The following is a 57,193-nucleotide window of genomic DNA, read 5'->3' as shown; positions in this document are numbered from 1 at the left end:
GCGCGCACCGACATCCGGGCTGTCGAGGGGATGGATGCCGCGACCCGGCGCGCGAAGGCCCTCGTCGACGCGGGGGCCGATGCCATCTTCCCCGAGGCGATGCGGACGCTCGAGGAGTTCGCCGCGATCCGCGCCGCCGTGGACGTGCCGATCCTCGCCAACATGACCGAGTTCGGCAAGTCCGACCTCTTCTCGGTGGACCAGCTTCGCGACGTCGGCGTCAACATTGTGATCTGGCCGGTGTCGCTCCTGCGCATCGCGATGGGTGCGGCATCCCGTGCACTCGATACGCTCGTCGAAGACGGACACCTCACCGCGAAGCTGGGTGAGATGCAGCACCGGGGCGACCTCTACGACCTCATCGACTACGAGCAGTACAACCACTTCGACCAGGACGTCTTCAACTTCCAGATCGAGCGCTGATCATGTCCCGAACTCCGCGTTGCATGTCCCGATTTCGGTCACTCCCGCACCCGCGGAACGACCGATTTCGGGACATACCGCACTCCGAAGGAGAGCAGTCATCATGACCGAACCCGACATCAAGAAGGGGCTCGCCGGAGTCGTCGTCGACTACACGGCGGTCTCGAAGGTCAACCCCGACACGAACTCGCTGCTGTACCGCGGGTATCCGGTGCAGGAGCTCGCGGCGACGCAGTCGTTCGAGGCCGTCGCCTACCTGCTGTGGCACGGCGACCTGCCGACCGAGGTGCAGCTGGCACAGCTGCGCGCCACCGAGCGGGCCTACCGTCACCTCCCGGCTGATGTGCGTGCCGCGATCGACCTCGTGCCGATCGACGCGCACCCGATGGACGAGGTGCGCACGGCCGTGAGCCTCATCGGCGCCCGCGACCTCGCGGGCACCGGCTCGGTGCTCGAGGTGAGCGGCAGCGCGGAGGAGAACCTGGCGCGCAGCGTCCGCCTGTTCGCCGTGCTCCCCGCGATCGTCGCGTACGGGCAGCGCCGCCGGCGCGGCCAGCAGCCGCTCGCGCCGCGCGACGACCTCGACTACGCCGCCAACTTCCTGTGGATGACGTTCGGCGAGGAGGCCGACGACGTCGTCGTCGACGCGTTCAACCGCTCGATGGTCCTGTACGCCGAGCACTCCTTCAACGCCTCGACGTTCACCGGCCGCGTGATCGCCTCGACGCTGAGCGACCTCTACTCCGCGGTGGTGGGCGCGATCGGCGCGCTCAAGGGACCGCTGCACGGCGGCGCCAACGAGGCCGTGCTCCACATCTTCGACGAGATCGGCACCGCCAAGAACGTCGGGCCGTGGCTCGATGAGGCGCTCGCCGAGAAGCGCAAGATCATGGGCTTCGGCCACCGCGTCTACAAGCGCGGCGACTCGCGCGTGCCGACGATGAAGGCGGCACTCGACACCCTGGTCGAGCACTACGACCGGCCGGATGTCGCGGCGCTCTACGACACCCTCGAGTCGGAGTTCGTCTCGCGCAAGGGCATCTACCCGAATCTCGACTACCCGTCCGGACCGGCGTACAGCCTCATGGGCTTCGACACGCTGACGTTCACGCCGCTGTTCGTGGCGGCGCGCGTCACCGGCTGGACCGCGCACATCATGGAGCAGCTCGCCTCCAACGCGCTCATCCGCCCGCTGTCGGCGTACAACGGCCCCGACGAGCGCCACATCGACGGCTACGTTCCGGATGCCGCGACTCTCGCCGCCGCCGAGCGCGACGAGGAATCTGAGGGCTGACCCGGTGACCCTGTGGCACGGTGCGGATGCCGTCGACCTCGGCGCGATGGCCGCGGGAACGCTCATCGAGAACCTCGGCATCGAGATCGTCGAGATCCGCGACGACGCCCTCGTGGGACGGATGCCGGTGGACCACCGCACGGTGCAGCCCGCGGGTGTGCTTCACGGCGGCGCCTCCGTCGCGCTCGCCGAGACCCTGGCGTCGTGGGCGGGCTACCTCGCCGTGGATCGCGAGCGGTTCCACGTCGTCGGGCAGGAGATCAACGCGAACCACATCCGCCCGATCTCGTCGGGATGGGTGACGGCGACCGTGACGCCGGTGAACATCGGCCGGCGCGTGCACGTGTGGGAGATCCGCATCGTCGACGCCGCCGGCAAGCTCGTGTGCATCTCGCGCTGCACCCTCGCCGTCATCGAGCAGCGCAGCACCTACGCGACGCCGGATACCCGCGGCTGATGACGGATGCCGCGGGCCGCGCTGATCGCCACCCGCAACCCGCGGCTGATCACGGATGCCGCGGCCCGCGGCACCTGGCACAGATTTAGGCTCTTGAGCAGGAGGTCGCCATGCCACAGGCCGTCATCGTAGACGTCGTCCGCACTCCGTCCGGGCGCGGCAAGCCGGGCGGCGCGCTGAGCGCGGTGCACCCGGTCGACCTCGTCGCCGGAATGCTCACCGCGCTGCTCGACCGCAGCGGCCTGGAGTCGCGGCAGATCGACGACGTGCTGATGGGCTGCGTCAGTCAGATCGGCGACCAGTCCCTCAACGTCGCTCGGCAGGCCGTGCTCGCCGCCGGCTTCGACGAGACCGTGCCGGCCGCGACGATCGACCGTCAGTGCGGTTCGAGCCAGCAGGCCGCCCACTTCGCGGCGCAGGGCGTGATCGCCGGCGCGTACGACATCGTGATCGCGGCCGGCGTCGAATCGATGAGCCGGGTGCCGCTCGGCTCGTCGGCGCACGGTGGCACCGTGTCGGATGGGGTCGCCCGACGCTACCCCGATGGCCTCGTCAACCAGGGCGTGTCGGCGGAGCTCATCGCGCAGCGATGGGGCTTCAGCCGCGAGGAGCTCGACGCGTTCTCGGCCGAGTCGCATCGGCGAGCGGCGGATGCCTGGACTCGCGGCGCCTTCGACTCGCAGGTGCTTCCGGTGCTCGCCGGCGCCGCCGACGCGGTCGCGTTCGACGAGACCGTCCGGGCCGGAACAACGGTGGAGTCGCTGTCCGGCCTGAAGCCCGCCTTCCGCACCGACGCGCTCGCCGCGCGGTTCCCCGACCTCGACTGGCGCATCACGGCGGGCAATTCGTCGCCGCTCACGGATGCGGCATCCGCTGTCCTCATCATGAGCGAAGAGAAGGCGGCCGAGCTGGGGCTGACGCCCCGGGCGCGCTTCCACTCGTTCGCCGTGGTCGGCGATGACCCGATGATGATGCTGACCGGGCCGATCCCGGCGACGAAGCGCATCCTCGAGCGCAGCGGCCTCGGTCTCGACGACCTCGACGCGTACGAGGTGAACGAGGCGTTCGCCTCGGTGCCGCTGGCGTGGCAGCGCGAGCTCGGCGCCGACCCGGCGAAGCTGAACGGCTGGGGCGGCGCGATCGCGCTCGGGCACGCCGTCGGCGCGTCGGGCACGCGTCTGCTCGGCACGCTCGTGGCCCAGCTCGAGGCGAGCGGCGGGCGCTACGGCCTGCAGGCGATGTGCGAGGGCGGCGGCATGGCCAACGCGACCATCATCGAGCGCCTGTAGCGGCACGGCTTCCGATGCACCGGGTGCAAGCGGTTGCGAGAACCGCCACCCGACGGACGCCTCGGCCCGCGGCATCCGCTGCATGAAAGCGTTCTCATGATGTAAGCGCTTGCAGTTCGCGTGAGTCCGCTGCTAGTGTCGGCCGCACATTGCGCCATCCAGGCACGTCGCCGTGCCGCCTCATCCAGGAGCTCCTGTGTCGAAGTCGACCTCAGCCCGTGCCCGCATCCTCGCCGCAGCCCTCACCGCAGCAGCGCTCATCGTGACCGGGGGAGCGGTCGCGATCGCCCCTGCTGCCGCCGCCGAGCGCACCTTCGCGCTGGCCGGCAGCCTGCAGTCGGAGCTGGGCTGCCCCGACGACTGGCAGCCCGCCTGCGCGGCGACCGAACTCGCACCGACCGAAACGGCGAACGTCTACGCCACCGAGTTCGAGGTGCCCGCCGGGTCGTACGAGTACAAGGTCGCCGTGAACGACGCGTGGGACGAGTCGTACGGGCTGAACGGCGGCGGCGACAACATCCCGCTGACCGTCGCCGGTCCCGCGACGCTGCGCTTCGTGTTCGACGACACCACCCACCGCGTCGGTGTCGAGGTGAAGAGCCTGCGCGCGGGGTACACCGCCGACGACGACGCCCTCGTCGCCGCTCCGGTGCGACAGCCCGGCAGCCAGGAGCAGTTCTACTTCGTCATGACCGACCGCTTCGCCGACGGCGACGCGTCGAACAACGAGGGCGGGCTCACGGGCGACCGACTGGCGACGGGGTACGACCCGACCGACAAGGGGTTCTACACGGGCGGTGACATCGCGGGCCTCCGCCAGAAGCTCGACTACATCGACGGCCTGGGCACGACGGCGATCTGGCTGACCCCGAGCTTCAAGAACAAGCCCGTGCAGGGCGAGGGCGTGAACGCGAGCGCCGGCTACCACGGGTACTGGATCACCGACTTCACGCAGATCGACCCGCACCTCGGCACGAACGCCGAGCTTCAGGCGCTCATCGAAGAGGCGCATGCGAAGGGCATCAAGGTCTACTTCGACATCATCACGAACCACACGGCCGACGTGATCGACTACGCCGAGGGCCAGTACTCCTACATCGACAAGGCGACGAGCCCGTACACGGATGCCGCCGGCACGGCGTTCGACCCCGCCACCCACGCCGGCACCGGCTCGTTCCCGACCCTCGACCCGGCGACCTCGTTCCCGTACACGCCGAAGTTCGCCCCGGGCGACGAGGACGCGAAGACCCCGGCCTGGCTGAACGACCCCACGCTGTACCACAACCGCGGCAACTCGACCTGGACGGGCGAGTCCGTCACGTACGGCGACTTCGACGGTCTCGACGACCTCATGACGGAGCATCCGACGGTCGTGAACGGGTTCGTCGACGTGTATCAGGACTGGATCGACCTCGGCATCGACGGCTTCCGCATCGACACCGCCAAGCACGTGAACTTCGAGTTCTGGGAGCAGTGGACCACCGAGGTGCTCGACTACGCCCGCGAGGAGAAGGGCAAGACCGACTTCTTCATGTTCGGCGAGGTGTACGACGCCGATCCGGTCAAGCTCTCGCCGTACGTCCGCGACACCGACATGTCGAGCGTGCTCGACTTCACCTTCCAGTCGTCGGCCGTCAGCTTCGCGTCGGGCAACAGCGCGAAGGGACTGCAGAGCCTTTACGCCGGCGACGACTGGTACACGACGCCCGACTCGTCGGCGACGGCCCTGCCGACGTTCCTCGGCAACCACGACATGGGCCGTGTCGGCTACATGCTGCAGTCGACGCCGAACGCCTTCGAGCGCGACCTGCTCGCGCACGACCTGATGTTCCTCGGCCGCGGCCAGCCCGTCGTCTACTACGGCGACGAGCAGGGCTTCGCGGGCACCGGCGGCGACAAGGACGCCCGCCAGACGATGTTCGCGACGCAGGTCGCCGCATACCAGAACCAGAACCTCGTCACAGGTGCCACCGCTGGCTCCGTCGACCGCTACGACGCCTCGGCGCCGATCTACGAGCGGGTCGCCGACCTCGCCGCGCTGCGCGAAGCGCACCCGGCGCTCGTCACCGGTGCCCAGATCGAGCGCTACGCCGACAGCGGCGCCGGCGTCTACGCCTTCTCGCGGGTGGACCGCGAGGAGAAGGTGGAGTACCTGGTCGCCCTCAACAACACCGCCTCCGACAAGACGGTGAACCTGACGACGCTCACCGACGGCGCGTCGTTCGCGCCGGTGTACGGCACGACGAACGGGATCTCGACGGATGCCGCGGCAGCGGCATCCGTCACCGTCCCGGCTCTGTCGGCCGTCGTCTACCGCGCCGACCGGCCGGTGACCGCTCCCGAGGCGCCGCTCGCCGTCACGGTGTCGGTGCCCGGCGCGGGCGCCGCCGTGACCGGCTCGGCGCCGGTCTCGGCCGACGTCGACGACTCGACCTGGACCGAGACGAGCTTCGCGTGGCGTGTCGTCGGCTCGGACGAATGGCACAAGCTGGGCACGGCGGAGGACACCGATCCCCGCGTGTTCCACACGGTGGGCGATCTCGCCGACGGCACGCTCGTGGAGTACCGCGCCGTGACGACGGATGCCGCCGGAGCGCACGCCGCCGCGTCGACCTACGCCTCGGTCGGCAACGCCGTGACGCTGGACGTGCCGGAGGAGCCGGAGTCGCCGATCTCGATGGTGACGGTGCCCGGCAGCCTCAACTCCGAGATGGGCTGCGCGGGCGACTGGGCTCCGGGCTGCGAGGCCGCGAAGCTCACGCTGCGCGCCGACGGCATCTGGGCCGGCACCTTCGACCTGGAGCCGGGCGACTACGAGTACAAGGCTGCGATCGACGGCTCGTGGACGATCAACTACGGCGCGAACGGCGTGCCCGGCGGATCGAACATCGCCATCACGCACGGGGGCGGCCCGATCTCGTTCTACTTCGACCCGCGGACGAACATCGTGCAGTCGACGGCCGAAGGCCCCATCGTGACCGTCCCGGGCTCGCATCAGAGCGAGAGCGGCTGCGCGGGCGACTGGGCACCGGACTGCCTCGCGAGCCTCATGGCCGACGGCGACAAGGACGGCGTCTACGAGCTGACCCTCGACCTGCCCGCCGGTGCGTACGAGGGCAAGGTGGCGCACGGCATGAGCTGGAGCGAGAACTACGGCGTCGGCGGTGCTCCGGGGGGCTCGAACTACTCGTTCACCGCCGAGGACGGCGTGCCGGTGCTGTTCCGCTACACCCTCGCCACCCACGTGCTGCAGATCGGCGACGGTCTTCCGGGCGTCGGTGAAGAGCGCGCGCACTGGATCGACGAAGAGACGCTCGCGTGGCCGGCCGACCTGGGCGCCGCCCCGGCCGAGGCGTCGTGGCAGCTGCACGCGTCGGCAGCGGCATCCCTCGTTCTCGAAGGCGGCGAGGTCACCGGTGGCGACGCGATCGACCTCACCCGCGTCGACGGTGACCTCACCGAGGCGCAGCAGGAGCGGTTCCCTGCCCTCGCGAGCTACGTCGCACTGCGCGTGACGGACGGAACGGATGCCGCGGCCCTGCTGCGCGGCCAGCTCCTGGTGTCTCAGCGTGATGCCGACGGCACCGTGCGGGCCTTCACCGGCGTGCAGATCCCGGGCGTGCTGGACGACCTCTACGCGGATGCCGTCGCCGACGCCGACCTCGGCGTCACGTTCACGAAGGACAAGCCGACGTTCCGCCTGTGGGCGCCGACCGCCCAGAGCGCGACGCTGCTCACCTGGGACGCTTCGACGGGCTCGGGGACCGGGAGCGGAGAACCCGTGCGTCACGAGGCGACGTGGGACGCGGCAGCCGGGATCTGGACCGTCAAGGGCGGGAAGGCCCTGAGGGGCGATGAGTACCTCTGGGAGGTCGTCGTCTACGCGCCCACCACGGGAGCGATCGAGACGAACCAGGTCACCGACCCGTACTCGGTGGCGCTGACGACCAACTCCGAGCGCTCGGTCGCGATCGATCTGGACGACAAGGACTGGCGCCCGAAGGGATGGGAGAAGACGAAGGCTCCCGTCATCGACCGCCCGGTCGACCGTGCGATCTACGAGCTGCACGTGCGCGATTTCTCGATCTCCGACGAGTCGGTTCCCGAGGGCGAACGCGGCACGTATCGGGCGTTCACTCGTGAGAGCGCCGGCACGGCGCAGCTGCGACAGCTCGCGGACGCGGGCATCAACACGGTGCACCTGCTGCCGACGTTCGACATCGCGACGATCCAGGAGGACCGTACCCAGCAGGCGGTGCCCGGCTGCGACCTGGCTTCGATGCCGGCCGACAGCACCGAGCAGCAGGCGTGCATCGAGCCGATCGTCGACGCCGATGGATTCAACTGGGGCTACGACCCGTACCACTTCTCGGTTCCCGAGGGCTCCTATGCGGTCGACCCGGAGGGTGGCGCGCGCGTCGCGGAGTTCCGCTCGATGGTCGGTGCGCTGCACGGCATGGGCTTGCAGGTCGTGCTCGACGAGGTGTTCAACCACACGTCGGCGTCGGGACAGGCCGACACCTCGGTGCTCGACCAGGTCGTGCCCGGCTACTACCAGCGTCTGAACGTCGCCGGCGGCGTCGAGACGTCGACCTGCTGCCAGAACGTGGCGACCGAGCACGAGGTGGCCCAGAAGCTCATGGTCGACTCCGTCGTGCTGTGGGCCCGCGAGTACAAGGTCGACGGCTTCCGCTTCGACCTCATGGGCCACCACTCGAAGGCGAACATGCTCGCGATCCGCGATGCCCTCGACGAGCTCACGCTCAAGAAGGACGGCGTCGACGGGAAGGCGATCTACCTCTACGGCGAGGGCTGGAACTTCGGCGAGGTCGCGAACAACGCCCTCTTCGAGCAGGCCACGCAGGGGCAGCTCGGCGGCACCGGCATCGGCACGTTCACCGACCGCCTCCGCGACGCGGTGCACGGCGGCAGCCCGGTCGACGCCGGCTCGAAGTTCTACCAGGGCTTCGGAACCGGTCTCGCGACCGACCCCAACGGCAGCGACCAGTCGGCGCCCGGTGATCCGTTCGCCGATCTCGCCCACAAGACCGACCTCGTCAAGCTGGGGCTCGCGGGCAACCTGCGCGACTTCTCGTTCACGTCGTCGGACGGCACGCTCAAGGCGGGCGACGAGCTGGACTACAACGGCTCGCCCGCCGGCTACGCGGACCAGCCCGACGAGGTCATCACGTACGTCGACGCGCACGACAACGAGACGCTGTACGACCTGGGCGTCCTCAAGCTGCCGGCCGATACGCCGATGGCCGACCGCGTGCGCATGAACACGCTGTCGCTGGCGACGACGACCTACGCTCAGACCCCGTCGTTCTGGCACGCCGGCACCGAGCTGCTGCGCTCCAAGTCGCTCGATCGCAACAGCTACAACTCGGGCGACTGGTTCAACCGCATCGACTGGACCGGACAGGAGTCGACCTTCGGCTCCGGCCTGCCGCGCGAGGCCGACAACGGCGACCATTGGGAGGACCTCCGGCCGCTGCTCGCCGACCCCGCGAACAAGCCGGGTGCGTCCGACATCGCCACGGCCGAGGCATCCGCTCTCGATCTGCTGCGCGTGCGCGACGAGGTGCGCCTGCTGCGTCTCGGGTCCGCCGAGCTCATCGGGCAGAAGGTCTCGTTCCCGAACAGCGGAACGGATGCCGCCCCCGGCGTCATCGTGATGCTCATCGACGACCTGGTCGGCGAGGACGTCGACCCGAAGCTGAAGGGCGCACTCGTGGTGTTCAACGCCGGCCCCGAGGCGACGACGCAGACGGTGGAAGCGCTCGAGGGGCGGAAGTTCTCGCTGGCGCCCGCGCTCGCGGACGGCTCCGACCCGGTCGTCAAGACCACGACCTGGGATGCCGCCAGCGGCACGATCACGGTGCCGGCGCGCACCGCCGTGGTGCTGGTCGAGACCCAGCGCCGCTGACCGTCCGGTGCCCGCCCGCCCAGAGGCGGGCGGGCACCGGGCCAGTTGGTTACGGAAGGGGGAGTTCGTACACCTCGTCGTAATCGCGGTAGGTGATCGTGACCGTGATGGGACGGTCGGTCAGCTCGTCGGGAAGCGCGAAGACGTGAGTGGTGGGCGACATGTCGGCCGTGCAGATGTCGTTGGGCGACGGGCCGAACTCGATGTGCACCGCGCCGGCGTCAGCCACCTCCGGCTCGGACGGGACCGGCGGGCAGCTGCCGCTGCCCATGGTGATGACCGCGAACTCGTCGTCGTCGATCCAGCCGGCGGCCGGCTGGCCGGTGAGGGGATCGGGGACGGGGCCGTTCCAGCTGTCGGGGATCCCCTGGACGGTGCTGGCGGCCCCGGATCCGTCGCCGGCGCATCCCGTGACCGCGAACAGGGCGAGTGCCAGTGACGCGATGAGCCCGGCGGTCGCCGGGGAGCGGCGCGGCGTCACAGGCTCAATCGGACGAGAAGCAGGTCAGCGGCGCGCGACATCACACCGAGTTCGTAGGGGACGACGACCAGGGAGATCACGGCGAAGATCGCGATCGTCGAGACGGTCGCGCGGCGGATGATGCGGTCGACCAGCAGCCCCAGGACCGCGGCGATGGCGAGCGTCGCCCCCGCTACGCTCGCGAAGGCCATGCGCACGTACGACTCGTCATCGGGCGTCGACCAGCTGGTGGTGAGCAGGCCGAGCATCACCGGCACGACGACGAGAGCGGCGACCAGCAGGATGGGGGCCGAGAAGCCTCGCAGGCTCGTGCCGGGCCGGGGCTTCGTCGCGACGTCCGTCATGGCGCGAGCCTAGCGTCAGAGCGAGCTTCCGACGCGGACGAGATTGCCGCTCCGATCGACGACGGCGAACTCGCGCATGCCGTACTCCGTGCTCACCGGCGCGTCGATGCGGCTGCCCGTGGCCGGGTCGGGCTCGACCGCATCCTGCCACTCCTCGAACAGCCGCTGCGCGTCATCCACGTAGAGATAGCACATCGACGACGTGCGGAGTGGATCGACGGACGGATCCTCGCTGAAATGCAGCTCGGCGGTACCACGGCCGATGATGAGGTACTGCCACTCTTCGGGAGGCGCTCCGCGGTTCTCGAACCCCAGCCTCTCGAAGAAGGCGAGCGTCTCACGCAGGTCGCGGCTGAGGAGGATCGGGACGGCGCGGTCATTCACAGGCGCAGGCTAGCGCGGCGCGGCCCCTTCCCGGCAGTGCCGAGAATGCGCGTGGTCAGAGCGCGTGGTCAGAGGGCGTCGAGGACGGCGGGGCCGAACACGGCGACGGCTGCGACGGCGACGCCGGCCGCCGCGACGGCGGCGATCGCGATGACGAGGATGTTGCCGCCGATCGTGAGCAGCAGCGCCACCGCAGGGGACAACTCGCGGTGCCGGGCGACGGGGATGGACGTGGTGCTGGCCATGCTTCGACGCTACGGAGGCGCCGGCCGGGGCGCGTCCCTCGCGAGTCGCATCCTGGTCCGCCGCGAGGATGATGCTCGTGCCGCGATCGCCCGCACTCCGCTGGAAAAAGATTCTCAGGAGAACTGTCGACATCGTCCGACCCCGTGCGACGACCCGAGTGAGGCTGGCGCCCGCCCGCCCGCAACGGAAGGATCAACGCATGAAGTACATGATGTTCGTCGTCACCTCGCTCGAGCCCGACGCCGAATCCGACGAGTCCGACGTCGACCTCTGGGTCGATCCCCTCGACGCCAGCGGCAAGCGCGTCATCGGCGAGGTGCTGGCCCCGCAGACGGAGTCCACCGTCGTGAAGGTGCGCGGGGGCAAGGTGCTGACGGCGCGCGGGCCGTATGTCGAGACCGCCGAGGTCATCTGCGGCTTCGACATCCTCGAGGTCGACAGCCTCGACGAGGCGATCGAGATCGCGTCGCGGCATCCGATGGCCCGCAACGGCCAGCTCGAGCTGCGCCCCTTCATGGTGTGGCCCGACACAGCGCCAGACGACGTTGTCGGGTCGTCGGCCCAAGACTCCCGAGCGCACGCGGACGCCTGAGCCGCGGCATCCGGAATCGCGAAAGGGTACATCTCCGCGCGTCGATCGCGCGGAAAATGTACCCTTTCGCGATTCCTTGAGGGCCCTAGCAGATAGTTGGAAGTCCATGTAAAATCGCGGACGTGCCACCGTCGGCACGATCGCGTTGATCAGGATGCCCCACGAGGGCGTGCTGCATCTCTGAAGGAGCAACGGTGTCCACCATCACCCCCACCTCGAGCCTCACGACTGAGGAGCGCGACGCGATCCTCGACGCCGTCCGCGATTTCGCGCAGAACGAGCTCGCGCCGCACGCCCTGGAGTGGGACGCGAAGTCCTTCTTCCCCCGCGACACGCTGCGCAGCGCCGGGGAGCTCGGGCTCGGCGGCATCTACGCCCGGGAGGACCTCGGCGGATCCGGCCTGTCCCGCTCGGACGCCGCCGCCATCTTCGAGGAGCTGGCGCAGGGCGACACCGCGATCGCCGCCTACATCTCCATCCACAACATGGTCGTGTGGATGATCGACACGTACGGCAGCGACGCGCAGCGCACGGAATGGCTGCCGCTCCTCACCTCGATGTCGGGCTTCGGCAGCTACTGCCTCACCGAGCCGGGTGCCGGATCGGATGCCGCGGCCATCGTCACCAGCGCGATCCGGGTCCCTGGCGAGAACGGTGGCGACGAGTATGTGCTCACCGGCGTCAAGCAGTTCATCTCGGGTGCGGGCGAGGCATCCGTCTACATCGTCATGGCGCGTACCGGCGAACCCGGGGCTCGTGGCATCACGGCGTTCCTCGTTCCCGCCGACGCCCCCGGGCTCTCGTTCGGCGCCATCGAGCACAAGATGGGCTGGAACGCGCAGCCGACCCGTCAGGTGATCCTCGACGAGGTGCGCGTGCCGGCGGCGAACATCCTCGGCGGCGAGGGCCAGGGGTTCAAGATCGCGATGTCGGCCCTCGACGGCGGGCGCATCAACATCGCCGCCTGCTCGCTCGGCGGCGCGCAGTGGGCTCTCGATCGCGCCGTGCGCTACGTGCACGAGCGCTTCACGTTCGGCGAGCCGCTCGCCGAGAAGCAGGCCGTCGTGTTCACCCTCGCCGACATGGCCACCGAGCTGCAAGCCGCGCGTGCACTGGTGCGGGGCGCCGCCGCGGCGCTCGACGCGAAGGCGCCCGACGCATCGCAGCAGAGCGCGATGGCCAAGCGGTTCGCCACCGACGCCGGCTTCACCGTCGCCAACCAGGCGCTGCAGCTGCACGGCGGCTACGGCTACCTTCACGACTACGGCATCGAGAAGGTCGTGCGGGATCTGCGTGTGCACCAGATCCTGGAGGGGACCAACGAGATCATGCGCATGATCATCGGACGACAGCTGCTCGCGCACTGACGATCGTCGATCGTTCCAGAACACCGACGAGGAGATCCGAAATGAAGACCGCATTCCTGGGGCTCGGCCACATGGGCCTGCCGATGGCGAAGAATCTGGCGGCAGCCGGTCACGAGGTGACGGGTTTCGACGTCATACCCGCCGCCGTCGAGACCGCACGGGCGGCGGGACTCGCCGTCGCGGAATCGGGAACGGATGCCGCCACCGGCGCGGACGTCGTCATCACGATGTTCCAGACCGGTGCTCAGGTGCTCGACGCCTACCGCGGCGAGGGCGGCGCCGCGGGGCTGCTCGGGGTCGCGGCATCCGGAGCTCTGTTCATCGACTGCTCGACGATCGCCGTCGACGAGGCCCGTGCCGCGCACGCGCTCGCCGAGGCGGCCGGGCACCGGTCGCTCGACGCCCCGGTGTCGGGGGGAGTGGTCGGCGCCGAGAACGCCACCCTCGCGTTCATGGTCGGCGGGTCCGACGAGGACTTCGAGGCCGCGCGCCCGCTGCTCGAGGCGATGGGCCGCCGCGTCGTGCACTGCGGCGGAGCGGGGCTGGGGCAGGCCGCGAAGGTCTGCAACAACATGATCCTCGCCGTGTCGCAGATCGCGGTCGCCGAGGCGTTCGTGCTGGGGGAGCGTCTCGGCCTCTCGCACCAGGCGCTGTTCGACGTGGCGTCGAACGCGTCGGGCCAGTGCTGGGCGCTCACCACGAACTGTCCGGTGCCGGGGCCGGTGCCCACCAGCCCCGCGAACCGCGACTATCAGCCCGGCTTCGCCGGCGCCCTCATGAACAAGGACCTCGGCCTCGCCGAGCACGCGATCTCGGCGACCGGCGTCGACGCGCGCATGGGCATGCTCGCCCGAGCGATCTACCAGGACTTCGCCGCCGGCGAGGGTGTGTCGCAGGACTTCTCGGGCATCATCAACACGATCCGCGCCGAATCCGCCTGACCCTGGGTGCCCCGACGCCCTCCGGTCCACCGAATTCCCCCTCCTCGCGCTCGCGTGTCCCGATTTCTTGCGTTTGAGCGGCGTCTTGTAGGCGAATCTGGGACATGATGACCGGGAATCGGGACATGCAATCGAGAATCGGGGACGCGCGTCCCCATGACCCGGAATGGAGCCCCATGGCCGAACACGAGACGACTCCGCCGATGACCGAATACGAGACGATCGCGTATGAAACGATCCTCGTCGAGACGCGCGGGCGGGTCGGCTGGATCACGCTCAACCGGCCGGAGGCGCTCAACGCGCTGAACACGCAGGTGTGCCGGGATGTCGTGGCGGCGGCATCCGTCTTCGATGCTGACGAGCAGATCGGTGCAATCGTCGTCACCGGCTCGGAGCGCGCGTTCGCCGCAGGCGCCGACATCAAAGAGATGGAGTCGAAGTCGGGGCTCGACATGCTGATGGGCGACCACTTCGGCGGCTGGGCGCAGTTCGCCGCCGTGCGCACGCCCGTCATCGCCGCCGTCTCGGGCTATGCGCTCGGCGGCGGATGCGAGCTCGCGATGATGTGCGACATCATCCTCGCGGCTGACACGGCGAAGTTCGGGCAGCCCGAGATCAACCTCGGCGTCATCCCCGGCATGGGCGGCTCGCAACGGCTCGTCCGTGCGGTCGGCCCCTATAAGGCCGCCGAGCTGATCCTGACCGGACGGATGATGGATGCCGCCGAAGCCGAGCGCTCCGGACTCGTCTCGCGCGTCGTGCCCGCCGCCGATCTGCTCGCCGAGGCGCAGACGACCGCCGAGACCATCGCGTCGAAGAGCCTGCCGTCGCTGTACGCGGCCAAGGCCGTGCTCGATGCCGCGCTGGAGACGTCGCTCGCCGAGGGTCTCCGTCTCGAGCGCCATGTGTTCGCGAGCCTCTTCGACACCGCCGACCAGAAGGAGGGCATGGCCGCCTTCCGCGAGAAGCGCGCTCCCGGCTTTACCGGCCGCTGACGCGTTTCGTCTGTTCCCCGGTCGTTGAGCGAGCGAGGAGCGCGGTCGTTGAGCGAGCTTGCGAGACGAGACGCAGAGCGAACGCTCGCACCCGGCGTATCCGTTCGGTTCGGGGCGTTTCGTCTCGGTCGCTGGCGCTCCCTCGCTCAACGACCGGAACTCTGCTCGCGGTCGTTGAGCGAGCTTGCGAGACGAAACGCAGAGACGAAACGCCTGCACCTGGCGTATCCGTTCGGTTCGGGGCGTGTCGTCTCGCTTCGCTCGCTCAACGACCGAGAGGTCAGAGGGGGTCGGGCTGGGGCTTCGGCTCGGTGAAGTCGCCGGCGTCCTTGCGGAACCGCGCGATGATCCGCACGAGCTCGGTCGTGTCGGCGTCGGTGAGCCCGGGGTCTTCGAACACCTCGGCGTTGAGGGCGGCGGTCGCGCGCTCCACCAGCTCGCGGCCTGCGTCCGTGAGCACGAGCATCGCGGCGCGCCCGTCGCCCGGGTGCGGCTCCCGCGAGACGAGACCGTCGCGTGCCAGGCGGTCGACGGTGTTGGTCACGCTGGTCGGGTGCACCTGCAGGCGGGCGATGGCGCTGGCCATCGGCATCCGTCCCTCGCGTGTGAAGCCGAGCAGGCGCAGCAGCTCGTACCGGGCGAACGAGAGTCCGAAGGGCCGCAGCGCCGTGTCGATGCGCGCGAGCAGGAGCTGCTGCGCCCGGATGATCGACGTCACGGCGGTCATGCCGGCCGCGGCGGGTTCCCAGCCATGGGCGATCCACTGGCGCTTGGCTTCGGCGATCGGGTCGACCGGAAGACGTTTGGGTGCTGCCATGACGACCTCCTCCTTTCACCGTACCGGTACGCGGTGCACGAGTCGGATGTGGGTGCCGCGAACGGGCGTTTATGTATACACACAGCGGGTCAGCGGTCGGTCTTGTCGGTGCATTCCATGCGATTGGGTACATTGCGCGGCGCGCCCTAGACTCGTGCGCAGCGTGAGGAGATCGTCATGAAGATCGTCGTCCTGGTCAAGGAAGTCCCGGATACCTACGGGGATCGCAAGCTGTCGCTGGAGACCGGCCTGGCCGACCGCGGGGCGAGCGAGACGGTGCTCGATGAGATCGGTGAGCGTGCGCTCGAGGTCGCCTTGTCATATGCCGACAAGACGCCCGGCACCGAGGTCGTGGTGCTCTCGATGACTCCGGAGTCCGCGTCGGCGACGGTGCGCAAGGGGCTCGCGATGGGTGCCGCATCGGCCGTGCAGGTCGTCGACGATGCCCTTCTCGGCGCCGACCTGGGGCTGACCGCCGAGGTGCTCGCCACAGCGCTGCGGCGGACCGGCTTCGACCTGGTGATCGCCGGCAACCAGTCCACCGACGGCACGGGCGGGGTCCTCCCCGCGATGGTCGCCGAGATCCTCGATGTGCCGAGCGCGACCTACCTGAGCACCGTCGAGATCGGCGACGACGCCGTCTCGGGCACACGCGCGTCGGACGGCGCGACGCTGCAGGTGACGGCGCCGCTTCCTGCGGTGATCTCGATCACCGAGGCGCTGCCCGATGCCCGCTTCCCGAACTTCAAAGGCATCATGGCGGCGAAGAAGAAGCCGTTCGAGACGCTGTCGCTCGCCGAGCTCGAGATCGACCCGCACGACCCGACGGCGTCACGGTCGATCGTGATCGCGCTCAGCGAGAAGCCGCCGCGCGAGGCCGGCGTGAAGATCGTCGACGAGGGCGACGCGGGTCAGAAGCTCGCGGACTTCCTCATCCAGAACCGGCTTGCGTGAGGGTGCGTGCGTGATGACGTTTGCAGATGACTCGATCCTGGTGTTCCTCGACACGACGCCCTCGGGCGGGCTCGCCAAGTCGGCCGCCGAGCTGCTCGGCGCGGCCGCCTCGGTCGGCACGCCGGTCGCGGTGATCGTCGGCGACGCCGCGTTGGCGACGGATGCCGCAGCCCTCGGCGCCGCGTCGGTGCTGGTAGCCGCTCCCGGCGACGGGCTCGGCGCCGCCGCCGTCGACGCGCTCACCTCGGCTGCCGACGAGGTGCGGCCCGACGCCATCCTGGTCTCGCACTCGGTGGAAGGCCGTGAGGTCGCGGGCCGGTACGCCGCGCGCACCCGGTCCGGGCTCGCGGTGGATGCCGTCGGCGTCTCGCGCGACCCTGAAGGCGTCATCGCGCACCACTCCGTCTACGGCGGCGCGTACAACGTCGACGCGGCCGTCACCTGGGGTGCGCCGGTCATCACGATCCGTCAGGGATCGGTGGATGCCCGCGCCGACGCCGTCGCCGGTGTCGAGGCCGAGCCGCTCGAGGTGCGCCCCTCGGGACGCCGTGCCGCGACGGTGACGTCGGTCGACGAGACCGTGGTGTCGTCGACGCGCCCGGAGCTGCGCGGTGCGTCGAAGGTCGTGTCGGGTGGCCGCGGGCTCGGATCCGGTGAGAAGTTCGCGCTCGTGGAGCAGCTCGCCGACGTGCTCGGCGCCGCGATCGGCGCCTCGCGTGCCGCGGTCGACGCCGGCTACGTGCCCTACTCGTACCAGGTCGGGCAGACCGGGGTGTCGGTGGCGCCGCAGCTGTACGTCGCGCTGGGAATTTCGGGCGCGATCCAGCACAAGGCCGGCATGCAGACCGCGAAGACGATCGTCGCGATCAACAAGGACGCGGATGCCCCGATCTTCGAGATCGCCGACTTCGGCGTCGTCGGCGATCTGTTCACCGTGGTGCCGCAGCTGATCGCCGCGCTCGAGGCGAAGAAGGCGTAACCCGGGATGGCGACGTTCGGTTCCACGGTGCGGCGCGGCCTGCCGCGCGTGTCCGGCGGCGAGCCCTGGCCGCCCGCCGGCGCCGCACCGGTGCCGGACGGCAACGGGCACCGTTCGCCGGCGACGATTCCCGTCGCTGAGCCTGTCGAAGCGCCCGCGGTCGCCGAGTCCGTCGCCGCCGCGACCGCGGCCCCGGTTGCCACCGCAGCCCCGGTCGCTGAGCGAGCGAGCGACGAGCGAGACGAAGCGCAGCCCGCCGCAGTCGAGGCTGTCGACGCGCCGCCTGCTGTCGCAGCCGCGGGGGCCCGCCGCATCCGTCGTGGTCTGCCGCGCGTGCCCGGCGGCGAGCCGTGGCCGCCGGCCGGAACCGTCGTTCCGGCGGCAGCCGTGGCCGGCGCTGCGGCCCTGTCCCAGACGCCGTCCCCGCAGGAATCGTCGCCCGCCCGCGCGGAGGTCGAGACCGCCGCGCCCGCCGCGACCACCGCGGCTGCGTCCGGCTCCGTCGCCCCCGTCGCCCCCGCTGCAGCCGCGGCCGCAGCTGGCACCGCCGGCGCCAAGGCGCTCCGCCGAGGCCTGCCGCGCGCGCCGGGCGGTGAGCCCTGGCCGCCCGCCGGCTTCGCTCCCGCCCCGGCAGCGCCGGTGTCGGAACCGGCGGCATCGCCGGCAGCCGCGCTGGCGACGGATGCCACACCCTCGCCGGCTGCGCCCACCACGGTCGCCGCAGAGGTCGTTCCCACCGAGCCCCAGGCGCCGGCCGCTTCCGGCACGGTGACGGGGGTGCCGCTGTCGCAGCCGCTGCCGTTCCCGCGCACCGTGTGGGCGGGCGCGGCCGCACGCACCCGCCGCGAGCCGGCGTCCGAGCCGCAGCGGATCGGACCCTTCACGCGCGGCCAGTGGACGGGCGCCGTGATCGTCGGTGGCGCGGGCCTCCTCTACGCCGCCGCGATGGCGGTGTTCGCGGTGCGCTGGCTGCTCAGCACGCAGTGGGGTGCCGACTTCCTCGCGACGTACCCGGGGGAGTACCACCTGCCCGAAAGGGCCCCGGTCGGATTCCCGGCATGGCTCGGGTGGCAGCATTTCTTCAACGTCTTCCTGATGGTGCTCATCATCCGGTCGGGTCTGCGCGTGCGCACCGAGAAGCGGCCGACCGCGTTCTGGTCGCCGCGGAACAACAACCGGCGCAAGATCAGCCTGAACCTGTGGTTCCACCAGTCGCTCGACATCCTGTGGCTGGTCAACGGCGTGGTGTTCGTGGTGCTGCTGGTCGTGACCGGGCAGTGGATGCGAATCGTGCCGACGTCGTGGGAGGTGTTCCCGAACGCCGCCTCGGCGGGCCTGCAGTACGTGTCGCTCGACTGGCCCACCGAGAACGGCTGGGTCAACTACAACGCGCTGCAGCAGCTGGCCTACTTCGCCACCGTGTTCATCGCCGCGCCGCTGGCCGTGATCACCGGCGTGCGGATGTCGGGCGTGTGGCCCAAGAACGCCGCCGGGCTGAACAAGGCGTACCCGGTGGAGTGGGCGCGCGCCGTGCACTTCCCGGTGATGCTCTACTTCGTGGCGTTCATCGCGGTGCACGTCTTCCTCGTGTTCGCCACCGGCGCGCTGCGCAACCTCAACCACATGTACGCCGCGCAGGGGTCGGTCGACCCGGACGCCTACGCGGACAACTGGACGGGCTTCTGGTTCTTCGTCGCCTCGCTCGTGGTGATCGCGGCAGCCTGGATCGCCGCCCGCCCGCTGGTGCTCGCTCCGATCGCCCGCCTCTTCGGCAAGGTCTCCGGGCGCTGACGCTTCGCGGCGCTGGCAGGCAGCGTTTCGTCTCTGCGTTTCGACTCGCAAGCTCGCTCAACGAGCGCGTTCCTCGCTCGCTCAACGACCGGAAGAGGACTCTCGGGAGGACCGGGTTCCCGTCGAAGGCGACCGCGGTCAGCGGTCGACGCGGATGCCGGCGAGGTCGGCGAGCACCGGCGCCATGAGCTGAAGCTGCTCGAGCGAGATCGTGGCTCCGCGGAGGCCTTCCAGGCCGACGACCTGACCGATGTCGGCTCCACGCAGATCGACGTCGGTGAGCCGCGCGCCGCTCGCGTTCAGCGTGGCGATGCGGGTGGCCTCGAAGGCGACGCGGCGGGCCGAGGCATCCAGCAGGTCGATCTCGTCGATGGTGCAGTCGACGAACGCGACGTCGAGCAGCTCTGCGGCGCGGAGGTTGACATAACCGAGCTTGCAGCGGATGAGTCGGACGCCGCGCCACGACGCGTCGTACGCCTCGAAGGACCCGAACCTGCTGTCGCGCATCTCGACGTCGCGCCAGCCGCTGCGGGCGCCGGATACCGCAGGAATGTCGGCCCCGGTGATCACCGATTCGAGGATGTGCGCTCCGCGCAGCGTCCAGCTGCCGACGGCCAGGCCATCGAAGCGCGTGGCCTCGACGGTGTCGCCGACGCGGAGCTCCCACGCCTCGCGCACGACGTCGGCGTAGGCCACCCCCTCGAAGCCCGCGGAGCCGAACGACGCCGGGTCGCCGACGGCGAGGTCGGAGAGCACGCTCTCATCGAAGTCGAACAGGGGTGCCTGCGTCCCATTGCCTCTGCGCGACGCCTTGGTCCGTATTGCCACCCCTGCACCCTAGCCCGCCGTCACGACACGACCGTCGCCGCGTGCCATCCTGAGTCGCATGACACTGCGTCGCATCAGTCTGGTGATCCCTCCGGTGGGCCCGTGGCACGCGCAGGCGCGCTGGTACCGCTGGGCCGACGAGGTCGGCTACGACGTCGCGTACACCTACGACCATCTCACCCATGCGACGGCCCGCGGCGAGTGGCTCGGCGAGGCATTCACCACCCTGACGGCGGCGGCGGGGGTCACCGAGCGCATCCGGCTGGGCACCCTCGTCGCCTCCGCGGTCTTCCGCCGGCCGGTCGCGCTCGCGCGGGCGGCGATGACCGTCCAGGACGTCTCCGAAGGGCGCCTCGTGCTGGGGCTGGGCCTCGGAGCACCCCCGTGCGAGCTCGCCGACCGCGGCGAGAACTCGACCTTGGGTGAGATGTCCGCACGTTTCGCCGACGTCGTCGAGGGCTACCAGGCGGTCCTCGACGGCGCCACCCAGTGGCATGGCAAGAGCATGTCGTTCACCGGCCTCGAGACGACGGGCCGCCCGGAGGGCGTGGACGCGCCCGAGCTGCTGCTGGCCGCTCACGGTCCGCGCGCGCTGGCACTGGCCGCGCGTCACGCCGACACGTGGAACACCTACGGTGGACCGGGGTCGACGCAGCTCGACGCCGACGAGTACTGGCAGCTCATCGCGCAGCAGGCCGCCGGCTTCGCGGCGGAGTGCGATCGCGTCGGGCGCGACCCGTCGACCGTGCGGCGCTCGCTGCTGCTGGGCTTCGGCCGCGTGCGCCCGACCGCCGATGTTGACGCCTTCCTCTCGGCCGCGGAGCATGCGGCGAGTCTCGGTGTGGACGAGCTCGTCGTGTACGGCCCCGACTCGCCGGCCGACATGGGGTCGGACCCGCGAGTGCATGAGCGAGCGCTCGCCCAACTGCGCTGACGTCACGAGCACCCCACGGCTGCATGGGAGCTGCGCCGATCGCGTGCCCGGGGTCCGTCCGGGGGATAACCCGAAGACAAGACTCCGGCTGCCTCGGGCGCGCGGGGCGGTCCACGCGCCTACCGTAAGGGGCATGACCTCCTCGGACTCTTCTGCCGTCCACCCGGTGACGCGGCCCGCCCAGGTGGCGGGCGCCATCGCGCAGCTCGCCGCGCTCGGCGTGATCGGCGTCGCCGCGTTCTCGCTCGTCCTGTCGCTGCTGGGCGTCGGCATCGCCCTGGTGTTCGTCGTCGGCATCGGGTTGCTCGTGCTCATCGGGCTCGTCTACGTGCTGTTCGCGCTCGGGTGGCTCGAGACGCAGCGGGTCGACGGTCTCTACGGTTTCGGGCTTCCGGCGCTCCGGCCCCGCAAGAGCGGACGCCCCGGATTCGGCGGCGCCATGCGCACGATCTGGATGCAGGCGATCGACCCCCTCACCTGGCGGGCGATCGCGAATCTGGCGATCGCGACGATCCTCGGATGGGTCGTGGTGGCGCTCGCCGGACTACTCGTCTCGGGCGCCGTGCTCGCCTTCACGCCGCTCTTCGCCGAGGCGAGCGCGGTGCGACTGGCCCGCACCGGCATCGAGGTTCCGCTCTCCTGGGCGGTGCCGGTGGGTATCCTCGCCGCACTGGTCGCCGCCGCCGGCCTCGTCGGGCTCGGCGTGCTCCACGGCATCATGGCGCGAGCGATCATGGTTCCCTCCCGCGAGGCGCAGCTGGCCGCGGAGGCGCGCGTCTCCAGCCAGCAGCATGCCGGCGCCGTCCGGGCCGCTGACGTCGAGCGCACGCGCATCGAGCGCGACCTCCACGACGGTGTGCAGCCGAGGCTGGTGTCGGTCGGCATGACGCTGGGCCTTGCGCAGCAGAAGATCGACGCCGACCCCGAGGCTGCACGCGCGCTCATCGCCGAGGCCCACACCTCGACCAAGGCGGCCATCACCGAGCTGCGGCAGCTCGCCCGCGGCATCCACACGTCCGTCCTCGACGATCGTGGCCTCGACGCCGCCCTTTCGGCGCTCGTGGCACGCTCGGTCGTGCCGGTGCACACCGACGTGCGGCTCGACGGCCGCTGCAGCCGCGGGACCGAGGCGGCGGCGTACTTCGTGATCGCCGAAGCGCTCACCAACGCCGCGAAGCACTCCCGGGCCACCGAGGTGCGCGTCATCGCGCGGCTGCGCGAACCGGGCACCCTCTGGGCGCGCGTGGAAGACAACGGCGTGGGCGGTGCGCGGGTGATCGCCGGTGGCGGCCTCGACGGCATCGTCAACCGCGTTCTCGCGGCCGGCGGCGAGGCGCGCATCGACAGTCCCGTCGGCGGACCCACGAGCGTGGAGGTGAGCATCCCGTGCGCGTCCTGATCTGCGAAGACTCGGCCCTGCTGCGAGCAGGCCTGGTGCGCGTGCTCGAAGACGCCGGCCACGAGGTGGTCGCCGCCCTCCCCGACGCCTCGAACCTCGACGAGACGGTCGACCGGACCGCTCCCGAACTGTGCATCCTCGACGTGCGCCTGCCGCCGAGATGGACCGACGAGGGCATCCGTGCGGCGCTGTCGCTGCGGGCCCGGCTCCCCGAGCTCGCGGTGCTCGTGCTGTCGCAGTACGTCGAGGAGCGCTACGCCGCCGACCTCATCTCGTCCAGCGGCGGCGCGCTCGGCTACCTCCTGAAAGACCGGGTGGCCGACGTGACCGACTTCCTCGAGGCGATCGAGCGCATCGCCGCAGGCGCCACGGTGCTCGACCCGGAGGTGGTCGCGCAGCTGCTCAGTCGCCGCACGCGGGACGAACGGATGCTGCGCCTCACCGATCGCGAGGCGTCCGTGCTGGCCCTGATCGCGGAGGGCCGCTCCAACCAGGCCATCGCCAAGACGCTGCACGTCACCGAGGGCAGCGTCGAGAAGCACATCACCGCCGTCTTCCAGAAGCTGAACCTCGAACCCGACGAGTCGGGCAACCGCCGCGTGCTCGCGGCGATCGCCCACCTCGAGCACGGCGGCGCCACGCCGCCTGCCCCACCGACACCTCCTTCGCAGACACCTCCTTCGCAGACACCGGGCGGCCGCGGGCCGCAGACAGGAACGAACCGATGAGCACCACCATGACGCCTCCTCCTCCTGCCGCTCCGGAACGCCCCGCCGACGCGCCCCAGCCGTCCTCGGGCGGATCGCGGGTCGTCGCGATCGTCATCATCGTGCTGGGCGCGTTCGTGCTGCTGGGCACGATGACGTCGGCCGTCTTCGGCACGATCGCATCGGCATCCGTCCACACCTCGACGCGGTCCCTCGACGTCGCCGGTGTCAGCGAGCTGGCCGTCGACGCCGCTGCGGGAACGCTGCGCGTCGAGTTCGCCGACGTGCAGGAGGCCGAGCTCGAGGTCACCAGCTCGTGGGGCGCCGAGAATTGGCGGTTCGAGCGCGACGGCGACAGGCTCGAGGTGGCGTCACCCGATCGGTTCGGATGGCTCGGCTGGCGTGGATGGTTCGGCGACGGGGGCGCGGATGCCGTGCTGCTGCTGCCCGCCGCCCTCGAGGGCCTCGACGCGGACGTCTCGCTCGCGGCCGGCGAATTCGTGACCGATGGCGACTTCGGCGAGCTCGACCTCTCGCTGGCAGCAGGATCGTTCGACGTGTCGGGATCGGCGGAGTCGCTGAGTGCCGACGTGAGCGCCGGCCGCGGCACCCTCGAGCTCGACGGCGTGACCGAGGCCGTGCTGACGGTCAGCGCCGGTTCGCTGGACGCGGTGCTCACCGGCACCGGGCCCGACGTGATCGAGGCCGACGTGAGCGCCGGCACGCTGCGGATGACCGTGCCGGAAGGCGACTACGACGTCACGTCGGACGTGTCGGCCGGCGAGTTCGAGAACGAGATCGGCTCCACCCCGGGCGCGTCGAACACGATCCGCGTGCAGGTCTCGGCCGGCCAGGCAGTACTCAAGGCCGGGCGCTGATCCCGGTCAGGCGGCCGGCCCGGCGGATGCCGGGCGCAGGCCGCCTGATCTGGGCGAAGCCTCCGGGGGCATGAGCCCGGCCGCGCCCGCGGCGAACCCCTCGGCATAGGCCTCATCGGCGCCGAGGCGGAACATGTCGCGTTCGAGTGGGCGCACGATCGACCGCGCGCCGGGAAGGTCGAGGGCCCCGACGAGGTCGGCGCGGCCGCGGACCACGGCGACAGGCCGCCGCGTCGCCTTGCCCTTGACCAGATCGGCGGCCGCGGCCAGCTCGTCGGCGACGCACGGCATCGTGACGACGAGGGGGCGGCCCTCGGCATCCGTCCCCCCGCGAAGGTCCTCGAAGACCTGCACGCCGCCGGCGCCGATGGCGTGGTCGGTCTGGCCCTCGCGCCACGCCCGGCCCAGCGTGTCCGACACGATGACGCCGACCTCGACCCCGAGCCGTTGCCGCAGCCCGGCCGCGATCGAGCGGGCCGACGCGTCGGGGTCGACGGGCAGCAGCAGCACGGTGCCGTCCGGGGTGTTCGACGCATCGACGCCGGCCGCCGCCGACACCATGCCGAGACGGTTCTCGACGATGCGCGTCGTGAAGCCGTTCGGGGTGGTGCGGGATGCCACGACCCGCACGGTCTCGGCCGTGATCGCGTCTTCGCGGTCATCGGCCACGACGAAGCGGTCTTCGGCCTTCGACACGATCTTGGAGGTCACCACGAGGATGTCGCCGTCCGCGAGTTCGTCGCCCCCGGCACGCACGATGACGTCGACGAGGTCGGCGCCGGCCTCGATCTCGGGGATGCCCTCGAGAGGCCAGACGGTGAGCGCGGTGCGGAACGGCATGACTCCAGTCTTCCGGAAACTCGAGTGCCGATCGTCGAGCGAGCCCGCGGGACGCACGCTCGTCATGCGTCTGATGCGTTTCGTCTCGCTCGTTCCTCGCTCGCTCAACGACCGAGTGCGCCAAGGCGAGGGGGCATGCCCGGCGAACCGGACATGCCCCCTGCTGCGAAGCGGACAGCGGTGGATCAGCGCACGAAGCGCACCTCGGTGAGGGTCTCGCCGAGGAACGGCTCGGTGTGCGACGCTCCGTCGAGCGTGAAGCCGTTGCGGGTGTAGAAGCGGTGCGCCCGCGGGTTGTCGTCTGCGACCCACAGGTACAGGCCCTCGGCGGGCTCGACGACGGCGTCGAAGAGCTTCTGCCCGATGCCGGTGCCGTGGAAGGCGTCCAGCAGGTAGATGAAGTAGAGCTCGCGGAACCGCGGGGCGTCCTTGTCCCGGGCCGGGCCGGAGCCGGCGAACCCGACGATCTCGCCGTTGACGAGGGCGGCGAACATCTTGAACTCGGGGCCCTGGACGGCCCAGTGCGTCCACAGCTCGGCGAGGCGCTTGGGTGAGACCGCCTCGAGGGCGGCCTTGCTGATCAGGTGGTCGTACGTCTCGTGCCAGGCGGTCGCGTGAACGCGGCCGAGGGCCTCCGCGTCGACGTCGCGCACCGGACGGACGACGATGTCGGTCTGGGTTTCGGCTTCCATGGCCAGACTCTACGCGCGTCGGCGCGAGACCTGAAATCCGGCGAACGGCGGGTGAACACCGAGTGGCGAGACGTGTTGCCGTCCGGTCCCGCAGGCATCGGCACCGCGCAGATGTCGGGATTCGACAATCGAATCGGCGGACCCGCCGAGGATCGCTACCATCGCACCTCGTGAACGTGATGTGGCGGACCCTGATCGTGATGCTGACCGCGCGCCGGCGCCTGCGTCGTCGCGGACGGCTCGAACCGACAGGGATCAGCCGCATCCGGCTGACCACACTCCTCACCGACATCGACCTGCTGCGCCATATGAACAACGGTCGCTACCTGTCGCTGTTCGACCTCGGCCGCTGGGATCTCCTGGTCCGCACCGGGCTGTGGGACGTCATGAAGACGCGCGGGTGGTACGCCGTCGTGTCGAGCGAGACCGTCACCTTCCGCAAGTCGCTGAATCTGTGGCAGCGATTCGACGTCGAGTCCCGCATGATCGGCCACGACGACAAGGCGGTCTACCTCGAGCATCGCGCGGTGGTCGACGGCGAGGTCTACGCCCGGGCCATCATCCGGGCGCGCATGATGAAGCGCTCGGGCGGCACGCTGTCGCACGAGGAGCTGTTCGCCGCGATCGGGCGTCCCGAGGGCGTGCCCGAGGTCGACGAGTGGGTGCACGAGTGGGCTGCGGCATCCGCTCTTCCGCCCACCCGTGCGGAGGCGCCCAGCATCTGGGGATGATTCCCGGCCGTGCTGTGCGCGTCAGCGCAGCAGGGCGCCGGCGACCAGCGCGATGGCGGCGATGATGCCGACGTTGATGGTGGTCAGGACGAGGGTCCAGAAACGGTCCGGCTGCACCGTCCTGAGGGGGCGGTGATCGACGGCGTCGAGTGCCGCGTCGAGGGATCGGTACGTGCCGACGGTGCGGCTGCCGCGCGTGGCGACGTATGCTTCGCCGTCGCGTCTGACCTCGCCGACGACGCGTCCGTGGCGGTCGGCCGTCCACTCTCCGCGGCGAGGTTGCGTCCATCGGAGCGCCCAGGCGGTGTCGAGGTCTTCGGCGTGCTGTGTCATACGACGACGCTATGCAGGCGTCATTCTCGCCGGCGCCTCTTGACGGAACCCGTGCCAGGGGCTATGCGGCACCCTCGGGGTGCTCAGGCTCGGGGACCATCGTCAATCCGCCGGGGGAGTTGGCGGCCTTGGTGAGCGCCTCGACCCAGGCCGGGTTCAGGCGCGGCTGGCGCCCGCCGAAGTACTCGAACGTCAGCGTGACGCTCGGGCTGAGCCAGATCGACGTACGGCCGAGCCCGCTGCGCATCGGATCCGTCCACGTGAACGGGAACGCCTCGCCACGCCGCAGCTTGGCCCAGATGACTGCCTGCAGGTGCGCGAGGATCCGGTCGTCGAACGAGACGGTGACCCGTGAATCGTAGGTGAGCGTGCCCATCGCATCCAGAGTAGTCCGCGCGCGGCAGGTCGGCCACGCCGACCTGCTCCTTGGTTTCGATTCGGCCGCCGGGGGGCGGTGACGCGCAGTATAGCCATTTTGAGCGCTCATGTCTGGTGTTGCGCGGATCGAACGGCTCGTCGACTCTGGTGGAATGGTCAGCTCGCCTCAACTCACTCGGGACCTGCGCTCTGCGCTTTCAGCCGGCGAGCTGTCGATCGCGTTCCAACCGCAGTACGACCTCCTCGCGTCGAGCGCGGCCGCCTCCAGCACCGCCCTGGCTGCGTCGCCGCCCGGGCCCGTCGCCGTCGAGGCGCTCTGCCGCTGGAACCATGCGCTGCTCGGCGCCGTATCGCCCGAACGGTTCATCCCTCTGGCGGAGGCGGCGGAGTTCCTCGACGAGATGGATGCGCACGTCTTCGCACGCGCCGCGGATGAGATCGCCCGGTGGCGGGAGGAGGGTCACCTGCTGGCCCTCGCGGTCAACGCCTCTCCCGCGCACTTCTCGTCGCGCTATGCCGAGACGGTGCTCGCCCGGCTTGACGAACTCGACCTCGACCCCGCGATCATGACCATCGAGATCACCGAAGCGCCGTCTCCGCAGCTGCGCCCTCCGATGCTGGCGGCGATCCAGTCGCTCCACTCGGTCGGCGTCGCGATCTCGGTCGACGATTACGCGGCGGGCGACACCACGGTCGAGATGCTCGAGGCGCTTCCCATCGACGAGGTCAAGATCGACCGGTCGCTCACGCAGCGGACCGATGCTGCCGCGGACGACGCGATCGCGGCCGTGGTCGAGAGCAGCGGCGACCACGGCTGGCGGGTGGTCGCCGAGGGGATCGAGACGGTCGCCGATCTGGAGCGTTCGGTGGCGCGGGGCTGCCACCGCGGCCAGGGCTATCTCTGGGGGATCCCGCTGTCGGTCGGAGAGATGGACGAGCTGCTCGCCCGCGTCTGAGTGCGGGCGTCGGCTGCGGCTCTCTCGGCGCCGGTCAGCGGTCGCCGGTCAGAGCCCGTAGTCCCCGGCGTCGTCGGAGGCCTCGTCCGCGTTCGCGCCGGCGTCCCCGACCTCGAACTGCGACCAGGTGACGGGCATTCCGGGCGAGAAGAGGATGTCGACGCCAGGGCCGCCGCGCAGCGGGGGGATGTTCACATACCCGCCACCCGCCTTGATCGCCTCGAGGATCTTGCCCTTGAGCTCCGTGACGGGGTCGGGGAGGAAATAGTCGCGTCCGTCGACAGTCAGCCGGTTCACGATCGCCATGGCCCTACAGTACCTGCCGACGGCGCCGGTTAGGATCGACCGGTGGGCACACTTCACTACGGCTCCCCACCGGCATCCTTCGAGATCGAGGACCGGGCGCTCGCGCATATCGAGCTCGTCATCATGGCGAAGCTGCGTCGACGCGAGAATCTGTCGTTCTCGCTGATCGACCAGCAGACGTCGGCACGGCAGGCGGTGTGGATCTCACCCGTCACCACCCTGCGCTTCCAGTACGACGGGCCGATGCCCGACATCAATCGGCTCTGGCTGCAGGACCTCGTCGACACCGCGAACTCCTCCACCGGGCTGCGCCTCGTGCCGGAGCCAGAGCTCCCCTCACGCTGATACCCGGCCGCCCCCGTCGCGCTTGGCGCGATACATCGCGGCGTCCGCAGCGACCAGCAGCTCGCCAGGGGTGGCGCCAGGCTCTGCCCCGACGACGCCCGCCGAGGCATTCACGGCGATCTCGGTGCCGCGGATCACGATGGGCTGTCTGATCGCCTCGACCGCCCGCCCCGCGATCGCGGCGGCCTCGATCGATCCCGCGCCCACGCAGACCATGATGAACTCGTCCCCGCCGAGACGGACCACGGCGTCCGAGGCGCGGGAGACGCCGCTCAGTCGCTTGCCGATCGCGGCGAGCACCGCATCGCCCATCTCATGCCCATAGGTGTCGTTGACGACCTTGAAGTCGTCGAGGTCGAGGAACACGAGGGCGACCGGCCGGTCGGGGGACTGCAGGAGCTCCTCCAGGCGGTCGTCGAGGAAGCGGCGGTTGTGCAGGCCTGTCAGCGGGTCCCGCATCGCGAGCTCGGCGAGTTCGGCCTGCGTGCGCGCCGTGACGGCCACACGGATCTCCTCGCCCAGGTCCAACGCGTCTTGAGCGTGCTCCCCCCAGGGAAGGCTGCGTCCTGTGACGCTCTCGCGCCAGGCCGAGAACGATCGGCGCGGCGAGAGCGGATGATCCCGGTTCTCGGCGCGCTGATCGCCGAGCCAGTCGATCGAGTGCGCGACCTCGCCGCGGAGGAAGACCAGCGTGTCGCCGTCGCCGCCCAGCGGGACGATCAACAGGCCGGCGACACCCGGCATCTCCACCGCCAGCTCGGGGTGCTCGAGGGGGAGCGCCTCCCAGACGAGCCTTCCCGGCTCGAGCTCGCCGAGCGCCGCGAGCAGGCGGTCCGGCGGAGGCACGACGCCGACCGTGTGGACGGCACCGTCCATGCGCAGGAGGGCGCCATCCGACGGCACCACGTCGAGCACCGTGCGCTCGCCGGTCATGAGGACCGCGCCGACGTCGCTGCGACCGTACAGGGGGGCGATGATCGACAGGCGGCGCTCGCGGGCCTCGAGCTGTCGGCGCAGCCGGTGGATCTGGTGGGCGGCGGACAGCTGAGCGCCGACCTGAGCTGCCATCACCTCGATCGCCCGGCGCAGCAGCACCGGGATCCGACGGGGTGAGCGGTGCGCGCACGTGAACATCCCGACCAGGCGATCGTCGATGAGGACGCCGAACGACACCGTCGAGACCTGGCCCATGTTCCGCATGAACTGGAGGTGGTGGGGCGAGACCGCGCGGAGTTCGGTCATGCCGAGGTCCACGGCTTCCTCTTCCGGCAGCAGCGTCTGCAGCGCAAGTCCCGAGTCTTCGGTGTTCGCGATCACGCGTGAGCGCTTCTCGATGTAGAGCGCGCGTGCCTGGGAGGGGATGTCGGATGCCGGGAAGTGCAGGCCGAGATAGGGCTCCATGTCGGGTTCGCGCTCGTCCGCGACGACCTGTCCGTGGCCGTCATCATGGAAGTGATAGCACATCACTCGGTCGAACCCGGTGATGTCCTTGATCTCGCGAGCTGCCCGTCGACGCAGCTCGTCAGGATCGGAAAGGCCGGCCAGGCGTTGGATCGCGCTCACCACTCCGGTGCGGACGTAGTCGAGGTCGGGGACGATGGGCTCCAGCTCCACGAGGAGCGGTGTCGTTTCGCGATGTGCGATGACGTCGTAGACCGCGCCTTCGAACTCGGCGCGCACGGGGTCGACTGCGACGCCGTGCCGGATGGCGGAGACCAGCGCGTCACTGCCCGACTCGCGCAGGTCGCGGCCGAGCCAGCGCTCGACGTTCTCACTGGCGACGACGACGACGCCAGTGGCTTCGTCGATGCCGAAGAGGATTCCATGGGACTGGATCCGACCGATCGTGCGCAGCGACTCTGTCGCGCACTCTCGCAACCGGAGGAGCTCCGCGGCATCGCTCGTGCTGTCGCCGTCGAAGCGGAGGGAAGATACTTCTGTCAACGCATGACCTTCGGTGCATGTGGGGGGATAGGGGGGAACTGCGCTGGCGAGGCTCCTCATCATATGCGCCGGTTCGTCCCGCATCGGAGACCCCCAGGTGCGCGCCCACGCGGGCTAGCGCACTGGGCACCACCGCGCAAGCCGTTTGCCCGGGCGGGCCGGGTGCGGTTGCCTGGACGATCGAGGGCGTCGGCGACCGGTCGGCGCGGGAGGGGGAGTGGGCCGTGGACACGACCACCCTGATCTGGATTATCGTCGGCATCGCGATCGTTCTCGTGATCGTCGTCGTCGCGCTGCTGGTGACGGCGCGCGGACGCCGCGACCGGCGGCAGGAGCAGCAGCACAATCGCGCCGAGAAGCTGCGGGCAGAAGCGCGGGAGACCGAGCTGCAGGCTCGTGAGCACGAGGCCGAGGCTGCCCGTGCGCGTGCGGACGCGGCGGCCGCGTCGGCCGCAGCCGAAGCCGCCAAGGCCCGCGCCGCCGAGGCCTCCATCGACGCCGAGCGCCGCGTCGGCACGATCGATGAGCACAGCGACGAGGCCGACAAGCTGCGGCAGCGACAGGCGGAGACGCTGCGCAAGGCCGACGACGTCGACCCCTATGTGGGCGACGACGGCCGGCCGAACGCCGCGACCACCGTCGATGCCGACGGCAATGCGACCACCCGCAATGCGAACACGGTCGACGACCGCAGCGCTGCGCGTGACGCGAACACCGTCGACCATCGGACGGATGTGCGCGACGCGAACACCGTAGACGACCGCGACACGGCCTCCGGCGAGCCCATCACCCGGCCGCCGGCGCCGCAGACCCGCACCGACCGCACCTGACCCGCACGTCGAGCACGACGGCACGTCGCCCGCTAGCGTGGGTGCGTGATCGCCGTGCTCGACGTGCTGCGCACCGCGGGCCGCCTGCTGTGGCGGCACTGGCCGGTGCTGCTCGCGTGGTACGCAGCGGGCGTGCTCGGCCGTTATGTCGTGATCGAGGCGGCCGGTTTCGTCGGTGCCTACAACGCGGTCGCCGGATCTCTGCTGCTGCCACTCGCGGTCCTTTCGCGACTGGTCGCACTCGTCGCGATGCTCCTGGTGGTGCGGGACGGCATGCGGCGGCTCGACGGGATCGCACCGCTGCCGGAGGACGCCGCAACACGTCGTCGGCAGTTCTCTGACGCACTCCTGGCCGGCATCCTGCCGTTCTTCGCCTTCTATGCGGCGTGGGGATTCCTGCGCGAAGATGCCGCGGCATACTCGGCGCGCGCACTCGAGGTGAGCGCAGGACTGAATTATGCGGCGATCGTAGAGGAGACCGACCCGGTAGGCGACGGCCTGGCGGGAGCACTGATCCTCACACCGGTGACGTTCGCGATCGTGGTGGTGGCCTTCACGCTGCGGTGGGTGCTGAAGCGCTATCGCGAACGACTGCCTCGCTGGTTCGCCGTCATCGCCGCGTACCTCGAGGCCGTCTGGGTGTATTTCGCCGCCCTCGTCCTGTCCGTCGTGATCGATTCCGTGACCGGTTGGGTGCAGACGCGCCAGGGGATGGTATGGCTCGACGACCTCCGGGTCACCGTCTCGGCCGCATTCGTGCCGCTCGCGTGGGTCTGGGAGGGAATCGAGTGGTTCATCGGCGAGGCCGGCGGGATCATCCTCCTTCCCCTTGCGTGGCTCACGATCGCCGGCGTCGTGTACGGGCAGGCGGTCGCCCCCGACCCGGTGCCCGCCGACTCCCTCGGGGGCGAGGTCGGAGTGCGCCTTCGCAGCCGCTACCGCGCGCTCCCGGCGCGCCTCCGCGCGCGCCTCCGCGACATCTGGGCGGACCTCGTGTCGCGGTTCACCCCGATCGGCGACGCGATCGTGCTGATGTGGCGCGCCGGCCCGGTGCTCATCTGCGGATTCGTACTGCTGTACACGGTGCTGCTCGCCGTCCAGGGATGGGCGGAATGGGGTCTGCTGCGCCTCGTCGGCCCCCACGACCTCAACGACTTCTGGCTCGTGTTCGATCAGGCGATCTTCCTCGTCGTCCCGCTGCTGATCGAACCCGTCCGTATCGCGCTGGTGGCGGGCGGCTACGACGCCGTCATCGGCCGCCTCGTCTCACGCCGCGCCGCCGTCGCGGCCTCCAGCGAGCCGACTCCTGCGGGTGCTTCCGGTGCCGCGGACGAATCCGGGTGATCAGGGCTCGACGATGAAGCGGACGTTCTCGGGCCAGAGTTCGGCAGAGATCATGTCCACCGCGAACGGTCCGGCGGCGTCCTGCGGTACGACATAGCGCACGTCGAGCGTGTACCGCTCGGTCAGGTCCGACGAGCAGGATGCCGGATGCAGCGGGTCCCAGTCGGTGGTGAGCGACGACGTGTCGGCGTCCCACTCGCGCTTCAGCCCCTCCAGCTCGCGGAGCATGGGCTCCGCGCACGCGAGCTCCGATGCGCCGGGGTCGATGTCGATCTGAACCTTGAGGACCCTCGCGTCGGGTGGCGCGAGCGGGTCGTCGACGAAATCCGCCGCCGCGGGACCCACGACCGCGTCGCCATAGCGGGTGTGCTGACCCTGTTCGAGCACGACGGGGGCGGCCAGGGCGCCGGAGTTCGCTTCGCTCCACTCGTGCCAGGTCACAGTCGCCCCCAGGGCGGGAACGAGGATCACCAGTGCGCCGAGCGCCACCGCGTTCCTGCGCCACCACCCGCTCACAGGTTCGCCCATCCGGTCTCGGGCAGCTCGTCACGAGGAGCGGTGGGAACCGCGGCGAGGTCGAAGTCCAGCATGATCATCGAGTCGAGCCGGCGGTCAGACGACACTGCCAGCTCCAGAGTCGCGTCCCCCGAGGCGAGGTCGGCGGGCAGCTCGAACGCGAGACCGCCACTCGTCGGGATTCCCGCCGACAGCTGCTCCTTCCGCAGCGAGTCCGGACGATCACTGGCACCATAGCGAACGCCGTCGACGACGAGCTCGGCGTGATTCAGGCTCACGAGGTCCTCCGATGCCACGGACGCGACGTCGAGCTCGACGACGACCCAGTTCCCCTCGGCGGACCAGTCGCCCGCGTGCAGCTCCGACGTGCGACGGACGTCCGTGACTGTGGCCGCGATGTTGCGTGCGACGGCCTCTTCGCCGACGGCTGCGACCAGCGGCATCGGTCCTTGGATCTGCTCCTCCCCGGGAGTGACGAGCGCCACGAACCACGCGGCGACGACGAGGCCTGCTCCGATCGACCACGCCGCCCAGCGGGGGAGTGCGCGATCAGCCCTGGCCATCGGCATCCTCCGCATCAACACCGGCGCCGACGTCCTCGACCTCCACGGTGACGACCGCGTCGCGCACCGGGTCGGTCCACCATTGGCCGGTCGTGACGAACGAGCCCGTGTACAGCGACCGCGCGTACAGAGTGACAGGCACCTCGTCGTCGGCTGCGAATGCATCCGCGGGGACGGCCCACGCGAAGACGATCCGCGCGGGAACGTGCGGCTGCATCTGGGGACTGAGAGTCGTGTCGTCGTAGCGTGCGGCGCTGACATCGGTGTCGATGCCTTCGACCGTCAAGGAGCCGCCGATGCCCCCGGAGCCGGCCGACACCGGCCGATCCCACTCGTTCTCGACATCGGCGACGATCGCGAACACGCGTTCGCCGGCCTCGGGCAAGACGCCCGCGTCGGGCAGCTCGTCGATGAGGACCGCCCGCTGCACCGTGAGCGAGCGCTCCGCCGTGACGTGCGCGTCCCCCGGCTCCAGCCTCGCGGGCGCCGGCGGCGACGCCGTGGCGAGCCCGCCGAAGGCCGCCGTGACGAGCAGGAACGCACCGGTGGCGATGCCCGCGAACCATCTCGTCGGCACGCGATCGGTCGCCGCGCGCACCCAGGCGAACCGGCGCTTCGGCTCGGTGGGGGCGGTCGGCGACTCGGGCACGAGGCCAGCCTAGGGCGAGAGGCGCCCGGACTCGGATGCCGCCGGAAAGGCGTCCCGCAGCGCGCGCCGCACCTCGAGGATGCCGGCTCGAGCCTGCGACGCGGTGCGCTGCGCGCTGAAGATCTCGCGGGTGGGGCGGCCGGGAAGATCGAGCAGCGTCACCGGTGCTGCAGCTCCCTCCCACAGCAGGTCGGGCAGCACCGCGACCGCCTGCCCCGCCGCGACCAGCCGCGCATGGGCCGACAGATCGGCGAGTTCGTAGCGCACGTCGGGTTCGAACCCGGCCGCGCGGCACTGCTGCACCGCCCACAGCCGCGCGGCGGTGCCGGCGGGCTCCATCACCCACGGCCGGTCGCGCAGGTCGTCGAGGGACCGGGCCGTGTCGGCGGATGCCACGGCCAGGCGGATCGGGTCGGTTCCCAGCGTCGCGCGGTCGAGACCCTCGGTGTGCGCGCGCGTGTGTCCGGGGTACTGCTCGGCGATGACGAGATCGACGCCGCGAGCGGTGAGCTCGAAGAGCCCCCGCTCCGGAGGCATCTCGACGAGTTCGACCCGCAGGTGCGGAGCGCGTTCGGCCAGGAGCGCCAGCGCCGCCGGAACGATCGCGAGGGCGGCAGTCTGCATGACGGCGACGCGCACCGGTGCCAGGCCGGGGTGCAGCGACTCGAGCTCGCCTCGTGCCCGTTCGTCGAGGTCGAGGGCGCGGGCGGCGTGCGCGGCGAGGATCCGTCCATGTTCGGTGAGCCGCACCCGGCGCCCGTCCGGCGCGAGCAGGACGACGCCCGCCTCTTTCTCCAGCTGCGTGAGCTGCTGCGAGATCGTCGACGGGCTGTACGCGAGCGCCTCCGCCACCGCGGCCAGCGTGCCTCGCAGCGCCAGTTCGTGGAGCAGTCGCAGTCGTCGCAGCTCGAACATCAGCATCCCATCGATGAATCCGAACAATACAGATCGTAGATGATCGCTTTTCACGAATGAACGGATGCCTCACCCTGGACCACATGCAGCAAGTCGACGGCAGAGTGCCCACGGTCGCGCCGGCTGGGCACATCGAGGTGCAGGCTGGACTCAGGGATTCGAACGACGTCACATCGGGAGTGCGAATGGAAGACGGAGCCGAGGGGCGCCTGGCCGCCGCGGCGGTGTCGCTTGCCCAGCGGTGGGTCGCCGAGAGCGCCGAGGCCGAGGTCGACCCCGCGGCCGAGCGCCTCGCCGGCGTGCTCAAAGACCCCAACGGCCTGCCGTTCACCATCGGCTTCGTCGACGGCGTGATGCGGCCCGAGAGCCTGTCGGCCGCGGCATCCCATCTGCACCGTGTGGCACCGCTCGTGCCGGGCTTTCTGCCGTGGCACCTGCGCGGCGCCGTCCGCGTGGGCGGCGCCGTCGCGCCCGTGCTGCCGTCGCCGGTGGTGCCGATCGCGCGACGCGTGCTGCGCGGCATGGTCGGCCACCTCGTCGTCGACGCGCGCCCCGACAAGCTCGGACCGGCCATCGCGGCGCTGCGCGAGAGCGGGGCACGGCTGAACCTCAATCTGCTGGGCGAGGCGGTGCTCGGCGAGCAGGAGGCGCTGCGTCGGCTGGAGGGCATCCATGAGCTCATCCGCCGGCCCGATGTGGACTACGTCTCGGTCAAGGTCTCGGCGATCGTCAGCCACATCTCGATGTGGGCGTTCGACGAAGTGGTCGAGAAGGTCGTCGAGCGGCTGCGGCCGCTGTACCTCACCGCCGCCACCGACGGCACCTTCATCAACCTCGACATGGAGGAGTACCGCGACCTCGATCTCACGATCGCGGTGTTCACGCGACTGCTCGAGGATCCACGGCTGCGGCTGCTCGAGGCCGGCATCGTGCTGCAGGCATACCTTCCCGACGCCCTTCCGGCGCTCGAGCAGCTCACCGCGTGGGCTCAGCAGCGGGTCGCGGCCGGCGGCGCGCGCATCAAGGTGCGTCTGGTGAAGGGCGCCAACCTCGCCATGGAGCGGGTGGATGCCGTCATGCACGACTGGACTCTCGCCACGTACGACCAGAAGATCGACTCCGACGCCAACTACATCCGGTGCCTGCGCTACGCGCTGCGCCCCGAGCACACCGCCGCCGTGCGGATCGGCGTCGCCGGCCACAATCTCTTCGACATCGCGTACGCCTGGCTGCTCGCCCGATCCGGCTCGCCGGGGCCGGCGAGCGGCGCTTCGACAGGCCCAGCGACCGCTCCCGATGTGGAGTTCGAGATGCTGCTCGGCATGGCGCAGGGCCAGGTGCAGGCGGTGGCCCGCGAGGTCGGCCACGTGCTGCTGTACGTGCCGGTCGTGCGCCCCGACGAGTTCGACGTGGCGATCAGCTATCTCGTGCGGCGGCTGGAGGAGAACGCCTCGAGCGACAACTTCCTGTCCGCCGCCTTCGACCTCGCCGACGATCCCGCGATGTTCGCACGGGAGCGCGACCGCTTCCTCGCGTCGCTCGCCCGCGCCGACGACCCCGGGCTCGCGACCGGCCCCCACCGCTCGCAGGACCGCGGCGCCGAGGCGGCGGCCCTCACCGAGGCCGGCGGAACAGGCACGACCGACCGTGCGGAGTCGCCCCGCGCGCAGGCGCGCCTGCGCCGCGCCGCGGCCGCCTCCGACGAGTCCGGTCTCACACAGGCCGTGATCGGCATCGCCCGATCGGCCGTGCCCGGCGACACCGCTCCCCTCGAACGGTCCGTCCCCCAGCAGGTCTTCGGCGCCGAGGCGTTCGTCGAGACCGCGGTCTTCGCTCCGCGCGAGGGCGGTTTGCGGGCCGCCGGCGCCCCGGGGTTCCGCAACACCGCCGACAGCGATCCGGCCCTGCCGGCCAATCGCAGCTGGGCGCGGGACATCCTGTCGCGCATCGAGACGTCCCGCGCAGGCGACGCGACCATCGCGGCCGCGCGCGTCACCGACGAGCCCGCGCTGCAGGCGATCGTGGGGGGCGTGCGGTCTGCCGCGCAGGCGTGGGGCGCCCTGCCCGCCGCCGATCGCGCGGGTGTGCTCACCGCCGCTGCGAAGGCCCTGGAGGCTCGCCGCGGCGAGCTCATCGAGGTGGCGGCCTCCGAGACCGGCAAGGTCTTCGCCGAGGCGGACGTCGAGGTGAGCGAGGCCGTCGACTTCGCCAATTACTACGCCGCCACGGCCCGTGAGCTCGACCGCGTGAGCGGTGCGGTGTTCCAGCCGGCGCGGCTGACCGTCGTCACCCCGCCGTGGAACTTCCCGATCGCGATCCCCGCGGGCGGGGTGCTCGCCGCACTCGCCGCCGGCTCGGGCGTCGTGTTCAAGCCCGCACCGCAGGCACGGCGCTGCGCCGCCGTCGTGGCCGAGGCGCTGTGGGCGGCCGGCGTCCCACGGGATGTGCTCGCGCTGGTCGACATCGACGAGGGCGGTCTCGGGCAGACGCTGCTGTCGCATCCCGACGTCGACCGGGTCATCCTCACCGGCGCGTGGGAGACGGCGGCGCTGTTCCGCTCGTGGCGGCCCGACCTGCCGCTCCTTGCCGAGACCAGCGGCAAGAACGCCATGATCGTCACGCCGACCGCCGACCTCGACCTCGCGGCATCCGATCTCGTCAAGAGCGCGTTCGGCCATGCCGGGCAGAAGTGCTCGGCGGCCTCGCTCGCGATCCTCGTCGGACCCGTCGGCCACTCGCAGCGCTTCGCGCGTCAGCTGGTGGATGCCGCGACCTCGCTCCGCGTCGGCGCGCCGTCCGACCCGCTCAGCGAGGTGGGGCCCGTCGTCGAGGTGCCGCGCGGCAAGCTCCAGTGGGCCCTCACCACGCTCGACGAGGGCGAGTCGTGGCTCGTCGAGCCACGACGCGTGGACGGTGCGCCGGAGTATGCGGGCCGGCTCTGGACCCCCGGCATCCGAACCGGCGTGCAGCCTGGGTCGCGCTTCCACCAGGAGGAGTTCTTCGGGCCCGTGCTCGGGATCATGCACGCCTCGTCGCTCGCCCGGGCGATCGAGCTGCAGAACGCCGTCTCGTACGGACTCACGGCCGGCCTCTACACGCAGCACCCCGACGACCTCGCGCTCTGGCTCGACCGCGTCGAGGCCGGCAACCTCTATGTCAACCGCGGCATCACCGGCGCGATCGTGCAGCGGCAGCCCTTCGGCGGCTGGAAGCGCTCGTCGGTCGGAGCCGGCGCGAAGGCCGGCGGGCCGAACTACCTCGTCGGACTCGGCCGCTGGCGGCCCACCTCCGGTGTGCCCGCCTCGGCGACGCTGCACCTGCGCGGCCTCGACACCCGCATCGCCGCGCTGATCGAGGCGGCCCAGCCGTCACTGGACTACGAGGCGTTCGAGTGGCTGCGCCGCGGTGCCCTCTCGGACGCGATCGCCTGGGACCGCGAGTTCGGCCAGGTCAAGGACGTCTCGGGCCTCGGCGTCGAGCGCAACCTCTTCCGGTACCGCCCGATCCCGGCTGTCGCGCTGCGGGCGACGGCGGACGCCTCGTGGCAGGCGGTGCTGCGCGTGGTGGTCGCAGGACTCCGCGCCGGGTCGGCGCTCACGCTGAGCGCCCCCGTCGGGCTGCCGGCAGCCGTCCGTCGAGTGTTGGCGGACGAGGACGTCGCCGTCTACGTCGAGACGGACGAGCAGTGGCTGCAGCGGATGACCGCCGACGAGGATGTGCTGGCCGCCGTCGCCGACGCCAGCCCGGCACCCCGGCCCTCGCGCGTGCGCCTGATCGGACCGGCGGAGTCCGTCGCCGCACTGCACACGACGGTGGCCCAGGCCGTGGGCGGAGACCCCGACCTCGCCGTCTACGACAACGAGGTCACCACGGCCGGGCGCCTCGAGCTGCTCCCATTCCTGCGCGAGCAGTCCGTGACCATCACGGCGCATCGCTTCGGCAACCCCGACCGCACCTTCGAGCACGTGATCTGAGGGATGACGGATGCCGCGGGCCGCGGCATCCGTCATCGCAGTGCCGCTGCCGCGGTGAGGCGGGTCAGTCGGCCTCGGTGCCCGGGAAGCCCGTCGACTCTCGCGGCACGATGCGGAACGCCGGCTTGATCGTCTCGGGCGGGCGCCGCTCGCCCTTCTCGCTGATGCGCTCGATGAGCCGATCGACGGCGATCGCGGCGATCTCGGCCCGGCCGGTGTCGACCGTGGACATCGACGGGACGGAGTACTTGCTCTCGTCGATGTTGTCGAAGCCGATCACGGCGACGTCGTCGGGCACGCGGAGACCCTCTTCGCGGAGGGCGCGCAGCACGCCGAGGCCGAGCGTGTCGTTGAGGGCGAACACGGCATCGAAGTCCACCCCCTCCTTCACCATGAGGTGCACGGCAGCGGCGCCGCCGGCCCGGTTCCATCTGTGCATCGACGTCGGACGGACGAGAGCGGGGTCGAGCTCGATGCCGGCCTGTTCGAGCGCGCGCAGATAGCCCTTCAGGCGCAGGCTCGCGGAGCTCGCCTCGTCGCCGCCCTGCAGGTCCGCGCCGACGAGCGCGATCCGGCGTCGGCCGATCTCGAGGAGGTGCTCCACCGCGGCCTGCGACGACGAGGTGTTGTGCATCGTGACGTGGTCGGTCGGTCCGCCGAAGATCCGCTCTCCGAGCAGAACGAGAGGACCGTCCACGCTGAGAGCCTCTGCGTCTTCCTGGCCGAGGCTGACGGGGCTGAAGAGCATGCCGTCGAGGAAGCGCGGCCGGTTGCCCGTGACTGCGCGAAGCTCGGTGTCGCGGTCGCCGCTGGTCTGCTCGACCATGACACCCAGGCCGCGCTTCTCGGCCGCCCGGATCACCTCGTCGGCGAGCTCGGCGAAGTAGTTCTCGCGAAGCGAGGGGACAGCCAGCCCGATGACGCCCGTCCGCCCGGAGCGGAGGCCGCGGGCGGAGAGGTTCGGGCGGTAGTCGAGCTGCTCGATCGCCTCGTTGACGCGGTCGCGTGTGCCGGGTCGCACATGGGGGTAGTCGTTGATGACGTTCGACACCGTCTTGATCGAGACGCCCGCCACCCGGGCGACGTCGTGCATCGTCGGTCCCATCGGTGCCCCAGCCTTCCCTGCGCTCCCTGCACTCTACTGCGTCCGCGCCCGCGGCCACCGGTCTGGAAGAGCGGGTGAGGACACGATGTCGCCGCGCAATGCAACGTTGTAAACTTAGTGTATCGTGCCGATGTGCGAGTCACGGAGGACCCACGATGCTGACGGCGAACGACTGGCCGATCGCGGCCGCGATGCTTTCCCAGGGCGATGCCCACCCCACCGGCGAGTCCGGCTCGCCGATCGAGCGCTGGCGCGCCGACCTCCTCGAGGTCAGTGACTCCGGCTTCGGCGAGGTGGATCTCACCGACTCCTGGGTGAGATACGGCGATCTCTCGCCGCGGCAGGTGAGCGACCTCCGCCAATGCCTCGCGTCGACCGGGCTCGCTGCCGTGTCGCTCTCGGCGATCCGGCGCAGCGTCATCGACGAGCGGCACGGCGCGGAGCACCTCGCGTACGCGCATCGGACCCTCGATATCGCCGCTGACCTCGGCGTGGGCGTGGTGTCGGTCGGCCTGCATCGGGCACTGACCCCGCAGCAGCGGGCGCAGCTCTGGTTCTGGACCGTCGAGGGCCACCGCGATCCCTTCGACGACGACGAGGCCTGGGCGCTGGCCGTGACCCGCCTCCGCGAGCTGGGCCGCCACGCCGGCGAACTCGGGATGCTGCTCTCGCTCGAGCTGTACGAGCACACCTTCCTCGGCACGGGGGCGTCGGCGATGCGGCTGGTCGAGGACATCGGCCTCGACGTCGTCGGGCTCAACCCGGACATCGGGAACCTCATCCGCCTCCACGAGCCCGTCGAGGACTGGCGGGAGATCGCGGAGGCGACGATGCCGTACGCCAACTTCTGGCACGTCAAGAACTACACACGCGATGAGGATGCCGCCGCCGGCCTGTTCTCGACCGTGCCGACCTCTCTCGAGCTCGGGGTCATCAACTACCGCGACGCCGTGAAGATCGCGCTGCGCAACGGCTTCCAAGGCGTCATCTGCGTCGAGCACTACGGGGGAGACGGGCTGAGCGTGAGTGCGACGAACCGCGACTACCTGCGCGGTCGGGTCCTGCCCCGCCGCGAGGAGTACGCGCTCGGAACCAGCCGCGTGCGTCAGGCGCACCACGGGGAGGTCTCGGCATGACGCGGATCTTCTCCGACCCGGATGCCTTCGTCGCGGACGCGCTTCGCGGCTTCGCCGCCGCCCACCGCGAGGAGGTCGCCCTCGTGGACGGCGGCGTCGTGCGCGCGCAGCCGCTCCAGCCCGGCCGGGTGGCGGTGCTCATCGGCGGCGGCTCGGGACACTACCCGGCATTCGCGGGCTTCGTCGGACCGGGCCTCGCCGCAGGCGCCGTGTGCGGAAACATCTTCACCTCTCCGTCGACGGCTCAGGCGCTGCGCGTCGCCCGCGCGGCCGACGCGGGGGGCGGCGTGCTCTTCACCTACGGCCGCTACGCGGGCGACGTCATCCACTTCGGCGAAGCCGAACGCCGGCTGCGCGCCGACGGCGTCGACGCCCGCACCGTCCTCATCACGGACGACGTCGCGAGCGCTCCGCTCGACGCGCGCGACGAGCGCCGCGGAATCGCCGGCATCCTCTGCGTCTTCCATGTCGCCGGCGCCGCGGCCGAGCGCGGTGACTCGATCGACGAGGTCGAGCGCCTCGCGGCGCACGCCAACAGCAGGACGCGCAGCCACGGCGTCGCGTTCGCCGGCTGCACCCTGCCCGGCGCGGACCACCCGCTGTTCGAGGTCCCGGACGGCGTGATGTCGATCGGGCTGGGGATCCACGGCGAGCCGGGCGTGCGGGACGTGCCTCTCCAGACGGCCTCCGACCTGGCTGTCACGCTGGCGGAGCCGCTGCTCGCCGAGCGACCCGAGGGCTCCACTCGGGCAGTCGTCATCCTCAACGGACTCGGATCGGTGAAGTACGAAGAGCTCTTCGTCCTCTTCGGCTTCGTCGCCGAGCACCTCGAGAGCCAGGGCATCGAGATCGTCGAGCCCGAGTGCGGCGAGTTCGTCACGAGCCTGGACATGGCAGGCGTGTCACTCACCGTGCTGTGGCTCGACGACGAGCTGGAGGAGCTGTGGCGGGCACCTGCCGCTGCCCCCGGATTCCGCAAGGGCTCCGTCGCGGGGAGCGCTCCCGGGTCCCCGCACCGGGACAGCGCGCCGGCCCGGAGGAGCGCCGAGGCAGGTCCGGCGACGCAGGTCGCGGCATCCGTCACCACCGAAGCCTCCCGCCGCGCGGCCCTGACCGCTCGGCGGATGCTGCAGCAGGCGCGCGACGCGGTCGGGGCGCAGGTCGAGCACCTCGGCGAGCTCGACGCCGTCGCCGGAGACGGCGACCACGGCATCGGGATGCTGCGGGGCCTCAATGCCGCCGTCGATGCGACCGGGGCGGTGGACGAGGGCATCGGCGTGCGCGAACTGCTCGAGAGAGCCGGCGATGCGTGGTCGGAGACTGCCGGCGGCACGTCCGGAGCACTCTGGGGTGCGGCGCTTGCGGAACTGGGGCAGGCGCTCGGAGACCGCGATCGGTACACCTCGGCGGATGTCGCAGCCGCCGTCGCCGCCGCCTGCCGCCGGGTCGGCGAGGTCGGCGGGGCCAAGCCCGGCGACAAGACGATGCTCGATGCGATGGGGCCGTTCCAAGACGCCTTGACTGCGCGCGTCACCGCTGGAGAGGAGCTTGCCGCCGCGCTCGCCGTCGCCGCCTCCGCCGCGCGAGAGGGGGCGGACGCGACGTCGGCCATGACTCCTCGCCTGGGGCGCGCGCGCCCGCTGGCGGAGCGGAGCGTCGGGCATCCCGACCCCGGCGCGACATCGTTCTGGATCATCGCCGACGCGGTCGCGCAGTCCGCGGACGCCGGCAGAGAAGTGGAGTGAGACATGGGTTTGAAGATCGTCGTCGGCGCAGATGACGCCGGCTACGAATACAAGGAAGTGCTGCGGGAGCTGCTGTCGAGCGACCCGCGCGTGAGCGACGTGATCGACGTCGGCGTCGCGAGTGCTGACTCCACCCCCTACCCGCGCGTGGCCGTCACGGCCGCGCGGCTGGTCGCGCGGGGCGACGCCGATCGCGCGCTCCTCATCTGCGGAACCGGCCTGGGGGTGGCGATCACCGCGAACAAGGTGCGCGGCATCCGGGCGGTGACAGCACACGACAGCTATTCCGTCGAGCGGTCCGTCAAGAGCAACAACGCGCAGGTGCTGACGCTCGGCGCGCGCGTCATCGGGCTGGAGCTCGCGAAGAAGCTCGTCGTCGAGTGGCTGGGTCATCACTTCGACCCTGCGTCGCCGTCGGCGGAGAAGGTGCGGTTGATCGAGCGATTCGAGGAGGACGAAGGATGATCGGCAAAGTCGCGGTCGTGGGGTCGGGCTACATGGGCGGAGGCATCGCCCAGGTGCTCGCGCTCGCCGGAAAAGACGTCGTCCTCGCAGACGTCAGCGCCGAGCTCGCCGCCGCCAACCTCGAGCGCATCATCCGCGAGGCGGACGACTACGCCGCCCGGGGGCTCTTCCCGGCGGGCGCCCGGGAGACGATCGCGGCCCGCGTGACGGCTGCTCCCTCCATCGAGGATGCCGTCGCCGCCGTCGACTTCGTCGAGGAGGCCGTGCCCGAGGTCGTTGCCATCAAACATGAGACCCTGCGTCGGATCAGCACGAACTGCCCGCCGGGTGCGACCATCGGCAGCAACACGTCGACGATCTCCATCGGCACCCTGGCCGAGGCCGTCACCGGGCCCGAGCGCTTCCTCGGCGTGCACTTCAGCAACCCTGCGCCGTTCGTCCCCGGCGTGGAGGTCATCCCGCACGCCGGCACGCGGCCGCATGCGGTGACCGAGATCGTCGAGCTCCTCGGGGAGTGCGGCAAGGTCGGCGTGCCGATCACCGATGTCACCGGCTTCGTGCTGAACCGGCTGCAGTATGCGCTCTTCGGCGAGGCCGCCCGGCTCGTGGAGGAGGGTGTCGCGACTCCGGAAGCCATCGACCTCATCGCCCGGACGACGTTCGGATTCCGTCTGCCCTTCTTCGGGCCCTTCGCGATCGCGGATATCGCGGGGCTCGACGTCTACGAGTTCTGCTATGACTCGCTGCACAGCGCGTATCCCGACCGCTTCGCCGAGCCCGAGATCCTCCGCGAGCGAGTGGCGCGCGGCGAGAAGGGCCTGAAATCAGGGAGAGGCTTCCTCGCGACTCCGGCGGAGCGGGCACCCGAGCTGGCGGCGTACCGCGACGAGGCCTATGCCGCCCTGCGCGACCTTCTCGCCCGGCTCGGCCAAGCGCCCGTCGACTACTGATCGCAGAAGTTTCGCCGCCCTCCGGGAAAATTTCGTCCGACCCTTGACAGTCGTCGGGGGCGGTGGAAAAGTGTGTACAACGTTGCTCTACAACGTTGTAGACCAGAGCCGGATCGGACTCGCTTACCCGAGCGGGCGGATCTCGCAGCGGTCGTGCACCGACGAAGAAGTCAGCAATACCGAAAGGAAACTCCAGTGAAGACGAAGCCTGTCCTTGCTGCAGTCACAGCGCTCGCCCTGGTCGGCGCCCTGACTGCCTGCACCGCCGGAGATGGCGGCGACGAAAACGGCGGCGGTGGAGATGCATCCAACTGCTCCAACGAGATCAAGAACCCCGACGCCCCCGTCGTCACCCTGTGGGCGTGGTACCCGAACTCCGAGACCGTCGTCGACAACTTCAACGAAGAGAACGACGACGTCCAGGTCTGCTGGACCAACGCCGGCGCCGGTGGTGACGCGTACGACAAGTTCCAGACGGCGATCTCGGGCGGCAGCGGCGCCCCCGACGTCATGATGGTCGAGGCCGACCGGATCGCGGTCTTCCAGGCCCAGGACGCCCTCGTCGACCTGAGCGACCTCGGCTATGAGGACGTCAAGGACAACTTCAGCGAGGGCGCGTGGAAGGACGTCTCTGTCGGCGAGGGCGTCTACGGCGCTCCGATCGACGGCGGCCCGATGGGCATGATCTACCGCACCGACGTCTTCGAGCAGTACGGCATCACGCCGCCCACCACGTGGGAGGAGTTCGAGGCGACGGCGCAGCAGGTCAAGGATGCCGGAGGTCCGGTCTTCGCGAGCTTCGCTGCGAACCAGCCCGCAGCGGTGACGGCGTACATGTACCAGACCGGCGCCGAGCCGTTCACGTACGACCCCGCCAACGAGGGTCAGATCGGGATCAACCTCAACAGCCCGGAGATCAAGCAAGTCCTCGACTACTGGGCGGGCCTCGTCGAGAAGGGCCTCGTGGGCACGGAGGACCAGTTCACTCCTGAGTACATCGCCGGCGTCATCGGCGGCGATTACGCCACGTACCTCTCGGCGGCCTGGGCTCCCGGCTACCTCCAGGGCGCGGGCGTCGGCGAGGGTGCGGACGAAGGCGTGTGGGCGACCGCTCCGCTGCCGCAGTGGGATCCGGCCAAGCCCGTCGCGATCAACTGGGGCGGCTCGGCGTTCTCGGTGAGCAGCCAGGCGGACGACCCTGAGCTGGCAGCCAAGGTGGCGTTCGGGGTCTATGCGGACCAGGCGTCGCTCGATCAGGGCTGGCAGGAGCAGATCATCTTCCCGCTCAACGTGGACGTGCTGGAGGACCCGGCGTTCCAGGACTACGAGGTGCCCTTCTTCAGCGGCCAGCAGGCCAACAAGGAGGTGTACGTCCCGGCGGCCAATGCCTACAAGGGCATGGTCTACACGCCGCTCCAGCAGTTCTACTACTCGACCCTCACCGAGCAGATCCAGAACATCAACGACGGATCCGCTACGGGCTCTGAAGCCGCGGACGCGCTCCAGGAGGCTGTCGTGGCCTACGCGGAGGAGCAGGGCTTCACCGTCGAGTGACATGGCACGGGGGGCCGGTCCGTGCTCGCGCGGACCGGCCCCCCGGTCATTCCCTTCTGACCCGGAGAAATCATGACCACCTCAACCGCAAGTCCCCCAACGAAGAAGGGGTCGAGCCCCTTCACGAAGAAGGGCGGTCGTCGCTCGACCGCCGCTCGTCAGAACCTCTTCGGATGGCTCTTCGTCGGACCGTTCGGGATCATCTTCCTGGCTCTGCTCGTGCTGCCGATCGGCTACGCGCTCTACTTGAGCCTCTTCCAGAAGTCGCTCATCGGCGGCACCCGGTTCGTCCTCTTCGGCAACTACGCCAAGGCGTTCACAGATCCGAACTTCCTCGACGGCGTCTGGTTCGTCATCCGGTTCTCGCTGGTGCTGATTCCGCTGCAGATGGCGATCTCGCTGGCCATCGCCCTGATGCTCGACATCATCGTGACCCGGTTCGCCCGGTTCTCGCGGCTCATGATCTTCCTGCCGTATGCGATCCCGACGGTGATCGGCGCGCTGATGTGGGGGTTCCTCTACAGCGAGAACTTCGGCCCGCTCGCGGACATTTTCGGAATTTTCGGAGCTGAGGCTCCTGATTTCCTGAGCAAGAGCCTGATCTTCTACGGCCTCCTCAACATCGTCACGTGGCAATGGGCCGGCTATTACATGATCATCCTCTACGCGGCGCTGCAGGGGATCGACCCGACCCTGTACGAGGCGGCACGCATCGACGGCGCCTCGCAGTGGCAGATCATCTGGCGGATCAAGATCCCCCTCCTCTCGCCGGCACTCCTGCTCATTCTCGTGTTCGCCCTCATCGGAACCCTGCAATTCTTCAATGAGCCGAAGATCCTCCAGGAGCTGGCGGCAGGATCCATCCCGAACGACTTCACGCCCAACATCTACGCCTTCTATCAGGCGTTCTCACTGGCGAACTACAACTACGGCGCGGCGATCTCGTTCGCCCTCGGTGCCGTCGTCTTCGTCTGCGTCTACATCTTCCTGTTCGCAACCCGCAAGCGAGGGAGCTTCTTCGAATGAGTGCCACGCCTATCGAGATCACCGAGACCCGCGGCAAGCCGCGCAAGCTCGTCGAGCGACGGTCGGCCCCGCGCACCCGCGGGCGTGCGTCGCTGAACATCGTGCTGGCGCTGCTCGTGGTCTACTTCCTGGTGCCGTTCTGGTGGCTGATCGTCAACAGCTCCAAGACCGCGGCCGGCCTGTTCGGGGGCGAGAATGCCCTGTGGTTCGCGGAAGACATCAACTACCTCGGAAACCTCGTCGACCTGTTCACGTACGGCGGAGGGATCTACGGACGATGGCTGGCCAACACCGCCCTCTATGCCGTCCTGGGCGGGGTGGGCGCCACGGTGCTCGCGGTCCTCGCAGGGTACGGCTTCGCGAAGTACCGGTTCGCGGGGCGCCGGGCCGCCTTCGCGATCCTGCTCGGCGCCGTCATGGTGCCGACGACCGCGCTCGTGATCCCCACCTTCGTCCTGTTCGCGCAGGTGGGCTGGACGAACACGGTCTGGGCCGTGATCTTCCCCTCGCTGCTCAACCCCTTCGGCGTCTACCTCATGAACGTGTACGCGCGCGATGCCGTGCCCGACGAGCTCCTCGACGCCGCCCGCGTGGATGGCGCGGGGGAGTTCCGCACGTTCTTCCGGGTCGCACTTCCGATGCTGCGGCCCGCGATCGTGACCGTGCTGCTGCTGTCGGTCGTAGCCGTGTGGAACAACTACTTCCTTCCGCTCGTCATGCTCTCGGACAACCGGCTGTTCCCCGTCACGGTCGGCATCGGCGTCTGGCAGTCGACCGCGTCCACGTACGGCGCCGCAGGCGGGCAGACGCTCTGGAGCATCATCATCCTCGGCTCGCTCCTGTCGGTCATCCCGCTGATCATCGCGTTCCTGGCGCTGCAGAAGTACTGGCGTGGCGGGCTCGCGATCGGAAGCCTGAAATGACCCCGCGCCCGCCCCGAGACCCGTTTCCCACGCTTCCTGGAAGAGCAGCATGATCCGCGCACACCTCACCATCGACCCGCACTTCACGATCGGACCCATCAATCGACGGCTCTTCGGCTCGTTCGTGGAGCACCTGGGGCGATGCGTCTACGACGGCATCTACGAACCGGGGCACGAGAGCGCGGACGAGGAGGGCTTCCGCACCGACGTCATCGAGCTCGTGCGCGAGCTCGGCGTATCGACGATCCGCTATCCCGGTGGCAACTTCGTCTCGGGGTACCGCTGGGAGGACGGCGTCGGACCGCGCGAGACGCGACCGCGGCGGCTGGATCTGGCATGGCACTCGACCGAGACCAATGAGATCGGACTGGACGAGTTCGCCGGCTGGCTGCAGAAGGTCGACAGCGAGTTGATGTACGCGGTGAACCTCGGGACGCGGGGCATCCTCGAGGCACTCGACGTCCTCGAATACGCGAACCTGCGGTCGGGCACCCATTGGTCCGACAGGCGTGTCGCGAACGGCCATCCCGAGCCTCACGACATCCGGATGTGGTGCCTCGGCAACGAGATGGACGGCCCGTGGCAGCTCGGCCACAGCACGGCGGAGGAGTACGCCCAGCTCGCGGCCAAGACGGCGAGCGCCATGAGGCAGATCGACCCGGATCTCGAACTCGTGGTCTGCGGCAGCTCGAGTGCCCAGATGCCGACCTTCGGCGACTGGGAACGAGTCGTGCTGAGCCACACGTACGACGACGTGGACTACATCTCGTGCCACGCCTACTACGAGCCGAAGGGCGATGACTACGGCAGCTTCCTGGCCTCCGGGGTCAACATGGACCGGTTCATCGATGCCGTCGTGGCGACGGCGGACCACGTGAAGGCCCTGCGCCACAGCGACAAGACCATCGACATCTCGTTCGACGAGTGGAACGTCTGGTACCAGTCGCGGTTCAACGAGGTCGACAAGATCACCGATGTCGCGCAGTGGCCGGTCGCTCCCCGGCTGCTGGAGGATTCCTACTCGGTGCTCGACGCCGTCGTCTTCGGGAGCCTGATGATCTCCCTCATCCGCCACGCCGACCGCGTGACGGCCGCGAGCCTCGCGCAGCTCGTCAACGTCATCGCACCGATCATGACCGAGCCCGGCGGACCGGCATGGCGCCAGACCACGTTCTATCCGTTCTCGCTCACGTCGCGACTGGCGCGGGACGTCGCCCTCGAGCTCAAGCTCGACAGCCCGACCTACTCGACGGAGCTGTACGGCGACGTGCCCATCGTGGACGCGGTCGCGACCCACGACGAGAGCGGCGGCGGGACGACGGTGTTCATCGTCAACCGCAGCCTCTCGGACGAGGTGTCCCTCGAGGTCGACGTCGTCGCCCTCGGCCGCATCGCGAACGCCACCGCGGTCTCGCTGTTCGACGACGACATCCATGCCGCCAACACGCTCCACGATCCCGAACGAGTGGCCCCCAGGACCAACTCGTCCGTCCACGCCGACGACGGGAAGATCACCGTCACACTCCCTCCCGTCTCGTGGACGGTTCTCACATTCGACTGAGCACGGCGCCCCACGCGCGCCGGCCGCACCCACCCAGGAAGGAATGAGGATGACGCAGCACGTGCTCCGCGTCGAGGGAACCCGCATCGTGGCGGGCGACGAGCCTGTCACGCTGAAGGGCTTCGGGCTCGGCGGGTGGATGAACATGGAGAACTTCATCACCGGCTACGCGGGCGCCGAGTCGCAGCAGCGTCGGGCGCTTCGCCGCGTGCTGGGGGAAGAGGCGTACGAGCGCTTCTTCGGGCGGTTCATGGCGGCGTTCTTCACTGCGGAGGATGCCGCGTTCCTCCAGTCGCTCGGCGTCAACTCGCTGCGCATCCCGTTCAACTACCGTCACTTCGAGGGCGACGCCGAGCCCTTCGTCATCCGCGCCGAAGGCTTCCGCCTGCTGGACCAGGTCGTCGAGGCGTGCGCGAGTCACGGCATCTACACGATCATCGACCTCCACGCCCTTCCCGGGGCCCAGAACCAGCACTGGCACAGCGACAACCCGACCCAGTGGGCGCACTTCTGGTCGCAGCGGCAGTTCCAGGACCGCGTCGTGCACCTGTGGGAGAGCATCGCCGATCACTATCGCGGCAACCCGTGGGTGGCCGGCTACAACCCGGTCAACGAACCCGGGGACGTCGAAGGGACGGCGATCGGGCCGTTCTATCGCCGGCTCGAGGCCGCCATCCGAGCGGTGGACCCCGATCACATCCTCTTCCTCGACGGCAACCGCTACTCCACGCAGTTCGACCAGCTGGGCGACCCGCTCCCGAACTGCGTGTACACGGCGCACGACTACGCGCTGCCCGGATTCGTGGACGGCGGCCCGTACCCGGGGATCTCCCGAGGGCAGTACGTCGACAGGGACCGCGTCGAGGAGACCTTCCTCGAACGGACCGCGTACATGCGCGAGACCGGCACGCCGATCTGGGTGGGGGAGTTCGGGCCGGTCTACACCGGCGACCCCGCTCGTGATGAGCAGCGGTATCGCCTGCTCGAGGACCAGCTCGCGATCTTCGACCGCCACGACGCGAGCTGGGCGCTCTGGACCTACAAGGACATCGGCCTGCAGGGGGTCGTCACGGTGGATCCCGACTCCGCATACCTGCGGCGCATCGCGCCGGTGCTCGAGAGGAAGGCGCGCTTCGGCGTCGACTCGTGGGGTTCGACCGATGCGGGGGTCCGCGACATCCTCGAGCCGATCGAGCGGCTGTTCCAGGAGGAGTTCCCGGACTTCCAGCCCTACCCGTGGGGTGCGCGGCGGTGGATCCACGGACACGTCCGTCACGTGATGCTCGCCGAAGCCCTGGTGGACGAGTTCGCCCGTGCGTTCGAGGGCGTCGGTCCCGACGAGGCGGAGGCGCTCGCCGACGCGTTCTCGTTCCGCCAGTGCCGTATCCGCGAGGACCTGGCGACGATACTCCGGCGCGCGACGAGCTAGCCGGGCGGCGACATGGCACGAACCCAGCGAGTGACGCTCAACGAGATCGCTGCTCAGACCGGGTTGTCGCTCACGACCATCTCGAAGGTGCTCAACGGCGCGACCGACGTGTCGTCGGCGACGCGCGCTCTCGTCGAGGAGCACCTGCGAGAGAGCGGGTACCGGCGCAGGAAGAGCAGACAGCGGCGCGAGTACATCGAGGTCGTTCTGCACGAGCTCGAGGGGCAGTGGGCGCTCGCCATCCTCGAGGGCGTCCGCGAGAGCGCCGCGGCGGTGGGACTCGCGGTCTCCCTCTCGGTGAGCGGCGACCGCCACGCGCCGGGACCGGAGTGGCTGGAGTCGGTCGTCCGCCGCGCGCCGACGGGCATCATCCTGCTCTTCGCCGGCATCCCGCCGGAAGGGCGGGAGCAGCTCACGGCACGCGGCATCCCGTACGTCATCATCGATCCCGAGGGCGACCCCGTCCAGGACATCCCCTCCGTCGGCTCGGCGAACTGGTCGGGCGGGCTGGCGGCGACGAGGCACCTGCTGGAGCTCGGACACCGCCGCATCGCGGCGATCACCGGTCCGGAATCGGTGATGTGCGCGCTGGCGCGGCTCGACGGCTACCGCGCGGCGATGTCGTCGGCACGCGTGCCGATCGCGCCGGAATGCATCCGCTTCGGGGACTTCCAGCGGGACGGCGGGGAACGGCACGCCAGCGAGCTGCTGCGACTGGCCGATCCGCCGACCGCGATCTTCGCGGGCAACGACGCGCAGGCGCTGGGCGTGCTGCATGCGGCGGCGGCGCTGGGCTTGAGCGTGCCTCACGACCTCTCGGTGGTGGGTTTCGACGACCTGGCCATCGCGGAGCTGGCCCACCCTCGGCTGACGACGGTCCACCAGCCTCTCCGGGAGATGGCAGAGCAGGCGACCCGCCTCGTGCTCCAGCTGCTGGAACAGCCCCGTCCGGAGGTCACCCGCATCGAGCTGGCGACGCGGCTCGTGGTGCGCGACTCGACGGCGAGGCCCGCGCCATCCCCCCGAGGCTGACGGCCGACGGAGACGCGGGTTGCCGGCAGAGAGGCTCTGCCGGCACCCCGCGTCGATGAGCGGCTACTGCCAGTAACCCACGTTGAAGAGGATCTTCTGGGCGACCGGGAGCAGTGCGGCGGACTGGTCCGCCGTCAGCTTCCGGGCGGCAGTGAAGCCGTCGACCTGGGCGACGAAGCCGTTCAGCACTTCGAGGGCGCCCGCACCGTCACCCTTGGCGACGAGGCTCAGTGCCTGATCGAGCTTGACCGTGAGGGCGTTCTTGTTCCCGCCGTTCAGAGCCGTGCCCGCGACACTCGCCTTGAGGGTGTCGATCTCATCCTTGATGAACGCCTCCGGGTGCCAGAGGTAGTCGCGCGCGAACGTCGTGAACAGCTGATTCCACGCGTTGAAGTCGTGCGCACCGGCCACGACGACGTTCTCGACGAAGCCGACATTGTCGAGCGCCGCGACCGTGTTCGCGTTCGGCAGACCGAAGTCCCAGAGCCCGCCGCCGTACAGGATGTACGGCGCAGCCAGGTTCGGCGTCGTGGTGCGAACGCTCGCCCCGCCGCTCCACGGCCCGTAGTATCCGAACGCGTCGGCATCGAAGTTGATCAGGTTCTGGGTCACGAAGCTGCCGGCCGACAGGCCCGCGAATGCACGGTCGATCGCGTCCGTCGAGACGTTGTAGTTCGACTCGACGAACGGGATGACCACGTTCCGCAGGTTGGGGTAGCCCTGGTTGGCGGCGCCGAGGTAGTTCGTGTTCGTCGTGATGACGATCGCGGGCTCGGTGTCGCCGTCGTGGATCAGGTTGTCCATGATGACCGGGACGTCGCCGATGTTCATCCAGTCGGACTGATCCTGGCCGCCACCGTGCTGCATGTAGATCGTCTTGTACGGCTCCGCCCGCTCAGGGTCGTAGCCCGGCGGGAGGTAGACGCCCATGGTGCGCGTCGTGCCGTTGACCTCGAACGGGACATAGCTCCACGTGCCCTTGGGCGAGTCGTCCCGCTCGAGCTCGATCTGACGCGCGGCGAGGGGCTCGTAGTTCTGCTTGGCCGCGTCGTAGGGGACGAACACCTTGTTGAACGCGCGCCGAGCCGTGCCGGTCAGCCCGTCGGGCGCGTAGATCGGCGAGTTCGCCGGGTCGGCCACCCACAGGCTCGTGTTGTTGTTCACGTAGAACCAGTACTGGTTCACGCCGGCTGCGAGAGGCACCTCGGCCACCCAGTACCCGCCGCCCGCGTTCGTCATCTCGACGTCGTACGCGCCGCCGCCGCGCATGAGTCCCGGGCGGTAGTCCCAGGGGCTGTACACGGTGGTGTCCGTGCGGTCCTCCCAGTTGCGCAGCATGATGTCCGCGACGAAGCGGACGCTGGTCGCGTCGGGGTTGTAGTAGACGAAGCGCCCGGTGTAGCCGGTGGGCGACTCCGGATCCGCGATGATCGTCGGGCCGGGGGTCAGATCGCCCTCGTCCGCTCGGGCCGTGCCCGGTGCCATGGTGAGCAGCATGGCCCAGGCGAGGATCACGACGGCCAGTGCCTTCAGGCGCCGGCTGCGGAAGATTCCGTCCCTCTGGGCCTCGTGCGGGACCCCCGCGTCAGGTGTGCGCTGTTGCGCGATACTCTCCACCGTTCCTCCTCGAATGGCCGTTGAGCGCCGGGCGGTCCCGCTCGGCGGGGCCACGCTATCGCCGGTTTACGACGTTGTAAAGTTAATCTTTACGACGTTGTAAATCCCTCTTGACCGAATGCGAGTGGCTCTGTAAGAGTGAGCGAGGACGGGAGTTACTACGTTGTAAATGCGCACGTCGCCGTGTGCCTGCCCGTCTCAGCCAGTCGGCCCCGGGGGTCAGGGTGCTCCCGGAGTCGGTCGAGTCACACGAGATGAGGAATCGATGGAGATCACATCCGAGGACCGGCGCTCGGGCCGGTTCGCGAGAGCGAGACGAGCCGTCGCGGTCGTCACGGCCGCAGTCCTGGCATTCGCCGGGCTGATGGCGGCCGCGCCGGCCAGCGCGGCGGACCCGTGGATCGCGCAGCAGGAAGGCGGCTATCTGCGGATCGCCGTGCCGAACGCCGCCGTCGAAGCCGCGGTCGGGCCGGTGTCGCAGGTGGTCGTCGAGGGCAACTTCGGGCCCTCGCACAACTGGGCGCAGATCGGACTGCAGCGCAGCGGCGCGAACTGGACCGCGACATACGGGCCCTTCGAGCCCGGCCTGTACTACTACCAGGTCACGGGTGACGACAGCAAAGTCCTGAAGGACACGAGCAACCCGACCAGCGTCGCATCCGAACCGGAGTGGAGCACGTTCTTCATCCCCGGCGAGTCGGCAGCTCTGCTGGCCGACGCGCCGGAGCAGGCCGGCGCCATCCAGACGCTGTCGTACGACAGCGCGGTCGCGGGCGAGGAGCGTCAGGCACTCGTCTGGGTTCCGCCGACGTACACGCCCAAGGGCAAGAAGCTCCCGGTGCTGTACCTCCAGCACGGAGGCGGCCAGAGCTACCGCGACTGGGTCGAGGTGGGGCGTGCGGAGCAGATCCTCGACAACCTGTGGCTGACCGGACAGCTCGAGGACATGCTCGTGGTGATGGGCAACGGCAACGTCGACGACTTCTCGGCGGAGCTGCTCGAGAACATCGTCCCCGCCGTCGAGCGCACCTACAACGTCTCGCCCTCCAAGAACCATCGGGCACTGGCCGGACTGTCGATGGGCGGCGGGCAGGCATTCGAGGTGTTCAGCGAGCACCCGGGCGAGTTCGACGCGATCGGCACCTTCGGAGCCGGACGCTTCGGCGACCTCGATGCCATCCCCGTCGACAGGATGAACGACCGCACCGAGCTGTTCCGCGTCTACGTCGGCAACAAGACCGACATCGCGTACAACGACGTGTACGACTCGTTCCAGAAGTTCGACGCGCTGGGGCTGGACTACCAGTTCGACGGTGTGAACCCGGATGCCGGGCACAACTGGAACGCCTGGCAGGAGAACCTCATCGACTTCGCGCCCCGGCTGTTCACCGGTGCGGCGTCGGACCCCGCGATGAGCGAGGGGCACACCGCGCTCACGGAGCGCTTCGAGCCGCCGGCCGCCGGCACGACGCCCACGCCCTGGCTCACCGAGGACGACTTCGTGACGTTCGAGACGACGACCGACTTCGCCGATGCCGAGTACGTCTCCGTGTGGGCGAACTGGGCGCCCGGCGGCAGCTGGCTTCGCGTGGAGATGAACAAGGTCGGTGATCGCTGGAGGGCGACCGTCGGTCCGCTCGAGGAGAAGTTCTACCACTACCGGCTCATCGTCGATCGCCAGTCCGTCAAGGACACGTCCAACCCGACGAAGGTGACATCGGAGCCGGCGTGGAGCACCTTCCTCGTCCCGGGCGAAGGCTCGCGCCTGCTCGCCGACGTGCCGCAGGGCCAGGGCGGGAACCTGGAGGTCATGACGTACCAGAGCACCGTGGCCGGTCAGCAGCGCAATGCCTACGTATGGACCCCACCGGGGTACGACCCCGACCGCGCCGATCCCTATCCGCTGTTCGTGCTCAACCACGGTGGCGGTCAGAGCTGGACCGACTGGGTGGAGGTCGGGCGTGCGCGCCAGATCCTCGACAACCTGTCGCTGGATGGCGCCACCGAGCCGATGGTCGTCGTGATGCCCAACGGCAATGTCAGCAACTACCCCCGGGAGTTGCTCGAGAACGTCGTGCCGGTGACGGAGGAGCGCTACAACGTCAGCAGCGATCCCGCCGACCGGGCGCTGGCCGGGCTGTCGGCCGGAGGGGCGCGTACGGTGTCGGTGCTCAAGGCGCACCCCGGCGAGTTCGCCTGGATCGGGACGTTCGCGGCGGGCTTCGGCGGGACGGCGGGCGTCGATGCAGCGGCCATCAACGCGGGCACCGAGCTGTATCGGATCTACACCGGTGACATCACGGACTTCACGTACGGGTCGGTGATGAGCTCCCTTCCGGTGCTGGACCAGCTGGGCATCGAGTACGAGTTCGACGGCGTGACGGTCGGCCCTCACGGGTGGGACGTCTGGCAGAAGAACCTCATCGATCTGGCTCCGCGTCTGTTCCAGGACCCGAACGGGTGACCGGACTCCGCGTCGGGCGCGCGCCGCGCCCGACGCGGAGTTGCGCGCGAGCGCGGCAGGTTCGGGTGTCACGATCTGCGGCCTCGCAGGCGTCGACTCCACAGAACGTGACACCCGAACGACGGGCGCCGTCCGAATGAAGGCCTCGGCGTGAACGGATGCCTCGGGCCGCGGTATCCGTGATCCTGCGAGACTGACGCGGGTGAGCGCATATCGAGTGATCGGCCGGAGCGGCGGTGTGGCCGTCCGGGCCTACGAGGAAGGCGACCTCGAGGCCTATCGCCGCTGGCTGCAGCCCGAGCAGGACTGGCACCGGTGGGACGGGCCGTACTTCGCGAAGCTCTCTGCCGCCGAGATCGACGAGCGCCTCGACCGGTTCCGCGGTCGCCTCGCGTCGGGGGAGTACGCCGCCGCGTCGCCGCTGGTGCGAGCCGTGATCGTGATGGACGAAGCGCCCGACGCCATGGTGGGCTCGATCTCGTGGCACTGGGAGTCCGAGGAGTCGGACTGGCGCCGCATGGGCCTTACCGTCTACGACCCCGCGACCCGGGGCCGCGGCGTCGGCACGGAGGCAATGCGGATCTGGACCGACTACCTCTTCGCGACGACCGAGGTGGTGCGTCTGGACTACTCGACGTGGTCGGGCAACTCGCGCATGCTCGGTGTCGGGCACCGGCTCGGCTTCGTCGAGGAGGCGCGCTTCCGTGACGCGCGCGAGGTGCGCGGTGCGCGCTACGACTCCGTCGTCATGGGTGTGCTGCGGGCGGAGTGGGACGCCCTGCCGGTGCACTCGACGCTCGAGTAAGCCGCGTTTCAGTGAGAGTGTAAAAGATTCTTGACA

The 57,193-nt window shown here is 69.9% G+C and carries 52 protein-coding genes (1 of these 52 cut by a window edge); 34 read left to right on the top strand and 18 right to left on the bottom strand.

Annotation, left to right across the window (positions count from 1 at the left end):
• From prpB to pulA, 5 genes are all read left to right on the top strand, one after another.
• Positions 1-423: the final stretch of a methylisocitrate lyase gene (prpB, locus tag B2K11_RS17205; RefSeq protein ID WP_163620113.1), read on the top strand. The gene continues 477 nt to the left of window position 1, outside the view; only the last 423 of its 900 coding nucleotides appear in the window; its start codon lies beyond the left edge, outside the window; it ends in the stop codon at positions 421-423.
• 103 nt (positions 424-526) lie between these two features.
• Entirely contained in the window at positions 527-1,717 is a 1,191-nt protein-coding gene (locus tag B2K11_RS17200) for a bifunctional 2-methylcitrate synthase/citrate synthase (protein WP_163620111.1), read from the top strand.
• Between the two features lie 4 nt (positions 1,718-1,721).
• Positions 1,722-2,174 (top strand): hotdog fold thioesterase, encoded by a 453-nt coding sequence (locus B2K11_RS17195; RefSeq protein ID WP_163620108.1) that lies wholly within the window; start codon positions 1,722-1,724, stop codon positions 2,172-2,174.
• 110 nt (positions 2,175-2,284) lie between these two features.
• Positions 2,285-3,463, top strand: a complete 1,179-nt coding sequence (locus B2K11_RS17190; protein ID WP_163620106.1) for a thiolase family protein — start codon at positions 2,285-2,287, stop codon at positions 3,461-3,463.
• A gap of 196 nt (positions 3,464-3,659) precedes the next feature.
• Positions 3,660-9,392: a pullulanase-type alpha-1,6-glucosidase gene (gene pulA, locus B2K11_RS17185; RefSeq protein WP_163620105.1), complete on the top strand. Its 5,733-nt coding sequence runs from the start codon at positions 3,660-3,662 to the stop codon at positions 9,390-9,392.
• Positions 9,393-9,441: 49 nt separating this feature from the next.
• Here the strand turns inward: pulA and B2K11_RS17180 are convergent, their stop codons facing one another.
• From B2K11_RS17180 to B2K11_RS17165, 4 genes are all read right to left on the bottom strand, one after another.
• Positions 9,442-9,873, bottom strand: coding sequence for a hypothetical protein (locus B2K11_RS17180; RefSeq protein ID WP_163620103.1), 432 nt, complete (start codon positions 9,871-9,873; stop codon positions 9,442-9,444).
• Complete coding sequence (locus tag B2K11_RS17175) at positions 9,870-10,217, bottom strand: hypothetical protein (protein WP_163620101.1); 348 nt, start codon at positions 10,215-10,217, stop codon at positions 9,870-9,872. Before B2K11_RS17175 ends, B2K11_RS17180 begins: the two co-directional genes overlap by 4 nt.
• Before the next feature lie 15 nt (positions 10,218-10,232).
• Positions 10,233-10,601, bottom strand: a complete 369-nt coding sequence (locus B2K11_RS17170) for a VOC family protein (protein ID WP_163620099.1) — start codon at positions 10,599-10,601, stop codon at positions 10,233-10,235.
• Between the two features lie 68 nt (positions 10,602-10,669).
• Positions 10,670-10,846 (bottom strand): hypothetical protein, encoded by a 177-nt coding sequence (locus B2K11_RS17165; protein ID WP_163620097.1) that lies wholly within the window; start codon positions 10,844-10,846, stop codon positions 10,670-10,672.
• A gap of 200 nt (positions 10,847-11,046) precedes the next feature.
• Between B2K11_RS17165 and B2K11_RS17160 the strand changes: the two genes are divergently transcribed.
• The 4 genes from B2K11_RS17160 (at position 11,047) to B2K11_RS17145 (ending at position 14,742) form a co-directional block, all read left to right on the top strand.
• Positions 11,047-11,439, top strand: a complete 393-nt coding sequence (locus B2K11_RS17160; protein ID WP_163620095.1) for a YciI family protein — start codon at positions 11,047-11,049, stop codon at positions 11,437-11,439.
• Positions 11,440-11,642: 203 nt separating this feature from the next.
• Positions 11,643-12,806: an acyl-CoA dehydrogenase family protein gene (locus tag B2K11_RS17155; protein WP_204260173.1), complete on the top strand. Its 1,164-nt coding sequence runs from the start codon at positions 11,643-11,645 to the stop codon at positions 12,804-12,806.
• A 41-nt stretch (positions 12,807-12,847) separates the two neighbouring features.
• Positions 12,848-13,747, top strand: coding sequence for a 3-hydroxyisobutyrate dehydrogenase (gene mmsB, locus B2K11_RS17150; RefSeq protein ID WP_163620091.1), 900 nt, complete (start codon positions 12,848-12,850; stop codon positions 13,745-13,747).
• 203 nt (positions 13,748-13,950) lie between these two features.
• Positions 13,951-14,742 carry an enoyl-CoA hydratase gene (locus B2K11_RS17145; protein ID WP_163620089.1) on the top strand — a complete coding sequence of 264 codons (792 nt, stop codon included), beginning with the start codon at positions 13,951-13,953 and terminating at the stop codon, positions 14,740-14,742.
• A gap of 280 nt (positions 14,743-15,022) precedes the next feature.
• On the opposite strand, the gene B2K11_RS17140 is transcribed toward B2K11_RS17145, so the two are convergent.
• Complete coding sequence (locus B2K11_RS17140; RefSeq protein WP_163620087.1) at positions 15,023-15,559, bottom strand: MarR family transcriptional regulator; 537 nt, start codon at positions 15,557-15,559, stop codon at positions 15,023-15,025.
• A gap of 177 nt (positions 15,560-15,736) precedes the next feature.
• On the opposite strand from B2K11_RS17140, the gene B2K11_RS17135 reads away from it, so the two are divergent.
• From B2K11_RS17135 to B2K11_RS17125, 3 genes are read left to right on the top strand one after another with little or no spacing between them, the layout of a single operon-like run.
• Positions 15,737-16,513: an electron transfer flavoprotein subunit beta/FixA family protein gene (locus B2K11_RS17135; RefSeq protein ID WP_163620085.1), complete on the top strand. Its 777-nt coding sequence runs from the start codon at positions 15,737-15,739 to the stop codon at positions 16,511-16,513.
• 13 nt (positions 16,514-16,526) lie between these two features.
• Positions 16,527-17,492: an electron transfer flavoprotein subunit alpha/FixB family protein gene (locus B2K11_RS17130; protein ID WP_204260172.1), complete on the top strand. Its 966-nt coding sequence runs from the start codon at positions 16,527-16,529 to the stop codon at positions 17,490-17,492.
• A 6-nt stretch (positions 17,493-17,498) separates the two neighbouring features.
• Positions 17,499-19,283, top strand: coding sequence for a cytochrome b/b6 domain-containing protein (locus tag B2K11_RS17125; protein WP_163620081.1), 1,785 nt, complete (start codon positions 17,499-17,501; stop codon positions 19,281-19,283).
• Between the two features lie 138 nt (positions 19,284-19,421).
• Here the strand turns inward: B2K11_RS17125 and B2K11_RS17120 are convergent, their stop codons facing one another.
• The gene (locus tag B2K11_RS17120) at positions 19,422-20,111 is read right to left on the bottom strand and encodes a pentapeptide repeat-containing protein (protein WP_163620079.1); all 690 of its coding nucleotides are present in this window, start codon (positions 20,109-20,111) and stop codon (positions 19,422-19,424) included.
• A gap of 58 nt (positions 20,112-20,169) precedes the next feature.
• Between B2K11_RS17120 and B2K11_RS17115 the strand changes: the two genes are divergently transcribed.
• The 4 genes from B2K11_RS17115 to B2K11_RS17100 all read left to right on the top strand — a co-directional run bounded on the left by B2K11_RS17115 (position 20,170) and on the right by B2K11_RS17100 (position 24,029).
• Positions 20,170-21,045 (top strand): LLM class flavin-dependent oxidoreductase, encoded by an 876-nt coding sequence (locus B2K11_RS17115; protein ID WP_163620077.1) that lies wholly within the window; start codon positions 20,170-20,172, stop codon positions 21,043-21,045.
• Positions 21,046-21,178: 133 nt separating this feature from the next.
• Positions 21,179-22,444: a histidine kinase gene (locus tag B2K11_RS17110; protein WP_163620075.1), complete on the top strand. Its 1,266-nt coding sequence runs from the start codon at positions 21,179-21,181 to the stop codon at positions 22,442-22,444.
• Positions 22,432-23,172: a response regulator transcription factor gene (locus tag B2K11_RS17105; protein WP_163620073.1), complete on the top strand. Its 741-nt coding sequence runs from the start codon at positions 22,432-22,434 to the stop codon at positions 23,170-23,172. Before B2K11_RS17110 ends, B2K11_RS17105 begins: the two co-directional genes overlap by 13 nt.
• Positions 23,169-24,029 carry a hypothetical protein gene (locus B2K11_RS17100; protein ID WP_163620071.1) on the top strand — a complete coding sequence of 287 codons (861 nt, stop codon included), beginning with the start codon at positions 23,169-23,171 and terminating at the stop codon, positions 24,027-24,029. The genes B2K11_RS17105 and B2K11_RS17100 overlap by 4 nt, the downstream gene beginning before the upstream one ends.
• 6 nt (positions 24,030-24,035) lie before the next feature.
• Here the strand turns inward: B2K11_RS17100 and cofE are convergent, their stop codons facing one another.
• Both cofE and B2K11_RS17090 read right to left on the bottom strand, forming a co-directional pair.
• Positions 24,036-24,869: a coenzyme F420-0:L-glutamate ligase gene (gene cofE, locus B2K11_RS17095; RefSeq protein ID WP_239526200.1), complete on the bottom strand. Its 834-nt coding sequence runs from the start codon at positions 24,867-24,869 to the stop codon at positions 24,036-24,038.
• 185 nt (positions 24,870-25,054) lie between these two features.
• Positions 25,055-25,561, bottom strand: coding sequence for a GNAT family N-acetyltransferase (locus B2K11_RS17090; protein ID WP_163620068.1), 507 nt, complete (start codon positions 25,559-25,561; stop codon positions 25,055-25,057).
• A gap of 170 nt (positions 25,562-25,731) precedes the next feature.
• Between B2K11_RS17090 and B2K11_RS17085 the strand changes: the two genes are divergently transcribed.
• Positions 25,732-26,292, top strand: coding sequence for a thioesterase family protein (locus B2K11_RS17085; protein WP_163620066.1), 561 nt, complete (start codon positions 25,732-25,734; stop codon positions 26,290-26,292).
• A 21-nt stretch (positions 26,293-26,313) separates the two neighbouring features.
• On the opposite strand, the gene B2K11_RS17080 is transcribed toward B2K11_RS17085, so the two are convergent.
• Entirely contained in the window at positions 26,314-26,625 is a 312-nt protein-coding gene (locus B2K11_RS17080; RefSeq protein WP_163620064.1) for a hypothetical protein, read from the bottom strand.
• 61 nt (positions 26,626-26,686) lie between these two features.
• Positions 26,687-27,001 carry an ATP-dependent DNA ligase gene (locus tag B2K11_RS17075; RefSeq protein WP_163620062.1) on the bottom strand — a complete coding sequence of 105 codons (315 nt, stop codon included), beginning with the start codon at positions 26,999-27,001 and terminating at the stop codon, positions 26,687-26,689.
• A gap of 154 nt (positions 27,002-27,155) precedes the next feature.
• Here B2K11_RS17075 and B2K11_RS17070 point away from each other — a divergent pair, with 154 nt between their 5' ends.
• Entirely contained in the window at positions 27,156-27,959 is an 804-nt protein-coding gene (locus B2K11_RS17070) for an EAL domain-containing protein (protein WP_163620060.1), read from the top strand.
• Positions 27,960-28,007: 48 nt separating this feature from the next.
• Here B2K11_RS17070 and B2K11_RS17065 read toward each other — a convergent pair whose 3' ends face one another.
• Positions 28,008-28,265: a hypothetical protein gene (locus B2K11_RS17065; protein WP_163620058.1), complete on the bottom strand. Its 258-nt coding sequence runs from the start codon at positions 28,263-28,265 to the stop codon at positions 28,008-28,010.
• Positions 28,266-28,307: 42 nt separating this feature from the next.
• Between B2K11_RS17065 and B2K11_RS17060 the strand changes: the two genes are divergently transcribed.
• Positions 28,308-28,610, top strand: coding sequence for a hypothetical protein (locus B2K11_RS17060; RefSeq protein WP_163620056.1), 303 nt, complete (start codon positions 28,308-28,310; stop codon positions 28,608-28,610).
• Here the strand turns inward: B2K11_RS17060 and B2K11_RS17055 are convergent.
• On the bottom strand, positions 28,602-30,554 hold the full coding sequence (locus B2K11_RS17055; RefSeq protein ID WP_239526198.1) for a sensor domain-containing diguanylate cyclase: 1,953 nt from the start codon (positions 30,552-30,554) through the stop codon (positions 28,602-28,604). The two genes, B2K11_RS17060 and B2K11_RS17055, sit on opposite strands and share 9 nt — an antisense overlap.
• A 224-nt stretch (positions 30,555-30,778) precedes the next feature.
• Here B2K11_RS17055 and B2K11_RS17050 point away from each other — a divergent pair, with 224 nt between their 5' ends.
• The gene (locus tag B2K11_RS17050) at positions 30,779-31,384 is read left to right on the top strand and encodes a hypothetical protein (protein ID WP_239526194.1); all 606 of its coding nucleotides are present in this window, start codon (positions 30,779-30,781) and stop codon (positions 31,382-31,384) included.
• 45 nt (positions 31,385-31,429) lie between these two features.
• Complete coding sequence (locus tag B2K11_RS17045; RefSeq protein WP_163620046.1) at positions 31,430-32,728, top strand: hypothetical protein; 1,299 nt, start codon at positions 31,430-31,432, stop codon at positions 32,726-32,728.
• Here the strand turns inward: B2K11_RS17045 and B2K11_RS17040 are convergent, their stop codons facing one another.
• From B2K11_RS17040 to B2K11_RS17025, 4 genes are read right to left on the bottom strand one after another with little or no spacing between them, the layout of a single operon-like run.
• Positions 32,729-33,256: a hypothetical protein gene (locus B2K11_RS17040; RefSeq protein ID WP_163620043.1), complete on the bottom strand. Its 528-nt coding sequence runs from the start codon at positions 33,254-33,256 to the stop codon at positions 32,729-32,731.
• Positions 33,241-33,807, bottom strand: coding sequence for a DUF4352 domain-containing protein (locus B2K11_RS17035; RefSeq protein ID WP_163620042.1), 567 nt, complete (start codon positions 33,805-33,807; stop codon positions 33,241-33,243). Before B2K11_RS17035 ends, B2K11_RS17040 begins: the two co-directional genes overlap by 16 nt.
• Complete coding sequence (locus tag B2K11_RS17030; protein ID WP_163620040.1) at positions 33,794-34,456, bottom strand: hypothetical protein; 663 nt, start codon at positions 34,454-34,456, stop codon at positions 33,794-33,796. The genes B2K11_RS17035 and B2K11_RS17030 overlap by 14 nt, the downstream gene beginning before the upstream one ends.
• Before the next feature lie 9 nt (positions 34,457-34,465).
• On the bottom strand, positions 34,466-35,371 hold the full coding sequence (locus B2K11_RS17025; RefSeq protein WP_163620119.1) for a LysR family transcriptional regulator: 906 nt from the start codon (positions 35,369-35,371) through the stop codon (positions 34,466-34,468).
• A gap of 185 nt (positions 35,372-35,556) precedes the next feature.
• Between B2K11_RS17025 and B2K11_RS17020 the strand changes: the two genes are divergently transcribed.
• Positions 35,557-39,345 (top strand): bifunctional proline dehydrogenase/L-glutamate gamma-semialdehyde dehydrogenase, encoded by a 3,789-nt coding sequence (locus tag B2K11_RS17020; protein WP_163620038.1) that lies wholly within the window; start codon positions 35,557-35,559, stop codon positions 39,343-39,345.
• 64 nt (positions 39,346-39,409) lie between these two features.
• On the opposite strand, the gene B2K11_RS17015 is transcribed toward B2K11_RS17020, so the two are convergent.
• The gene (locus tag B2K11_RS17015; protein ID WP_163620036.1) at positions 39,410-40,450 is read right to left on the bottom strand and encodes a LacI family DNA-binding transcriptional regulator; all 1,041 of its coding nucleotides are present in this window, start codon (positions 40,448-40,450) and stop codon (positions 39,410-39,412) included.
• A 155-nt stretch (positions 40,451-40,605) separates the two neighbouring features.
• Here B2K11_RS17015 and B2K11_RS17010 point away from each other — a divergent pair, with 155 nt between their 5' ends.
• From B2K11_RS17010 to B2K11_RS16965, 10 genes are all read left to right on the top strand, one after another.
• Positions 40,606-41,586, top strand: a complete 981-nt coding sequence (locus B2K11_RS17010; protein WP_163620034.1) for a sugar phosphate isomerase/epimerase family protein — start codon at positions 40,606-40,608, stop codon at positions 41,584-41,586.
• Positions 41,583-43,331 (top strand): dihydroxyacetone kinase family protein, encoded by a 1,749-nt coding sequence (locus B2K11_RS17005; protein WP_163620032.1) that lies wholly within the window; start codon positions 41,583-41,585, stop codon positions 43,329-43,331. The genes B2K11_RS17010 and B2K11_RS17005 overlap by 4 nt, the downstream gene beginning before the upstream one ends.
• A gap of 3 nt (positions 43,332-43,334) precedes the next feature.
• Positions 43,335-43,796, top strand: coding sequence for a ribose-5-phosphate isomerase (locus B2K11_RS17000; protein WP_163620030.1), 462 nt, complete (start codon positions 43,335-43,337; stop codon positions 43,794-43,796).
• Complete coding sequence (locus B2K11_RS16995; protein WP_163620028.1) at positions 43,793-44,746, top strand: 3-hydroxyacyl-CoA dehydrogenase family protein; 954 nt, start codon at positions 43,793-43,795, stop codon at positions 44,744-44,746. Before B2K11_RS17000 ends, B2K11_RS16995 begins: the two co-directional genes overlap by 4 nt.
• 195 nt (positions 44,747-44,941) lie before the next feature.
• Positions 44,942-46,300, top strand: coding sequence for an extracellular solute-binding protein (locus tag B2K11_RS16990; protein ID WP_163620026.1), 1,359 nt, complete (start codon positions 44,942-44,944; stop codon positions 46,298-46,300).
• A 72-nt stretch (positions 46,301-46,372) separates the two neighbouring features.
• Positions 46,373-47,326 (top strand): sugar ABC transporter permease, encoded by a 954-nt coding sequence (locus tag B2K11_RS16985; RefSeq protein ID WP_163620024.1) that lies wholly within the window; start codon positions 46,373-46,375, stop codon positions 47,324-47,326.
• Positions 47,323-48,249 carry a carbohydrate ABC transporter permease gene (locus B2K11_RS16980; RefSeq protein ID WP_163620022.1) on the top strand — a complete coding sequence of 309 codons (927 nt, stop codon included), beginning with the start codon at positions 47,323-47,325 and terminating at the stop codon, positions 48,247-48,249. Before B2K11_RS16985 ends, B2K11_RS16980 begins: the two co-directional genes overlap by 4 nt.
• 49 nt (positions 48,250-48,298) lie before the next feature.
• Entirely contained in the window at positions 48,299-49,810 is a 1,512-nt protein-coding gene (locus tag B2K11_RS16975; protein WP_163620020.1) for an alpha-N-arabinofuranosidase, read from the top strand.
• Between the two features lie 49 nt (positions 49,811-49,859).
• Entirely contained in the window at positions 49,860-51,239 is a 1,380-nt protein-coding gene (locus B2K11_RS16970) for a cellulase family glycosylhydrolase (RefSeq protein WP_204260171.1), read from the top strand.
• Positions 51,240-51,251: 12 nt separating this feature from the next.
• Positions 51,252-52,271, top strand: a complete 1,020-nt coding sequence (locus tag B2K11_RS16965) for a LacI family DNA-binding transcriptional regulator (RefSeq protein ID WP_163620016.1) — start codon at positions 51,252-51,254, stop codon at positions 52,269-52,271.
• Positions 52,272-52,334: 63 nt separating this feature from the next.
• On the opposite strand, the gene B2K11_RS16960 is transcribed toward B2K11_RS16965, so the two are convergent.
• Positions 52,335-53,888, bottom strand: a complete 1,554-nt coding sequence (locus B2K11_RS16960) for an alpha/beta hydrolase-fold protein (protein ID WP_204260170.1) — start codon at positions 53,886-53,888, stop codon at positions 52,335-52,337.
• A gap of 265 nt (positions 53,889-54,153) precedes the next feature.
• Here B2K11_RS16960 and B2K11_RS16955 point away from each other — a divergent pair, with 265 nt between their 5' ends.
• Together B2K11_RS16955 and B2K11_RS16950 are read left to right on the top strand one after the other, a co-directional pair.
• Positions 54,154-56,352 carry an alpha/beta hydrolase-fold protein gene (locus B2K11_RS16955; RefSeq protein ID WP_239526192.1) on the top strand — a complete coding sequence of 733 codons (2,199 nt, stop codon included), beginning with the start codon at positions 54,154-54,156 and terminating at the stop codon, positions 56,350-56,352.
• 202 nt (positions 56,353-56,554) lie between these two features.
• Positions 56,555-57,157 (top strand): GNAT family protein, encoded by a 603-nt coding sequence (locus B2K11_RS16950; RefSeq protein WP_239526191.1) that lies wholly within the window; start codon positions 56,555-56,557, stop codon positions 57,155-57,157.
• Positions 57,158-57,193 lie beyond the last annotated feature (36 nt).

It is taken from the genome of Microbacterium sp. B35-30, assembly GCF_010634855.1.
GTDB lineage: Bacteria > Actinomycetota > Actinomycetes > Actinomycetales > Microbacteriaceae > Microbacterium.
This window is presented reverse-complemented; position numbering and strand designations above follow the sequence as displayed.

Bases quoted from the DNA above. Each gene is read 5' to 3' on its own strand.
- B2K11_RS17200 (WP_163620111.1), top strand. From the start codon at position 527: ATGACCGAACCCGACATCAAGAAGGGGCTCGCCGGAGTCGTCGTCGAC.
- B2K11_RS17190 (WP_163620106.1), top strand. From the start codon at position 2,285: ATGCCACAGGCCGTCATCGTAGACGTCGTCCGCACTCCGTCCGGGCGC.
- B2K11_RS17175 (WP_163620101.1), bottom strand. From the start codon at position 10,217: ATGACGGACGTCGCGACGAAGCCCCGGCCCGGCACGAGCCTGCGAGGC.
- B2K11_RS17165 (WP_163620097.1), bottom strand. From the start codon at position 10,846: ATGGCCAGCACCACGTCCATCCCCGTCGCCCGGCACCGCGAGTTGTCC.
- B2K11_RS17160 (WP_163620095.1), top strand. From the start codon at position 11,047: ATGAAGTACATGATGTTCGTCGTCACCTCGCTCGAGCCCGACGCCGAA.
- mmsB (WP_163620091.1), top strand. From the start codon at position 12,848: ATGAAGACCGCATTCCTGGGGCTCGGCCACATGGGCCTGCCGATGGCG.
- B2K11_RS17145 (WP_163620089.1), top strand. From the start codon at position 13,951: ATGACCGAATACGAGACGATCGCGTATGAAACGATCCTCGTCGAGACG.
- B2K11_RS17140 (WP_163620087.1), bottom strand. From the start codon at position 15,559: ATGGCAGCACCCAAACGTCTTCCGGTCGACCCGATCGCCGAAGCCAAG.
- B2K11_RS17135 (WP_163620085.1), top strand. From the start codon at position 15,737: ATGAAGATCGTCGTCCTGGTCAAGGAAGTCCCGGATACCTACGGGGAT.
- B2K11_RS17130 (WP_204260172.1), top strand. From the start codon at position 16,527: ATGACGTTTGCAGATGACTCGATCCTGGTGTTCCTCGACACGACGCCC.
- B2K11_RS17125 (WP_163620081.1), top strand. From the start codon at position 17,499: ATGGCGACGTTCGGTTCCACGGTGCGGCGCGGCCTGCCGCGCGTGTCC.
- B2K11_RS17115 (WP_163620077.1), top strand. From the start codon at position 20,170: ATGACACTGCGTCGCATCAGTCTGGTGATCCCTCCGGTGGGCCCGTGG.
- B2K11_RS17110 (WP_163620075.1), top strand. From the start codon at position 21,179: ATGACCTCCTCGGACTCTTCTGCCGTCCACCCGGTGACGCGGCCCGCC.
- B2K11_RS17100 (WP_163620071.1), top strand. From the start codon at position 23,169: ATGAGCACCACCATGACGCCTCCTCCTCCTGCCGCTCCGGAACGCCCC.
- cofE (WP_239526200.1), bottom strand. From the start codon at position 24,869: ATGCCGTTCCGCACCGCGCTCACCGTCTGGCCTCTCGAGGGCATCCCC.
- B2K11_RS17090 (WP_163620068.1), bottom strand. From the start codon at position 25,561: ATGGAAGCCGAAACCCAGACCGACATCGTCGTCCGTCCGGTGCGCGAC.
- B2K11_RS17080 (WP_163620064.1), bottom strand. From the start codon at position 26,625: ATGACACAGCACGCCGAAGACCTCGACACCGCCTGGGCGCTCCGATGG.
- B2K11_RS17075 (WP_163620062.1), bottom strand. From the start codon at position 27,001: ATGGGCACGCTCACCTACGATTCACGGGTCACCGTCTCGTTCGACGAC.
- B2K11_RS17070 (WP_163620060.1), top strand. From the start codon at position 27,156: ATGGTCAGCTCGCCTCAACTCACTCGGGACCTGCGCTCTGCGCTTTCA.
- B2K11_RS17065 (WP_163620058.1), bottom strand. From the start codon at position 28,265: ATGGCGATCGTGAACCGGCTGACTGTCGACGGACGCGACTATTTCCTC.
- B2K11_RS17040 (WP_163620043.1), bottom strand. From the start codon at position 33,256: ATGGGCGAACCTGTGAGCGGGTGGTGGCGCAGGAACGCGGTGGCGCTC.
- B2K11_RS17035 (WP_163620042.1), bottom strand. From the start codon at position 33,807: ATGGCCAGGGCTGATCGCGCACTCCCCCGCTGGGCGGCGTGGTCGATC.
- B2K11_RS17025 (WP_163620119.1), bottom strand. From the start codon at position 35,371: ATGTTCGAGCTGCGACGACTGCGACTGCTCCACGAACTGGCGCTGCGA.
- B2K11_RS17020 (WP_163620038.1), top strand. From the start codon at position 35,557: ATGGAAGACGGAGCCGAGGGGCGCCTGGCCGCCGCGGCGGTGTCGCTT.
- B2K11_RS17015 (WP_163620036.1), bottom strand. From the start codon at position 40,450: ATGGGACCGACGATGCACGACGTCGCCCGGGTGGCGGGCGTCTCGATC.
- B2K11_RS17010 (WP_163620034.1), top strand. From the start codon at position 40,606: ATGCTGACGGCGAACGACTGGCCGATCGCGGCCGCGATGCTTTCCCAG.
- B2K11_RS17005 (WP_163620032.1), top strand. From the start codon at position 41,583: ATGACGCGGATCTTCTCCGACCCGGATGCCTTCGTCGCGGACGCGCTT.
- B2K11_RS17000 (WP_163620030.1), top strand. From the start codon at position 43,335: ATGGGTTTGAAGATCGTCGTCGGCGCAGATGACGCCGGCTACGAATAC.
- B2K11_RS16995 (WP_163620028.1), top strand. From the start codon at position 43,793: ATGATCGGCAAAGTCGCGGTCGTGGGGTCGGGCTACATGGGCGGAGGC.
- B2K11_RS16985 (WP_163620024.1), top strand. From the start codon at position 46,373: ATGACCACCTCAACCGCAAGTCCCCCAACGAAGAAGGGGTCGAGCCCC.
- B2K11_RS16980 (WP_163620022.1), top strand. From the start codon at position 47,323: ATGAGTGCCACGCCTATCGAGATCACCGAGACCCGCGGCAAGCCGCGC.
- B2K11_RS16975 (WP_163620020.1), top strand. From the start codon at position 48,299: ATGATCCGCGCACACCTCACCATCGACCCGCACTTCACGATCGGACCC.
- B2K11_RS16970 (WP_204260171.1), top strand. From the start codon at position 49,860: ATGACGCAGCACGTGCTCCGCGTCGAGGGAACCCGCATCGTGGCGGGC.
- B2K11_RS16965 (WP_163620016.1), top strand. From the start codon at position 51,252: ATGGCACGAACCCAGCGAGTGACGCTCAACGAGATCGCTGCTCAGACC.
- B2K11_RS16955 (WP_239526192.1), top strand. From the start codon at position 54,154: ATGGAGATCACATCCGAGGACCGGCGCTCGGGCCGGTTCGCGAGAGCG.